Source organism: Acrocarpospora phusangensis (genome assembly GCF_016862995.1).
GTDB classification, from domain to species: domain Bacteria; phylum Actinomycetota; class Actinomycetes; order Streptosporangiales; family Streptosporangiaceae; genus Acrocarpospora; species Acrocarpospora phusangensis.
The window spans coordinates 1-49,227 of the sequence record NZ_BOOA01000060.1; the positions used below are offsets into that span (position 1 = coordinate 1).

General features: G+C 70.9%; 24 protein-coding genes and 1 pseudogene. 11 read left to right on the plus strand and 14 right to left on the minus strand.

The window, feature by feature from the left end; genetic code table 11:
- From Aph01nite_RS29520 to Aph01nite_RS29545, 6 genes are all read left to right on the plus strand, one after another.
- Window positions 1-391, plus strand: a 391-nt coding sequence (locus tag Aph01nite_RS29520; protein ID WP_275419308.1) for an alpha-isopropylmalate synthase regulatory domain-containing protein, incomplete at its 5' end; no start/stop codon positions are given.
- Window positions 388-741 (plus strand): nuclear transport factor 2 family protein, encoded by a 354-nt coding sequence (locus Aph01nite_RS29525; protein ID WP_204044298.1) that lies wholly within the window; start codon window positions 388-390, stop codon window positions 739-741. The genes Aph01nite_RS29520 and Aph01nite_RS29525, both read left to right, overlap by 4 nt.
- A gap of 20 nt (window positions 742-761) precedes the next feature.
- Window positions 762-1,841: a branched-chain amino acid aminotransferase gene (locus Aph01nite_RS29530; protein WP_204044299.1), complete on the plus strand. Its 1,080-nt coding sequence runs from the start codon at window positions 762-764 to the stop codon at window positions 1,839-1,841.
- Window positions 1,838-3,097, plus strand: a complete 1,260-nt coding sequence (locus tag Aph01nite_RS29535; protein WP_204044300.1) for a Zn-dependent hydrolase — start codon at window positions 1,838-1,840, stop codon at window positions 3,095-3,097. Before Aph01nite_RS29530 ends, Aph01nite_RS29535 begins: the two co-directional genes overlap by 4 nt.
- The gene (locus Aph01nite_RS29540) at window positions 3,094-6,936 is read left to right on the plus strand and encodes a non-ribosomal peptide synthetase (protein ID WP_204044301.1); all 3,843 of its coding nucleotides are present in this window, start codon (window positions 3,094-3,096) and stop codon (window positions 6,934-6,936) included. Before Aph01nite_RS29535 ends, Aph01nite_RS29540 begins: the two co-directional genes overlap by 4 nt.
- Window positions 6,933-8,138, plus strand: a complete 1,206-nt coding sequence (locus tag Aph01nite_RS29545) for a class I SAM-dependent methyltransferase (protein WP_204044302.1) — start codon at window positions 6,933-6,935, stop codon at window positions 8,136-8,138. Before Aph01nite_RS29540 ends, Aph01nite_RS29545 begins: the two co-directional genes overlap by 4 nt.
- Here the strand turns inward: Aph01nite_RS29545 and Aph01nite_RS29550 are convergent.
- The 7 genes from Aph01nite_RS29550 to Aph01nite_RS29580 all read right to left on the minus strand — a co-directional run bounded on the left by Aph01nite_RS29550 (window position 8,135) and on the right by Aph01nite_RS29580 (window position 17,994).
- Window positions 8,135-9,949: a discoidin domain-containing protein gene (locus tag Aph01nite_RS29550; protein WP_204044303.1), complete on the minus strand. Its 1,815-nt coding sequence runs from the start codon at window positions 9,947-9,949 to the stop codon at window positions 8,135-8,137. The two genes, Aph01nite_RS29545 and Aph01nite_RS29550, sit on opposite strands and share 4 nt — an antisense overlap.
- A 61-nt stretch (window positions 9,950-10,010) precedes the next feature.
- The gene (locus Aph01nite_RS29555; protein WP_204044304.1) at window positions 10,011-10,997 is read right to left on the minus strand and encodes a substrate-binding domain-containing protein; all 987 of its coding nucleotides are present in this window, start codon (window positions 10,995-10,997) and stop codon (window positions 10,011-10,013) included.
- A gap of 19 nt (window positions 10,998-11,016) precedes the next feature.
- A complete protein-coding gene (locus tag Aph01nite_RS29560) occupies window positions 11,017-11,967 on the minus strand; it encodes an ABC transporter permease (protein ID WP_204044305.1) in 951 nt (316 codons plus the stop codon).
- Complete coding sequence (locus Aph01nite_RS29565; protein WP_204044306.1) at window positions 11,964-13,433, minus strand: sugar ABC transporter ATP-binding protein; 1,470 nt, start codon at window positions 13,431-13,433, stop codon at window positions 11,964-11,966. Before Aph01nite_RS29565 ends, Aph01nite_RS29560 begins: the two co-directional genes overlap by 4 nt.
- Window positions 13,430-14,818: an aldehyde dehydrogenase family protein gene (locus Aph01nite_RS29570; RefSeq protein ID WP_204044307.1), complete on the minus strand. Its 1,389-nt coding sequence runs from the start codon at window positions 14,816-14,818 to the stop codon at window positions 13,430-13,432. The genes Aph01nite_RS29565 and Aph01nite_RS29570 overlap by 4 nt, the downstream gene beginning before the upstream one ends.
- 419 nt (window positions 14,819-15,237) lie before the next feature.
- A complete protein-coding gene (locus Aph01nite_RS29575) occupies window positions 15,238-16,023 on the minus strand; it encodes an IclR family transcriptional regulator (protein ID WP_275419309.1) in 786 nt (261 codons plus the stop codon).
- A gap of 654 nt (window positions 16,024-16,677) precedes the next feature.
- Window positions 16,678-17,994 (minus strand): lysine N(6)-hydroxylase/L-ornithine N(5)-oxygenase family protein, encoded by a 1,317-nt coding sequence (locus Aph01nite_RS29580; protein WP_239162080.1) that lies wholly within the window; start codon window positions 17,992-17,994, stop codon window positions 16,678-16,680.
- An 85-nt stretch (window positions 17,995-18,079) separates the two neighbouring features.
- Here Aph01nite_RS29580 and Aph01nite_RS29585 point away from each other — a divergent pair, with 85 nt between their 5' ends.
- Window positions 18,080-19,021 (plus strand): methionyl-tRNA formyltransferase, encoded by a 942-nt coding sequence (locus tag Aph01nite_RS29585; RefSeq protein ID WP_204044309.1) that lies wholly within the window; start codon window positions 18,080-18,082, stop codon window positions 19,019-19,021.
- Window positions 19,022-19,032: 11 nt separating this feature from the next.
- On the opposite strand, the gene Aph01nite_RS29590 is transcribed toward Aph01nite_RS29585, so the two are convergent.
- On the minus strand, window positions 19,033-19,416 hold the full coding sequence (locus Aph01nite_RS29590; protein WP_204044310.1) for a VOC family protein: 384 nt from the start codon (window positions 19,414-19,416) through the stop codon (window positions 19,033-19,035).
- Between the two features lie 156 nt (window positions 19,417-19,572).
- Between Aph01nite_RS29590 and Aph01nite_RS29595 the strand changes: the two genes are divergently transcribed.
- Window positions 19,573-20,037, plus strand: coding sequence for a nuclear transport factor 2 family protein (locus tag Aph01nite_RS29595; protein ID WP_204044311.1), 465 nt, complete (start codon window positions 19,573-19,575; stop codon window positions 20,035-20,037).
- A 119-nt stretch (window positions 20,038-20,156) separates the two neighbouring features.
- On the opposite strand, the gene Aph01nite_RS29600 is transcribed toward Aph01nite_RS29595, so the two are convergent.
- Window positions 20,157-21,122 (minus strand): helix-turn-helix transcriptional regulator, encoded by a 966-nt coding sequence (locus Aph01nite_RS29600; protein ID WP_204044312.1) that lies wholly within the window; start codon window positions 21,120-21,122, stop codon window positions 20,157-20,159.
- 62 nt (window positions 21,123-21,184) lie between these two features.
- On the opposite strand from Aph01nite_RS29600, the gene Aph01nite_RS29605 reads away from it, so the two are divergent.
- The gene (locus Aph01nite_RS29605; RefSeq protein ID WP_204044313.1) at window positions 21,185-22,375 is read left to right on the plus strand and encodes an epoxide hydrolase family protein; all 1,191 of its coding nucleotides are present in this window, start codon (window positions 21,185-21,187) and stop codon (window positions 22,373-22,375) included.
- 271 nt (window positions 22,376-22,646) lie between these two features.
- Here Aph01nite_RS29605 and Aph01nite_RS42720 read toward each other — a convergent pair.
- The 4 genes and pseudogenes from Aph01nite_RS42720 to Aph01nite_RS29625 form a co-directional block, all read right to left on the minus strand.
- Window positions 22,647-22,761 (minus strand): annotated as a pseudogene (locus Aph01nite_RS42720) (IS630 family transposase); the annotation flags it as partial.
- 93 nt (window positions 22,762-22,854) lie between these two features.
- The gene (locus Aph01nite_RS29615; RefSeq protein ID WP_204044315.1) at window positions 22,855-23,688 is read right to left on the minus strand and encodes an ABC transporter ATP-binding protein; all 834 of its coding nucleotides are present in this window, start codon (window positions 23,686-23,688) and stop codon (window positions 22,855-22,857) included.
- Between the two features lie 5 nt (window positions 23,689-23,693).
- On the minus strand, window positions 23,694-24,710 hold the full coding sequence (locus tag Aph01nite_RS29620; protein ID WP_239162081.1) for a FecCD family ABC transporter permease: 1,017 nt from the start codon (window positions 24,708-24,710) through the stop codon (window positions 23,694-23,696).
- A gap of 194 nt (window positions 24,711-24,904) precedes the next feature.
- Window positions 24,905-25,891 (minus strand): FecCD family ABC transporter permease, encoded by a 987-nt coding sequence (locus Aph01nite_RS29625; protein WP_239162082.1) that lies wholly within the window; start codon window positions 25,889-25,891, stop codon window positions 24,905-24,907.
- A gap of 215 nt (window positions 25,892-26,106) precedes the next feature.
- Between Aph01nite_RS29625 and Aph01nite_RS29630 the strand changes: the two genes are divergently transcribed.
- Entirely contained in the window at window positions 26,107-48,381 is a 22,275-nt protein-coding gene (locus Aph01nite_RS29630; protein WP_275419310.1) for a non-ribosomal peptide synthase/polyketide synthase, read from the plus strand.
- A complete protein-coding gene (locus Aph01nite_RS29635) occupies window positions 48,378-48,581 on the plus strand; it encodes an MbtH family protein (RefSeq protein ID WP_204044318.1) in 204 nt (67 codons plus the stop codon). Before Aph01nite_RS29630 ends, Aph01nite_RS29635 begins: the two co-directional genes overlap by 4 nt.
- 395 nt (window positions 48,582-48,976) lie before the next feature.
- On the opposite strand, the gene Aph01nite_RS29640 is transcribed toward Aph01nite_RS29635, so the two are convergent.
- Window positions 48,977-49,227 (minus strand): hypothetical protein (locus Aph01nite_RS29640; RefSeq protein WP_204044319.1); only part of this gene is annotated, 251 nt, incomplete at its 5' end.

The window sequence follows — 49,227 nt, forward strand, 5'->3', positions numbered from 1 at the left end:
GGAGTACCTGGGCAGGAACGAGGGCGTGGGGCTGGTCGCCATCCGGGCGGTCTCCGGCGGTGGCGCCATCCCGGACTTCGTCGCGGCCGACATCCGGCTGGGCGACCGCGTCACCCGCCTCGAAGGATCCGGCAACGGGCCGGTCTCCGCCTTCATCGACGCGCTGGCCACGATCGGGATCGAGGTCAGCGTGCTGGACTACGCCGAGCACGCGATGAGCGCCGGCTCCGACGCCCGCGCCGCGGCCTACGTGGAGTGCAGGATCGGCGAGCGGGTGCGGTGGGGCGTCGGCATCGACACCAGCGCGCTCGCGGCGTCCCTCCAGGCGGTCCTGTCCGCGGTCGGCCGCGCCACGGCCGTGCTGCCCGTACGGACGGGAGCGTCGCGATGACCCCCGAGACCACGCTGCGCCGGCTGTACGAGCTGATCGACAAGGACGACCACGCCGGGATGGCCGCCCTGTTCGAACCGGACGCCGTCTACCACCGGCCCGGCCACGACGCGCTGGTGGGCCGGGAGACGATCCGCCGCTTCTACGCCGTGGACCGCCACATCGCCGCGGGCGCCCACACCCTCGACCGGATCATCGTCAGCGGCACGCGGGCCGCGGTCGACGGCAGCTTCACCGGAGCCACCGACGACGGCAGGCCGCTGGGCCACCGCTTCGCGGAGATCTTCGAGCTGTCCGAGGCGGGACGGTTCACCCGGCGCGACTCCTTCCTCTTCATTTCCCCCATCTGACGGCCATCCAGGGAGCGGACATGACAACAGACACCGTCGCCGTCCGGCAGGGCGAGGCGCTCGCCGGAGCCCAGATCGGCGACTTCACCGAGCACATGGTCGTGATGCGCTGGCGGCACGGCTCCGGCTGGAGCGCCCCCGAGCTGCGCCGCCACCAGGAGCTGGCGCTGTCGCCCGCGACGGCCGCCCTCCACTACGGGCAGTCCATCATCGAAGGGCTCAAGGCGCACCGGCAGCCGGACGGCGGCCTGGCCGTCTTCAGGCCCCGCGACCACGCGCGGCGGCTTCAGCGTTCGGCCCGCCGCATGTCGATGCCGGTCCTGCCCGAGGACGACTTCGTCACGGCCGTCGAGACGCTCGCCGCCGCCGACCAGGCGTGGCTGTCGGACGACCCCGGCCACAGCTTCTATCTGCGGCCGTTCATGTTCGCCTCCGAGGCCAACCTGGTGCCCCGCCCGGCCAGGGAGTTCACCTTCGCGGTGATCTCCTTCGTCATCGGCAGCTACTTCGGCCAGGACGTGGAGAGCCTGTCGGCATGGGTGTGCCGCGACTTCCCCCGGGCCTTCCCCGGCGGCACCGGAGACGTCAAGGTGGCCGGCAACTACGCGCCCACCCTGCTGGCGCAGGAGCGGGCCCGGCAGGCCGACTGCCACCAGGTGGTCTGGCTCGACGCCGCGGAACGCCGCTGGGTGGAGGAGATGGGCAGCGCCAACCTGTTCTTCGTGCGCGGCTCCGGCCCCGGCGCGGTGCTCGTCACCCCCGAGCTGACCGGCAGCTTCCTGCCCGGCATCACCCGCGACACCACCCTGGCGCTGGCCCGCGACCTCGGCTACCGCACCGCGGAGGAGCGCGTCTCGGTTGACCGGTGGCGGGCCGGCTGCGAGTCCGGGCTGATCACCGAGACCTTCGCCTGCGGCACCGCCGCCGTCGTCACCTCGGTGGGCCGCGTACGCGACGAGACCGGCGACTGGACCGTCGGCGACGGCACCCCCGGCCCGGTCACGCGCCGGATCAGGCAGGCCCTCGTGGACTGCCACCATGGCCTGATCCCCGACACGCACGGCTGGCGCCACCCCGTCCCCCCGGCGGCCCGGCCATGACGATCTCCAGGACCCGCCCCCTGACCGTGGACGCCACCCGGCTGCTGGACGGCTTCGAGCGGCTGCGCGCGGTGGGCGCCACCGAGGCCGGCGGCGTCTCCCGGCCCGCCTTCAGCTCCGCCGACCTGCGCGCCAGGGAACTCGTCGCCGGGTTCATGCGCCGCGCCGGCCTGAGCGTCACCGTGGACGAGGCGGCCAACCTCATCGGCACCGCCCCCGCGCGCGACCCCCGCCTGCCCGCCCTGGTCCTGGGCTCCCACCTCGACACCGTGCCTGACGGCGGCGCGTACGACGGCGCCTGCGGCGTGATCGCGGCCGTCGAGGTGGCCAGGACGCTGCGCGACCACGACCGGCTCCTCGACCGGCCGCTCCGGGTCGTCGCCTTCAGCAACGAGGAGGGCATCCCCGGCGCGCCCGCCATGTTCGGCTCCCGGGCCGTCGCGGGCCGCCTCGATCCGGCGGAACTCGACCTGGCGTTGCCGTCCGGGGCCCGGCTCGCGGAACTGCTCGACGCGGCCGGCGGCGACAGCGCCCACGTGGAACGCGCCCGGTGGACGCCCGGCTCGGTCGACTCGTACTTCGAGCTGCACATCGAACAAGGCCCGGTCCTGGACGCCGGGGGACCGCGGATCGGCGTGGTGGAGGGCATCTCCGGGCGGCTCACCGTCGAGGTGACCGTGCGCGGCCGGGCCGACCACGGCGGAACCACCCCCATGCACGCCCGCAGGGACGCCCTCGTGGCCGCCGCCCAGGTGGTGCTGGCCGTACGGCGACTGGCCGGCTGCCACGGCCCGGTACGGGTCGCCACCACCGGGGACTGCGCGGTGGCGCCCGGCGCGTGGAACGTCGTCCCCGGCGAGGCCACGCTCACCGTGGACCTGCGGGACCTGTCGGCCGCGGCCGTCGAGCGCGGCCTGCGGCGGCTGATCGGCGACTGCGCCGAGATCGCCCGCACCACCGGGACCCGGATCGAGGTGACCCCGCTCCAGCACGTGCCGCCGACCCCCTGCGACCCGGCGCAGCAGCGCGTCATCGAGGACGTCGCCGACGGCCTCGGCCTGCCGCGCGTCACCCTGCCCAGCGGCGCGGGCCACGACGCGCAGTGGATCGCCGGGCTCGCCCCCACCGGCATGATCTTCATTCCGAGCCGGGGCGGCGTCAGCCACTCCCCGCGCGAGTGGACCGAGCCCGGCGACCTGGTGAACGGGGCCAACACGCTGCTCGGCTGCGCCCTGGTGAAGGGAGCGAACCCGTGAGGCCCGCCTCCGCCGTCCAGCGCGGCATGTGGCTGGTGTCCAGCCTGGACGGGGGCGGCACCGCGTTCACCATCGCCACGGCGACCCTGCTGCGCGGCGACCTGGACACGGCGGCGCTGCGCGACGCCCTCGGCGCGGTCGTCGCCAGGCACGAGATCCTGCGCACCCGCTTCGTCCGCGCCGAAGGGCGGGAACTGGCGGCCGTGACCGACCAGGACTGCCCGATCCCGGTGGAGAGCGCCACCGCGGCCGGCCTCGACGAGGCCCGCGCCGTCCTGGACCGGGCCGCCGCCGTGCCCTTCGACCTCGGCCGCGGCCCGCTCCTCCGTCTGCAGCTGGTACGGCTCGGCCCGCGCGAGCACGTGGCCGGGCTCACCCTGCACCACGCGGTCGCCGACGGAAGATCGGTGGCGCTCCTCCTGACCGAGTGGGCCCGGGAGTACGCCGCCCGCACCGGCGGACCCCCCGCCTGTCTCCCGCCTCCGCCCTGCTACTGGGACCATGTCGTCACCTCGGCCGAGACCGGCTACTGGCGGGAACGCCTGCGCGGCGTCCGGCCGCTCGACCTGCCGCCGCCGCTCGGCCACGACCGGCCGGGAGCCGACGGCGTCGAGCACTTCGCGATCGGGCCGGAACTGCTCGCCGGGGTGGACCGGCTGGCCCGCGACTCGGGCGCCACCCGGTACGTGGTGCTCATGGCCGCCTTCCACGCCCTGCTCGGGCGGCTGTGCCGTACCGGGGACGTGGCGGTCGGGACCACCATGGCCACCTGCGAGTCGGAGGAGGCGGCCCAGGCGCTCGGCCCCATGTTCAACACCGTGGTCGTACGGCACCGGATGGGCGGCGACCGGTCCTTCCTGGACGTGGTCGCGGGGGTGCGGGAGGCGGTCCTCCAGGCGTTCGAGCACCTGCACGTGCCCTTCGAGGACGTGCTCGGCGAGATGCGCGCCGGGACGGCGGTCAGCGGACGCAACCCGCTGTTCAACACCTTCTTCGAAGTCGACCACGAGGAGGCCGCGCCGCTCCGGCTGCCGGGCCTGGCCGCCGAGCACCTGGCCGTCGGTCACCACACCGCCAAGACCGACCTGATGATGGCGCTCAAACCGCGCGGCGCGCGCCTGGACGGCACGCTCACCTACCGCGCCGGGGCGTGCGACACCCGCCTGGCCGCCACCGTGGCCGCCTGCTACACCGCCCTGCTGCGTGAGGTGACGGCCGACCCAGGCAGGCCGCTGGCCGCCCTGGCCATGATGCCCGCCCACGATCACACCGAGGTGACCGCCCGGCTCCCGCTCGGCCTCGAAGCCGAGCCGGCCGGGCTGTGCGTGCACGAGCTGTTCGAACGCCAGGCCGCGCGCACGCCCGGCGCGATCGCGGTGCGCATGCTGCGGTCCGGCGCGCCCGGCCTCACCTACGCCGAGCTCGGCGCCAGGGCCGACCGGCTGGCCGGCCGGCTGCGCGCGCTCGGGGTCGGCCCCGGCCGCAGGGTCGCCGTGCTGCTGCCCCGCACGCCGGACCTGCTCGTCGCCTTCCTCGCCGTCTGGAAGGCCGGCGGCGCGTACGTTCCCCTCGACCCCGCCTTCCCGGCCGCGCGCCTGCGCTTCCTGGCCGACGACAGCCGCGCGCTCGCCGTGGTCACCGAACCCGGCCTGCTCTCCCTGGCCGGCGAGCTGGGCCCGCCCCCCGTCCTGGTGGACGGTCTGGCACCGGAAGCCGAGGCCCCGCCGTGCCCGGTCAGCCCCGAGGATCTCTGCTACGTGATCTACACCTCCGGCTCCACCGGCACCCCCAAGGGCGTGCTGGTGGAGCACCGAGGGCTGGCCAACTTCCTCGACTGGTGCGTACGGCGCTACGCCGCCACCGGCGAGGGCGGCGCGCCGCTGTTCTCCTCGGTGGCCTTCGACATGGTGGTGCCCAACCTGTTCACCCCGCTGCTGATCGGCCAGACCGTGCACATCGTGCCCGAGGAGGTCGGCCACGACCGGCTGGGCGAGGTGCTGGCCTCCGCCGCGCCGTACAGTTTCGTGAAGCTCACGCCCGGCCACCTGCAGCTGCTCAGCCGCAGCCTGCCGGCCCCGGCGGCGCGCGGGCTGGCCGAGCTGCTCGTCGTGGGCGCCGACACCTTCCCCCTCAGCGTGCTGCGCGAATGGCGCGAACTCGACCCCGCCACCCCGATCCTCAACGAGTACGGCCCGACCGAGGCGTCCGTGGCCAACTGCGTGCACGAGGTCGGCGACGAGCGCGGGGCCCCGCCGATCGGCCGGCCGATCCCCGGCACCAGCATGTACGTGCTCGGCCCCGGCGGCGCCCCCATGCCGGTCGGCGTGCCCGGCGAGCTGTACATCGGCGGGGCCTGCGTGGCCCGCGGCTACGCGGGCCGCCCGGCGACCACGGCCGCCGCCTTCGTGCCCGACCCCTTCGGCCCGCCCGGCTCCCGCCTCTACCGCACCGGCGACCTCGGCCGCTGGCTGCCCACGGGCGAGCTGGAGTTCCTCGGCCGCGCCGACCAGCAGGTGAAACTCCAGGGCTACCGGATCGAACCCGGCGAGATCGAATCCGCCCTGATCGCCCACCCCTCCGTACGGCAGGCCCTGGTGACGGTGGCCCCCGCCCCGTCCGGCCAGGACGCGCTGATCGCGTACGTGGTCCCGGCGGGCCCCGGCGCGGACACGGCGGCGCTGCGCGAGCGCCTGGCCGCGACGCTGCCCGCCTATCTGGTGCCCGCCGCCTTCGTCGAACTGCCCGCCCTCCCGCTCAACGACAACGGCAAGGTCGACAGGGCCGCGCTCCCCGCGCCCGCCTGGGGCTCCGGCGGCACTAGCGGCGCCGCCTATGCGAGTGACGTGGAAAGCGCCGTCGCCGAGGCCTGGTCGGAGGTGCTCGGCGTGCCCGCCGACCGGCTGGGCCGCGACGACAACTTCTTCGCCCTCGGCGGCAACTCCCTGCTCGTGCTCAGCGTCAGCGAGCGCCTGCGGCGCCGGCTGGGCGAAGCCGTCTCCTTCGAGAGCTTCCTGCGGCGGCCGACCATCGCGGGCGTGGCCGCGGCGATCTCCCGCGCCCCCGGCCGCGCCTCCTGCCTGGCCAGGCTGGAGGAAGGCGGCAGCGGCACGCCGATCGTCTTCGTGCACCCGCTGGGCGGAACCCTGTTCTGCTACCGCCACCTGCTCGGCGAACTGCGCGGCACCAGCCCGCTCTACGGGATCACCCTGCCGTCCCTGGTCGCCGGCGCGCGGCCGGAACCGAGCCTGGAGGAGCAGGCCGCCGGCTACGCCGCGCAGATCATGGCGGCGATCGACGGGCCGGTCATCGTGGCCGGCTGGTCGGCCGGCGGCATCATCGCCTTCGAACTCGCCCGCCGCCTGCGCGAGGAGGGCGGCCAGGTGGCGCGGCTGGTGCTGATCGACCCCAGCGAGCCGGACGGCGGCTCGCGGTGGCGTGGCCACGTGCGTGAGCTCCGGCAGATCAGGTCCAGGCTGGCCCTGGCCGGCGAGGCGGAGCGCGAGGCGCGGTTCCAGTCCGTGGTGCGCTCGGACCTGTTCGCCGCGATGGGCGTGGACCCGGCCACCTGCCGCGACCACCAGCTGTTCCCGCAGGACGCGCTCGCCGTCTGGGAGCGCCAGCTCGGCCTGCTCGGCGCGTACGAACCCGCCCCGTACGACGGCGAGGTGGCGCTGCTCACCCAGGAGGGCGGCGGCGACCGGATCGCGCCGTGGCGGGACCTGACCGGAGGCATCCGCCACCTGCGGGTGGAGGGCGACCATCTGGGCATGATGCGGCCCCCGGCGGTGACCTCGCTGGCCCAGGCGATCCGCGAGCTGGCGGAGGAGGAGGCGGTATGACCACCCACCACGAGCGGATGATCGGCGACTTCTACTCCGAGTTCCCCTACCCGTGGCATGTGGCCCGGCTGGCCCGCTGCGGCGACCCCGCCCTGTACCCCGCCCTGGTCTCCCAGGAGGTGGGCGACTACGGCCACCGCCGCCTGCCGCCGGACTGCCGGATCTGGGTGCCCGGCTGCGGGGTCAACCAGGCGCTCATGACCGCGCTGCGCTTCCCCGCCGCCCACGTGGTGGGCAGCGACGTGTCGGAGGAGTCCCTGCGCATGTGCGCCGCGGCCGCCGAGCAGGTCGGGGCGGGCAACCTGGAGCTGCGGGAGGAGGGCATCGAGGGCTCGCCGTACCGGGAGGAGTTCGACTACATCGTCTGCACCGGCGTGATCCACCACAACCCGGACCCGGGAGCGCTGCTGGCCCGGCTGGCCGCCGCGCTGCGGCCGGAGGGCCTGCTGGAGCTGATGGTCTACAACACCTTCCACCGGCGGGAGATCACCGCCTTCCAGGAGGCGCTCCGGCTGATCGGCCACGGCCAGGACGTCTGGTCCGCCCGGCGCCTGGCCGGCTCCATCGACAGCGACAACCAGCTGACCGCCCGGCTGCGCGCGGAACTCCACGAACCGGAGATCGCCTTCGCCGACACCTGGCTCAACCCCTGCGAGCGCACCTTCACCGTGGGCGGCCTGCACGACCTGTGCGCCGCCGCCGGGCTCGTGCTGGAGGCGCCCTGCGTGAGCGAGCTGGCCAAGGCGAGCGGCGCGTATTCCTGGGAGCTGCCGGTCCGGGACGAGCGGCTGGGGGGCAGGCTGCGCGCGCTGCCCGACCTGGTCCGCTGGCAGGTGGGCAACCTGCTGCTCTTCGACCGGTCGCCGCTGCTCTGGTTCTACCTGCGCCGGCGCGACAACCCGCTGCCGCTGGCGGGCGAGGACGAGCGGGACGAGGCCTTCCTCGACGCCGTGCCGACCCGGGTGCGCGCCACCGAGCGGGTCTGGCTGCTGGAGGAGTCGGGCGGCTACCGCCCGATGGACGGGGAACGGCCCGTCAGCGAGCCGGCTGCGACCGCGTTTCCGCAGCTCCTGGCCGATGTCGACGGCCGCCGCACGGTCCGCGACCTGTGCGGCGCGCCCGGCGGCACGATGGTCCGGCGGATGCGCGCCGAGCTGGCGACACCCGCCGGACCTCACCTCGTTGCCCGTGTGGCCGGTTAACTCGCGTACGCCTCCAGCTCGAAGACGCGGGCCGCGGTATCGGAGTCACTCGTCGGAGTGATCACGTTCAGGCGGATATATCGGGCGGACGCCGGGGTGAACGTGTGCGTCGTCGTGCTGGCCGTGTTGTTCCGTACGGTCGCGACGTTCGTCCAGGTGGTGCCGTTGGTGCTGATCTGCAGGTCGAAGTCCTTGGTGTTCCAGGACGTCTTCTCCCCGCCCGCGCCCGAGTGGCGCAGCACCACCCTGCCGACCGTGGCCGCGGACTGCAGGTCCACCCGGAGCCACTTGGACGCCCCGAGCGAGCACCACTTGTCGGCCAGGCCGCCGTTGAAGGTGCCGTTGACCGCCTTGGCGGGGCCCTCGTTGGCGGCGCACTGGCTGTCGGCGGTGGCCGGCTTGTTGAGGGCGAGGTTCGGGGCGCCCGTCTGCGGGACGTACAGGCGGAGGTCGGTGAGGCTGGCGCTGCCCTCGTACACGTTGGTGTAGAGGTCGCCGATCACGAAGTAGTCCGGGTAGGACGAGCCGGCCGGCCACTGGTTGGGCCAGGTGGTGCTGCCGTTGGGCTCGTTCTGGACCAGGCTGGCGTTGTAGCGGCCGTCGTACTCGCCGGGCGCGGTGTTGTAGTGCCAGATCGGCGCGTTGCCGACGATGAACGGCCGGTGCATGCGGATCGTGCGCTGGCCCGACCTGGCGAAGTTGCCGGTCACCTCCAGCACGTAGCCGGTCGCGTCCCGCTCGATGGCGAAGGTGTAGAACTGGTTCGGCATCAGCTCGGGCTGCAGTTCGGCCGCCGAGGACAGCTGCTGCTCGGCCACGCCGCCGGAGCACGGCGTCATGAACCACTGCGAGTTCCCGGCCAGCCCGCCGGGACCGGGCGTCCAGTTCGGCAGGCCGCTGATCCACATGTTGACCGTGTTGAAGTTGCTGTCCCGGTAGTTGTAGTAGGTGTTGCCGGCGGCGTTGCAGATCCGGCCGCCGGTGCCGGAACCCACCCGGTCCGGGTGCTGGGAGAAGGAGTCCATCAGCACCTTGCGGCGGTAGTGCCAGAAGTGGTTGTTGCGGGGGGCCGGGTTGGCGAAGTCCACGATCGCCATGAAGTGGAAGCCGTTGTAGCCGTACACGCCGGACCGCACGTCCTGCCACTCGCAGTACGGCACCGACGCGTTCCCGCTCCACCCCGGCGAACGCGACCCCTCACCCCACGGATGCTGCGTCTTGCAGCCCGTGTTGCCGTACCCGTTGGTCCGGTTGTTGTACGTGATCGAGCCGTTCCGCTTGCCGCCGAAGTCGAGCGTCTTCAGCTTGTACTCGACGCGGTAGCGGTCGGGCAGCCGGTTGGTGGGGCGCAGGATCACGCCGCCCGTGTGGTCGGGCACGTTCATCACCGCGACGCTCTCCGCGCCCAGGGCCTGCGTGGTGAGCGTCGGCGGGCTCTCCAGCGCGCCGTCCCTGTTCCAGTCGCGGGCCGACAGCGACGCGGTCAGCCAGCCGTTCTGCCCGACCGGGAACTCCTTGCGGTAGGTGTGGAAGGAGTTGAGCGCCGTCGTCCAGGCGGGGCCGTAGTCGTTGCGGTACCACTGCCCGGGATCGTCCATGATCGTGTCGAACGGCTGGGCGTAGGTGTCCCGCACCCAGGGCGCGTTGCCCGGGTTCAGCGGCGAGGTGAACGTCTCGTTGTAGAGGAGGGTCCAGCCGGGGCGGACCGGATCGTCGGCGCTGGCCGCCGGGCTGATGGCGACGGTTCCGGCGAGGAGGAGGCAGGAGGCGGCCGCGGCGATGGCCGCCCGGCGCATGAGCGTTGTCTTCATCGGATCCTTCTCAGGAAGGGGGGCCAGGTGGCGTCGCCGTCCGCCACCGGGCCGCGGGGGGCTAGAAGCTGCCGTCAGGGTTCATGAACTGAGCTGCGTTCTCCTTGGTGACTCGGGGGGACGGAACGACCGTGTCCTTCTCGACCTGGGCGCCGCCCAGGATCTCCACCGCCCGGTCCAGGCCGAGCGCGCCGATGATGTCGGCGTCGTTCAGGCCGGTGACCAGGTAGTTGGTGCCGTCCATGATCGCCTTCAGGGCCTCGGCCTGGCCGTCCACGCCCGCGATGATGATCTGGTCGGTCTTGCCGGCGTCCGCGATCGCCCGCTGCGCGCCCAGGCACATCGCGTCGTTCTCGCAGAACACCGCCTTCAGGTCGCCGTTGGTGGCCAGCAGGCTCTCCATCACGGTGAGCCCGCCGTCCGAACCCCAGTTGCCGAAGTCCGGGGCCTCCACGAGCGTGATGTTCGGCTTGGTGGACAGCACCGACTTGACCCCGTTGGTACGGGCGGAGCCGATGGTGTTGTCGGCCGGGCCGCCCTTGATGATGCCGACCTTGCCGCCGTCCGCCAGCTTCTCGGCCAGGAACTCGCCGTTCTGCCGGCCGATGGCCTCGTTGTCCGGGCCGATCCAGCTGGTGTACTCACCGGTCTGGAACTTGCGGTCCACCAGCACGACCGGCTTGCCGGCCGCCTTGATGGAGTTGAGCACCGCGGGCGCCGACTCCAGCGGGCCGCCGGAGATGATGATCGCGTCCACGTTCTTGCTCAGCAGGTCCTCCACGTTGGAGGCCAGCTTGGCCGCGTCCCCGTTCGCGTCCGTGCTGATGATCTCGACGTTGCCCTTCTTCTTGGCCTGCGCCGCGATGGCCTTGTCCATGCCGCTGAAGTACGGCCCGCCGAGCATGAAGTTGGCCACGCCGATGGTGTATTGCCCGCCGCCGGACGCCGAGGCCGCCGGAGCGGCGGGATCGGCTTCGGACGAGCAGCCGGTGACGACCAGGGCGAGCGCGCCCGCCAGCAGCAGGCCGCTCAGTCTTCTCGTGATCATGGTGACTTTCTCCCAGGGGTCAGCCGCGCACCCGGTTGGTGCGCTGGACGAGGATGACGGCGATGATGATCAACCCCTTGAGCACTTGCTGCCAGAAGCTCTGCACGCCGTACAGGTTGAGGAGGTTGTTGATCAGGACCAGCACCAGGACGCCGCCGAACGTGGCGCGGGCGGACCCGCGCCCGCCGGCCAGGCTGGCGCCGCCGATGACGCACGCGGCGATGGCGTCCAGCTCGAAGGCCACGCCGACGCTCGGCTGCGCGATGCCGACCCGGCTGGCCAGGATGACCCCGGCCAGTCCGGCGCAGGCGCCGCTGATCGTGTACGCGAGCGTCACATGCCGCGGCACGTTGATGCCCGCCAGCCGGACCGTCTCGGCGTTGCCGCCGATCGCCACGATGGAACGCCCGGCCGGGGTGCGGGTGAGGAACACCCCGCCGACCACGAAGACGGCCAGCATGATGAGCGTGCTGACCGGGATCGGCCCCGCCATCGCCGAGCCGAGGGTGAAGAACGCCGGGTCCTCCGGCGCGATCGGCACCTCGGAGTAGACGAACGCGAGGCCGCGGATGGTGGTCAGCGACGCCAGCGTGACCACGAACGCGGCCAGCCCGAACCGGGCCACCAGCACGCCGTTGATCAGGCCGAAGCCGACGCCGGAGAGCACGCCGACGGCCATCGCCACCGGGATCGGCAGCCCGGAGACCAGGCCCGCGGTGAGGATGCCGGAGAAGGCCACCACCGAGCCGACCGACAGGTCGATGCCGCCGGTGAGGATGACCACCAGCATGCCGAACGCGAGCAGCCCCGTGGTGACCATCTGCTTGAGCAGGTTGGTGAGGTTGGTCTGGGTGAGGAAGGTGTCCGAGGTGAGCGCCGCCACCGCCACCAGCAGGACGATCAGCGACACGAACGCCGCCGTGACGGTGACGTCCCGGGTCATTCGGATTCTGGCGATGTGCCCGGTCATGCGGCCTGTCCGATCGCGTACGCGAGGACCTCGTCCTCGGTGGTGGCCTCCGAGCGCAGGTCGCCGGCCAGGCGGCCCTCGCGCATCACGAGCACCCGGTCGGTCGCGCCGAGAACCTCGGTGAGGTCGGAGGAGATGAGCAGCACGGCGAGCCCCCGCCGGGCCAGGTCGTCGACCATGCGGTAGATGTCGACCCGCGTCGCCATGTCGACGCCGCGGGTGGGCTCGTCCAGGATCAGCACGCGCGGCCCGGCCAGCAGCCACTTCGCCAGTACGGCCTTCTGCTGGTTGCCGCCGCTGAGCGCCGCCACCGGCATGGTCGCGCACCCGCCCGGCTGGATGCCGAGGCGGTCGATCATCTCGCCCACCCGGCGCTTCCGCCCGGCCGTGTCGATCAGGGGCCCGCGCCGGTTCGCGCGCATCGTGGCGAGCGCGATGTTGTCCAGCACGGTCATGCCCAGGACCAGCCCCGAGCGTTTGCGGTCCTCGGTGACCAGGGCCAGCCCGGCGGCGATCGCCTCGGCGGGGGAGCGGTACGCGCCGCTGCCGCCCGTCGCGGGCTCCGCGCCGAACACGCACCGGGCCAGCTCACTGCGGCCGGAGCCGACCAGGCCGAACAGCCCGACGATCTCCCCGGCCCTCAGCTCGAACGAGACGTCCTCGAACTCGCCCTTCCTGCTCAGCCGGGAGACCGCGAGTCTCGTCTCCGCCGTCGTCTCGCGCCGGGCGGGGTAGATCTGCTCCAGGCGGCGGCCCGCCATCAGGCCGATCAGCTCGGTCTCGCTGGTCCTGGCCGGCTCGGTGGCGGCGATGATCAGGCCGTCCTTGATGACCACGATCGAGTCGGCCAGCTCCATCACCTCGGCCAGACGGTGGGAGACGTAGACGACCAGCACGCCGCGCTCCCGCAGCCGCCGGATCAGCGCGAACAGGGCGTCCAGGTCGCTGCCCGCCAGCACCGCCGACGGTTCGTCCAGCACCAGCACCCGGACCTCGCCGGCCAGCGCTTTGGCGATCTCCACCATCTGCTGGCGGGCCACCGAGAGGCGGCCGGCCAGCACGCGCGGGTCGATCGCGCCGAAGCCCGCGCTGTCCAGCAGCTCCTGCGCCCTGCGGTGCGCCTCCGGCCAGTCGATCAGGCCGCCGCGCCGCCGGGGGAACGCCCCCATCAGCAGGTTCTCGGTCACCGACAGGCCGCCGACGATGGACAGCTCCTGGTAGACGGTGCGGATGCCGCGGGCGTGCGCGTCGTGCGGGGAGCGCAGGTCCACCCGCTCGCCGTCGATGCGCAACTCGCCCGAGGTCATGCGCTGCGCGCCCGCCAGCACGCGGATCAAGGTCGACTTCCCCGCGCCGTTCGCGCCCACCACGGCCAGCACCTCGCCCGGCCGCCCGGTGAGGTCCACGCCGTGCAGGACCTCCACGTCGCCGTAGCTCTGCCGTACGCCCCGGAGTTCGAGGCTCATCCGAACGCCTCCATGACGATGATCGACTTCTGCCGGGTGAAGTCGAGGACCGTCTCGTGCAGGCCCTCGCGGTAGCCGCCGGTGTCCTTGGTGCCGCCGAACGGCAGGTTCTCGGCGCGCAGGGCCGTCGAGCCGTTGATCACCACGCCGCCGACGTCCAGGTGCCTGGCCAGGGTGAAGGCGCGGGAGACGTCACGGGTGAAGACGGCGGCGTGCAGGCCGTACGGGGACTCGTTGGCCATGCGCACGGCGTCCATGGGGTCGGTGAAGCGGGCCACCGGGGCGACCGGGCCGAAGATCTCCTCGGCGAACGCCGGGCTGGTCGCGGGGACTTCGGTGAGCACCACCGGGTCCACGAACGCGCCGCGCCTGGCGCCGCCCGCGACGAGGCCGGCCCCGTCCTCCACCAGGCGCTCCACCGCCGCCGACACCCGCTCCGCGGCGTCCTCGGTGATCAGAGGTCCGACGTCGGTGGACTCCTGGAGCTGGTCGCCGACCACGAGCTTGGCCGTCTGGGCCAGCAGGGAGGCCAGGAACGCGTCGTGGATGCCGTCCTGGGCGTACACGCGCTTGACCGCGCAGCAGATCTGGCCGTTGCCGCGCGCCAGGCGGCCGAGCACCACCGCCTTGGCGGCCTCCTCCGGATCGGCGTCGTCGCAGACGATGAGGGCGTCGTTGCCGCCGAGCTCCAGGAAGACCTTGCGCAGCGAGCCCGCCGCCAGGGTGGCGATGGCCCGGCCCGCGGCGGTGCTGCCGGTGAGGCTGACCGCGGCCACGCCCGGCAGGGTGGCCAGGGCCTGCGAGACCGCGACCCCGCCGGTGACCAGCTGGTGCGCGTGTTTTGGTAACCCCGCTGCCGCGATCAGTTCGGCCACGCGGGTCAGGGCGAGCGGGCATTTGGCGGGCGGCTGCACGATGACCGCGTTCCCGGCGGCCAGGGCGGCGGCGGCCTTGTGCGCGTACAGCTCGACCGGGTAGTTGAACGGCACCAGCGCCGCCACCACCCCGAGCGGCTCCCGCGTGGTCACCGCCAGATGCCGCTCCAGGCCCGGTACGGCGTCCAGCGGGATCTGGCGGCCGAACAGCCGGGTGGCCTCGCCCGCGTACCCCCGGAAGATCCGGATCGCGGCCGCCACCTCACCCCTGGTCTGGACGATCGGCTTGCCGTTCTCGGCCGCGAGCAGCTTGGCCAGGTCCTCCTGCTCGGCCTCGATCAGGCCGGCGACGGCGAGCAGCAGTTCGGCGCGGCGGTGCGCGGGCAGGGCCGCCATCGCGCGCTGCCCCTCCTGCGCCGCCTCGACCACCTCGGCCACATCCCGCGCATCCAGATCCGGCACCTCGCCGAGATGCTCTCCGGTGCCGGGGTTACGGACGACGATGGACATGCGCTCACTCCTCGAATTGCTGTTCACGTCTTGGTGTGTGTCGTCTGCGGGCCTGCCGGAGGGCTGACCCATGGGCTTGCCCGTGGCCCGGCCCGGGGGGCGACCTGCGGCTATGGGCTGACCTGCGGGGTGACGTGTGGTCTGACTCGCGGACCCGCTTGCGGGCCGGCTCATGGCTCGGCCGTCTTCCGGGGCCCGGCCGTCTTCCGGAGTCCGGTCGTCTTCCGGGATCCGGTCGTCTTCCGGGATCCGGTCGTCTTCCGGGATCCGGTCGTCTTCCGGGATCCGGTCGTCTTCCGGAGTCCGGTCGTCTTCCGGGATCCGGTTGTCTTCCGGAGTCCGGTTGTCCTCCGGGATCCGGTCGTCTTCCTGGATCCGGCCGTTGACGGGGCCGCAGCCGTTGGCGGTCTGGTTGCCGGTCATGGCCGGGTGCCGTTCTTGGCGGTGGGGGCGTAGCCGAGGCGGTGGCTGATATCGGCCGCCATGGCGAGGGCGCGGGGGGCCAGGCGGTGGCAGTCCTCGATGCTGAACCGGCCCGCCGGGGCCGACACGCTGAAGGCGCCGACCGGCTGCCCCGCCGAGTTGCGGATGGGCAGGCCGACGCAGCGCACGCCCTCCTCGTTCTCCTCGTCGTCGATGGCGAAGCCCTGGCGGCGGACCAGCTCCAGCTCGGCCAGCAGGTCGCCGCCGGTCAGCGTCCGCGGGGTCCGGCGATCGAGCTGCCCGGCCAGGACCTTCTCGATGGCGGGGGCGTCGAGCAGGGCCAGCACCGCCTTGCCCATCGCCGTACAGTGCAGCGGGGCACGGTTGCCGATGCGGGACACCAGGCGCACCGACTTGGCGCTCTCGACCTTGTCGATGTACACGATCTGGTGGCCCACCGGAATGCCCAGGTGCACCGTCTCGCCGCTGAGTTCAACCAGCTCCGCCAGGTACGGCTGCGCGGCCGCGCGCAACCCGTCCTCGTCGAGGTACTGCCCGGCCAGCATGATCAGGGCGACGCCGAGGCGGTAACAGCCTGCGGCGTCGCGGTCCAGGACGCGTAGTTCCAGCAGCGAGGTGACGTACCGGTGGGCCGTGCTCACCGCCACGCCGGCCCGGGCGGCCAGAGCGCCGAGCGTGATCCCGCTCCGCCCCGCCTCGGACACGGCAGCAACTATTTCGAAAGCCTTGTCAACACTCGACGACTTCCGTCCGCTCCGCATTCGAGTTACTCGAATCTATTTTCATATTCCTGCAACACAATTGCGAGAGTTCCACCAGAGATCGGATGTGTCAAGGCTCGCAGCAAAGGGGGTAGAAGACGCACTTTTCGTGCTCCCAAGTGTCATTTACCGGCAATCTGTGCAACTTTCGACACATGCTCGGTTCATGCGATGACTAATTTGCAGATTGTGTGATGTTTCTTGCGTCAATCATTTGTCTATCTTGCGAACCGAGACAGGGGCAATGTGGAGGGCAGGCATCGCGCGAGGACGACGGACTGCGACATGGTGGGATGGCATCCACTGCCAGATACAGCACCGGTTTGCCCGACGGCGACAACGCTTACCGCAAGAAACCACGCCAGTTCCCCGATCGCCAGGAGCTCGCCCCCGGCGGGCCTCGGCGGACATCCACTGCGGAGCGACACCGAAGCCGAACAGGCCAACCGGGAGGGGCGCACAGGCCGTGGCAGCCTGAACCCTCCCTAAAGGCTCCGGACGCGATGGGCGGCGGCTCCTCTTGGTGCCGGTGCGGCGAGGAGTGTCACCTGCGTAAACGGCGCCGGATAGCGGCGAGAAACACGGCGCCTGGGTGACGTCACCTGGCGCCTGATCCGAGTTGAACAGGCGCTTCGTGGGGATTGGCCGGATTTGTCAGGGGGTGAGGGTGCGCTGGGCGAGGAGGGAGTCGCGGATTTCGCCGGCGCGGATGGCGGTGGTGGAGAGCAGGGTGGAGGTGATGCCGTGGGAGTGCTCGGTGCCCCCCTGGAGGTAGATACCGGCGGTGACCTGCGAGGAGACCTGGACCCGGTGGTCACGGTCCACGCGGATCGCGTCCTCGTCGTCGCGCAGGCAGAGCTTGGCGGTCTCCCCGAGCAGGGTCGCGATGTCCTGCGGCCGATACCCGGTCGCATGCACCAGAAGATCGGCGTCGAGGACCTCATGCTCACCGGTCGGCAGATACTCGACGGTCACCGCGAGCCGGCCGTCGGCTTCGTGCACGTCCCTGATACGGGACACGTTCAGCATGTGCAGCCGCTTCCTGCCGTGAACCTGCTCGCGATACATCGTCGCGTACAAGGATTCGATCAGTTCGGAGTCGACCACCGAGTAGTTGGTGCTGCGGTGGTACTCGAACAGCGACTGCTTCACCTCGGGCGGCGAGGTGTAGTACACATCTACCGCCGCCGGGTCGAAGATCCGGTTGGCGAACGGACTGTCGTCGGCGGGCGTATAGCCGTACTTGGCGAAGACCGCACAGACCTCGGCGTCCGCGAACATGCGATGCAGATAGTCGACCGCCTCGGCCGCGCTCTGCCCCGCACCCAGAACCAGCACCCGCCGCACCGGCGCACCACTCGCGGCCAACTCCGCCACCCGCGGAATCAGCTCACTCGTGTGGCAGACCCGCTCCGACAGTACGGTCCCCGGCGGCAGATGCGGCTCCATCCCGACCGCGACGCAGATGTTCCTCGCCCGCCGCACCACCGTACGCCCCGGATCGCCGGGATCCCGGCTGGTGACGTCGAACCAGCGGATCTCACCACCCGCGCCCCGTACCGGATCGACCCGGAGCACCTCCGCCGAATACTCCACCAGATGCCGCATCCGAGCGGCAGCCCACTCGAAGTAGTCATGGAATTCGGCCCGTAACGGAAACAGCGTCTTCTGGTTCAAGAAGTCCACCAACCGCCCACGTTCCTGCAGGTAGCACAGGAAGCTGAAGTCGCTGGCCGGGTTCCGCATGGTGACCAGGTCCTTCGGAAACGAGACCTGCATGGTCGCGTCGTCGAGCAGCATCCCCCGGTGCCAGCCGAACCGCGGCTGCCTTTCCAGGAACCCCGCGGTGATCACGTCTCCGGATGTGTTGTTGTGCTCCTCGATCGCGATGGCCAACGCCAGATTGGACGGCCCGAAGCCGATCCCCAGCACGTCGTAAACAGCTTCCGGCCCGGTGCGCAGCGTGGTCACCGCGACATCGCCTCCTTCATCGCTCGTATGGTAAATAAGGTTAGCCTTACCTTGCAACAAGGTCGCGATGGAGAGGAAACCACACATGCGGGTAGTCATGTTCGGCTATCAGACCTGGGGACACCGCACGCTGCAGGCTCTGCTGGACTCCCGCCACGAGGTGGTCCTGGCGGTCACCCATCCGCGCAGCGAACACGCGTACGAGAAGATCTGGGACGATTCCGTGGCCGATCTGGCGGCGGAGAACGGTGTGCCCGCGCTGCTGCGGAACCGGCCGACCGACCTGGAGGACGTGATCCGCGACCTCGCGCCGGACCTCATCGTCGCCAACAACTGGCGCACGTGGTTACCGCCGGAGATCTTCGAACTGCCCGTGCACGGCACGCTCAACGTGCACGACTCGCTGCTGCCCGCGTACGCGGGATTCTCGCCGCTGATCTGGGCGCTCATCAACGGCGAGAAGGAGGTCGGCCTGACCGCGCACCGGATGAACGCCGAACTCGACGCGGGCGACATCCTGGTGCAGCGCGCGGTCCCGGTCGGGCCCGGCGACACCGTCACCGACCTGTTCTTCCGCACCGTCGACCTGATCGCGCCCGTCGTCCACGAGGCGCTCGAACTCATCGACTCGGGTACGGCGGTGTGGACCCCGCAGGACCGCAGCGCCGCGAGCTTCTTCCACAAGCGGGCGATCGAGGACAGCCGCATCGACTGGTCCTGGCCCGCCGAAGACCTGGAACGCCTCATCCGGGCACAATCCGACCCCTACCCGAACGCGTACACGTACTTCCGCGGCGAACGCGTGCGCATCATCTCCGCGACCGTGTCCGAAGCCCGGTACGGCGGCACGCCCGGACGCATCTTCATCCGCGAAGGCGACGGCGTGGTCATCGTCGCGGGCGCCGACGCGCGGAGCGGGAGGAAGCGGGGTCTTCTGGTGAAGCGGGTCAGGACGGACGACGGCTCCGAGTACGCGGCCACCGACTACTTCAAGACCATGGGGGGCTACCTGACCACCCATCCGTGAACTTTTGTTCGCTAACGCGAGTGGCGTACCAGGCAGAAGGGATGGCCCGCCGGGTCGGCGTAGACGCGCCAGCCTCGCCGCGCCGAACCCTGGTCGAGCACTTGCGCTCCCCAGGACAGCACCTGCTCCTGGGCGCGGTCCAGGTCAGGCACGCTGAAGTCGAGATGGAACTGCTGGGGCCGGAGCGGGTCCGGCCACTGCGGAGCCTGGTAGTCGTCCACGCGCTGGAACGCCAACACGAGACCGGACGGCGTGTGCAGCGTCGCCCAGTCGTCGCCGAGCGACCACCGCCGATCCCGCTTGTCGACGGTCCCGCCGAGCAGCGAGTGGTAGAACCTGGCGAGTTCCGCCGGATCCGGGCAGTCCAGCACGACGCATTCCAGTTCAGCGATCACGAAAAGAGCTTAGGGCGCGCCTGCCGGGCCAGGACGCTTTGACCTGGCCTTGAGGGTGAGCGGACCGATGTTGCGGAACAAGGGCGTCAGCGGCTCCCGCCGCACCCTGCACGTCTTGTCGCTGTCCGTCTCTGCCGGTCCTTGTCGGAGGAAACCATGACCTCGTCGGTACGGCCGCCGTTCACCCGGGACACCGCCATCGAGAAGGTCCGCCTGGCCGAGGACGCCTGGAACACCCGGGACCCCGGCAAGGTTGCGCTCGGCTACTCCGTCGACAGCCGATGGCGGAACCGCGCCGAGTTCGTCACCGGCCGCGAGGAGATCATCGCCTTCCTGACCCGCAAGTGGACCAGGGAACTGGACTACCGCCTCATCAAGGAGCTGTGGGCCTTCACCGGCAACCGCATCGCCGTCCGCTTCGCGTACGAATGCCACGACGACTCCGGCCAGTGGTACCGCTCCTACGGCAACGAGAACTGGGAGTTCAACGCCGACGGCCTCATGGTCCACCGCCACGCCTCCATCAACGACCTCCCGATCGCCGAAACCGACCGCAAATACCACTGGCCCCTGGGCCGCCGCCCGGACGACCATCCCGGCCTCAGCGACCTGGGCCTGTAAACCGCCTGAGTCGGACCGCGGGCCGGAACGCCGCCATGGCTTCCTGTCGCTCGATGTTCGCTTAGGTCATCGGGTTGGTCGGGCGGCTCGATGCCCGGCACGCTCCGCGGCAAGGTACTTCAAGGTGTTCCCTCCGGTACCGCCTGCCGGTAGCGGTCGGCCAGCGCGCGAATCTCCGCGACGAGTTCGGGCGGCTCGGTGACCTCGAAGTCGGCATCGAGCATGCCGAGATAGCAGGCCAGCATCTGCGGCGTGTCCGAGCCGACCTCGGCCGCGCAGGCGTCATCGCCCAAGGGTTCCACCCGAGTGCCGGACGGCAGCCGGTCGCGTACGTGCTGGGCCGGTGCGCGGACCGTCACCCGCGCCCGGCACTGCCAGGTCGCGGTGGCGAGGCCGGCCGCGACATGGCCGACGAGGTCACCGCCGGGGTCCTCGCGTGGGGTGAACCGCGGGCCGTTCGGTGTCCGCAACCGCAGCCGGTCCACCCGGAACGTGCGCCAGTCGGACCTCGCGACGTCCCATCCGACCAGGTACCAGCGGCCTCGGCTGTGCGCGAGCCGGTGCGGCTCGACCTCACGGCGGCTGGCCGACCCGTCATGGCCGGCGTAGTCGAACCGGAGCCGCTCGTGGTCGCGCGAGGCCGCCGCGATCGCGGTGAGCGTATCGGCGTCCACGCCGGGGCCCGCGTGCGGAAGCGGGACGAGGTAGGCGCGCAAGCCGTTGACACGACGGCGAAGCCGTGACGGCAGCATCTGTTCCAGTTTGGTCAGGGCACGCAGCGCTGCCTCCTCGATGCCGGTGACCGCGCCCTGCGTGGCCCCCACCCGCAGCCCGACCGCGACGGCGACCGCTTCATCGTCATCAAGCAGCAGCGGCGGCAACTCCGCACCCGCCCCGAGCCGGTAGCCGCCGGTGACGCCCCTGATTCCCTGCACCGGATAGCCGAGACCGCGCAGGCGTTCCACATCGTTGCGTACGGTACGCGCGGTGACGCCGAGACGCTCGGCCAGCTCCGGTCCGCTCCAGTCCCGCGGCGTCTGCAACAAGGAGAGCAGCCGCAGCAGTCGTTGTGCTGTGTCCGACATGTTTGCAAGTCTGCCCGGATACAGGAACGGAAGGTTCCTGTATCACTTCTAGATTTTCCGGTATGGATAACAACACCGACATCCGCCCGTTCCGTGTCGACATCCCGCAGGCCGAACTGGACGACCTGCGCGATCGCCTCACTCGCACCCGCTGGCCCCGGCAGATCCGCGGAACCGGTTGGGAGCGCGGCGTACCTGTGGACTACCTCAATGAGTTGGCGCTCTACTGGGCGAACGGCTTCGACTGGCGCGCGCAGGAGAAGACGCTGAACGAGCACCCGCAGTTCGTGACCACGATCGACGGCCAGGACATCCACTTCCTGCATGTCCGCTCACCCGAGCCGGATGCGCTGCCGCTGATCCTCAGCCACGGCTGGCCGGGCTCGTTCGCGGACTTCCTGGACGTGATCGGGCCGCTGACCGATCCCCGCGCGCACGGCGGTGACCCGGCGGACGCGTTCCACGTCGTGATCCCGTCGCTGCCCGGTTTCGGGTTCTCCAATCCGGTGCGGGAACCGGGCTGGGGCAACCTGTTCCGGGTGGCCGCCGCGTTCGGGGAGCTGATGAGCCGGCTCGGCTACCAGCGATTCGCCGCGCAGGGCGGCGACGTCGGGGGTGGTGTGACCATGCTGCTGCCCATGGCCGCCCCGGGCCGCGTGCTCGCCACTCACATCAACGGTCCATCGCCGTACCCGTTCGGCCCGCCCATCGAGCTGGACGGCCTGCCCGACGCGGACCGGGTGCGCGCCGAGCGATTCAACGCCGCCCGCCAGGACGGCCTCGGCTATCTGCACCTGCAGTCCACCCGCCCGCAGACCCTGGCCTACTCGCTGAACGACTCGCCGATCGGACAGTTGGCGTGGATCGCGGAGAAGTTCAAGGAATGGACCGACCCTGCCGCCGAACTGCCCGAGGACGCGGTGGACCGCGACCGGCTGCTCACCAACGTGAGCCTGTACTGGTTCACCGGCTCCGGCGCGTCCTCGGCCGACACCCTCTACGAGGGTATGCGTGCCTACCGCGAGATGGCCTCCGGCCAGTCCGGCGACGATCAGGCCGGGTGGCCGTCCGCGCCGGCGCCGCCGCAAGGGATCGCGGTGTTCGCGGCGGATATGACGATCCGGGCCCTCGCCGACCCGGCGGACACCGTCGACCACTGGTCGGAGTTCGACCGGGGCGGCCACTTCCCGGCGATGGAAACGCCGGACCTGCTCGTCAGCGACCTGCGTGCGTTCTTCCGCGTCGCGCGGTGATCCTGGCGGCGGCCGGCTGACCGGCAACGGTTAAACGGTTGAGCAGTCGTCGGGCCATGCGGGTTGAGATCGGGCGGCCGCCCACCGGATACGTTTCTCGATGCGGATGCGGGCGCGTTCATGGCGCTGGACGGCGCTGGGCGGCGCTGGGCGCCAGCACGTTGGGATGGCGAGCGTTGGCGTTGCGCCGCGCAGGCAGCGTGCTGTGCCCGGGTCTGAACCGTGTGGTTAGCATGATCGGAGCGCGCCCCACAGCAGGTCATCGCGACGGGTAGCAGCCGGGGAAGCAGGCGAAGCCGGGGGTGCGCCGGTAGGTGGCCGGCAGCCGGTCCGGACGCCCTTGTGCCGCCCAGCCCGACCCGGCGGGTGGGACGAATGCCCAAGGGGGCCGATGCCGGCCGGACATGACCTGTCCCATCCGGCCGGCCATGGGCGACCACAGGCGACCGGTGATCATTTCCGGTCACAGATCAGGCGGTCTATCGGACCGCCCATCGGTGGGCGACCGGGTCGTTCTCGCCGGTGTGGTGGCGGCCGATCGGGATGATCAAAGGGGTGCCGCTGACCGGGTCGGTGGTGATCTGGCAGCGGAGGTCGAAGACCTCTTCGACCGTCTCCGGGGTGATGACGTCGGCGGGGACACCCTCGGCGGCGATGCGGCCGGACTTCATGGCGATCACGTGGTCGGCGTAGCGGCAAGCCTGGTTGAGGTCGTGGAGGACCATGACGATGGTGCGGTTCTCGCGGCGGTTGAGGTCGGTGACCAGGTCGAGGACGTCCACCTGATGGGCCATGTCGAGGAAGGTGGTGGGTTCGTCCAGCAGGAGCACGGGGGTGCCCTGGGCGACGGCCATGGCGATCCACGCGCGCTGGCGCTGGCCGCCGGAGAGCTCGTCGACCGCCCGATCGGCCAGATCGGCTATGCCGGTCGCGTCCAGGGCGTTCTGGACCGCTTGCTGGTCGGCCTTCGACCACTGCCGCCACCAGGTCTGATGCGGCGACCGCCCGCGGGTGACGAGGTCGATGACGGTGATGCCCTCGGGAGCGACCGGAGCCTGCGGAAGGATGCCGAGGCGCTGGGCGAGTTCCCTGGTGGGGATGGAGTGGATGGCCCGGCCGTCGAGCCGTACCGTGCCTTGGCGGGGGGTGAGGAGGCGGGCGAGCGCGCGCAGGAGGGTGGACTTGCCGCAGGCGTTCGCGCCGACGATGGCGGTGATCCGGCCCGGGGGGACGGCGACGTCGAGGTCCTGCACGACCAGCCGGTCGTCGTACGCGAGGTGCAGGGCGGAGGCCCGCAGGTCAGGGTCGTACATGCCGTTCAGCCTCCTGAGCCCGCGCGGTTGGCGCGGATGAGCAACCAGAGCAGAACCGGCGCGCCGAGCACGCCGGTGACGATTCCCACGGGCAGTTCCGTGTCCGGGATGAGCCGGGCGGCCACCACGTCCGAGACCAGCACGATCAGCGCCCCGGTCAGGCCGGAGGCGAGCGTGGGCGGCCAGGCGGTGCCGGCCAGCCGCTGGGCGATCTGCGGGGCGGCCAGCGCGACGAACGCGATCGGCCCGCCCGCCGCCGTGCCGAAGGCGATCAGCCCGACGCCGGACAGCATGATGGCGAACCGGGTCAGCTGGACCGGGGTGCCGAGCCCGGCCGCGACGTCGTCGCCGAGCTGCAGCGTACGCAACAGACGGCCGAGCAGCAGCGCGATCGGGACCAGGACCAGGCAGGCGAACGCGAGCGGGATGACCTGGCTCCAGTCGCGGCCGTTGAGATTGCCGACCAGCCAGCCGATCGCCGCCTGCGCCTGGAACTGGCCGCCACGGGCGATCAGGTAGTCGGTGGCGCTGGCACACATCCAGGACACCCCGATCCCGACCAGGATGATCCGGTAGCCGGTGGTGCCGCGTTTCCAGGCCAGGAGATACACGACCAAAGCGGTGAGCAGTCCTCCGGCCAGTCCGATGGTCTGGGTGGAGAGGCCGCCGGTCCAGCCGAACATGATGCTGGCGACCACCGCCGTGCCGGAACCCTGGATCAGGCCGATGACGTCGGGGCTGGCCATCGGGTTGCGGGCCATGGTCTGGAACAGGGCGCCGGAGATGCCGAACGCGAGGCCGACCAGCAGCCCGGCGGCGGCGCGCGGCAGCCGGAGTTCGCGGACGACGACCATGTTGCCCGGGTCGCCTTGGCCGGCGAGCGCCGCCACGACCTCCGGAAGCGTGATCGGGAAGTCGCCGATGGACAGCAGCCAGCAGAACGCCGCGAAGACGCCGACGGTCAGCGTGAGGGAGACTCCGAGCAGGCGGGGCCGGAGGGCGCCGGAGATCGGAGGCGCCACCAGCCGGAAATGTCCCCGGCCTCCGAAACGTCCCAACCGGGTCGGCGCATATAAGGGCCCCGTGGGCTCGCCCCCGGATTTGAGCCCGGAGAGCTTGGCGATCCGGGACTCGGCAGGGGCGGTGCCGGTGGCATGGGAACCCGGCGGCTGGGAGTCCGGAGCCGGGGGATCGGTCGCTGGGGGGTGGATCATGTTCAGATCTCCGCGAGGCGGCGTCGGCGGACCAGGGCGATGAAGAACGGGCCGCCGATGAAGGCGATCAGGATTCCGGCGTCGACCTCGGCGGGCCTGGCCAGCATCCGGCCGAGGATGTCGGCGGTCAGCAGCAGGCAGGGAGCGAGCGCCGCCGACAGCGGGAGCAGCCAGCGATGGTCGGGGCCGAGCCCGGCCTGCTGCGCCAGCACCCGGGCCACATGCGGAATCACCAGGCCGATGAAGACCACCGGTCCGATGACCGCGACCGCGGCCCCGGTGAGCAGCATGATCGCGATCACCCCCTGAACCCGGATCAAGCCGACCTTACGTCCCAGCGACGCGGCCACGTCATCCCCCAGCGCCAGGCTGTTGAGCGCGGGGGCGCAGGCCAGCGCGAGAATCGTGCCCGCTATGACGAACGGGAGGATCTGCTGGACCACGTCACCGGTCTGCCCAGCCAGCGAACCCGACGACCAGAACCGGTAGCGGTTGAGCGCCTCCGGGTCGACCAGCACGATCGCGTGCGTGATCGAGAACAGCAGTGAAGTCACGGCGATCCCCGCGAGCGCGAGCTTCACCGGGGTCAGCCCGGATCGGCCAAGCCCGGCCAGCAGGTACACGACCACGCTGGCGACCAGTGCCCCCGCGAGGGCGAACCAGATGAAACCGAGGAGCGAGCCGATCCCCAGCAGGGCGACCGAGCCGACGATCGCGAACGACGCGCCCGCGGTCACGCCCAGCAGGCCCGGGTCCGCGAGCGGGTTTCTGGTGAGGGCCTGCATGAGCGCCCCGGACAGGCCGAGTGCGATGCCGGCGACGAGTCCGAGCAGGGTCCGCGGCACCCGTACCGACCAGATGACGTTCTCGACGGTCCGGTCGGCCGGGGTGCCGATCAGAGCCTGAACCACCTGGTCGACGGGAACGTTGAGCGCCCCGAGCGCGAGTGAGAGCAGACACAGCACGATCAGCGACGTGCCCAGGCCCACGACTAACAGGGCTGGACCAAGCCCCTTGTACCGAGTCAATCGAGCTGTCTCCACCCTCATCAGTTTAGGTTAGGCACGCCTAAATTCTCACCTTGCGGACTTCCCATCCACTTAGGTAATGCTTACCTTAGTACGCGGCATGGAACCTGGCCCGATTGGGCCCTGTTCACACAATTTGGGAGGCTCGGTCTTCGGTGTCCGGTATTGACGATTCGATGGAGTCCTGGCGTCGGCAGCTCATCCGCCCCTCGAATCGGGACGAGGCACTGGCGGCGTACGCGGTCTTGCTGCATCGATACGGCGGCGGCACCGACCTCACGATCGACCACGGTGGGATGCCCATTCACCTGCGCGTTAAGCCGGAGACGACCTTCGCCGACCTGCTCGCCCAAGTGGCCGAAGCGGGGAGAACCGCGTCTCCGAGCGCGCCGGGTCTCGGCTCTGGCGCGGGCGGCGGGCGGGGTGCCAGTGAGCGCGGTGCCGGTGATCCGGGCGCGGGCGAGCAGCGGGACGGCGAGTGGCGTGAGGCTGAGGGGCGGGACGGCGAGCGAGGTGATGCCGAGTGGGGTGATACCGACGCCGGTCTTGTTCTGAAGCCCGGCGAGAGTGAAGGCCGGAGCCTCGGCGTCCTGACCGTGCCGTTGGAAATCGGCTCCGGCGAGGTCCGGGCGCGGTGCCGGCCGGATGTGTTCGAGGCGTCCGCCGTCGAGCACATGCTGGGGCATTACGTGCGCCTGCTGGCCGACGGGCAGGACCGCCCGGACGTGGCGATCGGCGAGCTGGAACTGCTGACCCCCGAGGAACGGCAGCGGATCCTGCACGACTGGAACGACACCGCGCATTCGGTGCCGTCGCTCACCTGGCCGGAGATGTTCGCCGAGCAGGTGCGGACCCGGCCGGACTCCATCGCCCTCGTCTTCGAGGAGACCCGCTTCACCTACGCGGAACTCGACGAGCGCGCCAACCGGCTGGCGCACGCGCTGATCGCGCGCGGAGCGGGGCCGGAGCGCGTGGTCGCCCTCGCCGTACCCCGCTCCGCCGACCTGATCGTGGCCGAGGTCGCGGTGCTGAAGTCCGGAGCCGCGTACCTGCCGCTGGACACCGACTATCCGGCGGACCGCATCGCCTACATGATCGCCGACGCGAACCCGGCCTGCCTGGTCACGACCACGGAGATGGCAGGCGAACTGCCGGGCACGGACGGGCTGCCCGTTCTGGTCCTCGACGCGCCGGAGTCGCTGCGCGAACTGGCCGACCGCCCGTCCCACGACCCCACCGAAGCCGACCGCGGCGCCCTGCGGACCGGCAACGCCGCCTACGTCATCTACACCTCGGGTTCCACCGGCCGCCCCAAGGGCGTCGTGCTCTCCCACGCGGGCGTCGCCAAACTCGTCGCCACCCAGAGCGAACGCTTCGGCATCGGCCCCGACAGCCGGGTGCTCCAGTTCGCGTCGCCCGGTTTCGACGTCGCCTTCTGGGACCTCTGCCTGGGCCTGCTCTCGGGCGGACGCCTCGTGGTCGTGCCCTCCGAACGCCGCGTCCCGGGAGCCCCGCTCGCCGACTACGCGAACGCCAACGACATCACGTTCATGATCCTCCCCCCGGCCCTGCTCGACGCCATGCCCGACGGCGTACAACTGCCGCCCACGGCCACCCTCCTCGCCGGAACAGAACGCGTCTCGCCCGAACTCGTCGCCCGGTACGCCGGCGGCCGCATGATGTTCAACGCGTACGGCCCGACCGAGGCCACCACCAACTCCACCCTCGGCCTCTGCGACCCCGGCATCGCCCCGGGATCGATCGTGCCCATCGGCATCCCCGACCCGGGCACCCGGGCGTACGTGCTGGACGCGCGGCTCACCCCGGTCCCCGCCGGCGTCACCGGAGAGCTCTACCTGGGTGGCGCGGGCCTGGCCCGCGGTTACCTCGGCCGTCCCAGCCTGACGGCGGAACGATTCGTCGCCGACCCCTTCGGCGACCCGGGGGAGCGGCTGTACCGGACCGGCGACCTGGTCCGCTGGCGGCAGGACGGACGGCTGGAGTTCCTCGGCCGGGCCGACTCCCAGGTGAAGATCCGCGGCTTCCGGATCGAGCCCGGCGAGATCGAGTCCGTGCTGCGCGCCCACCCGGCCGTCGACCAGGCCGCCGTCGTGGTCCGCGAGGACCGCACCGGCGACCGCCGCCTTGCCGCGTACGTCGTGCCAAGCCTGCACGCCGGCGACGAGGCTGACCAGGTCGACGCCTGGAAGGCCCTGCACGAACTGCTCTACCAGGCGGCCGGGACCGAGGACTACCAGGAGAACTTCGCCGGCTGGAACAGCATGTACGACGGGCTCCCCATCCCCGTCGAGGAGATGCGCGAATGGCGTGACGCCACCGTCGCCCGCATCACCGAACTGCGGCCCCGCCGCGTGCTGGAGATCGGTGTCGGCAGCGGCCTCCTGCTGTCCCGCATCGCCCCCGGCTGCGACACCTACTGGGGCACCGACCTCTCCGCCGAGGCCGTCGCCGCCCTGCGCGCCCAGCTGCCGCCCGGTCTGGCGGACAAGGTCGAACTCCGGGCCCAGCCCGCACACGACCTCACCGGCCTCCCGTACGGTTTCGACACGATCGTCATCAACTCGGTCGCCCAGTACTTCCCCAGCGCCGCCTACCTGACCGACGTCATCCGCCAGGCGGCCACCCTGCTCAGCCCCGGCGGCGCCCTGTTCATCGGCGACGTACGCAACCTCCGCCTGCTCCGCTGCCTGCGCGCCGCCGTCGAGTCCCGCCGCGCCGGAGCCACCGCCGACAAGCAGGCGCTGCGATCGGCGATCGACCGGTCGGCGGCCTGGGAGGGCGAACTCCTCCTCGACCCGGACTACTTCGCGACCATCCCCGGCTTCACCGCCGACATCCGCATCAAGCGGGGCCGCCACCACAACGAACTCACCCGCCACCGCTACGACGTTGTCCTCCGTGCCGTCGCGGCGGCTTCCGTGCTGGATGGACGACCGGGTCACGACATGTCCGTACTGGACGGACGTGTCAACGGCGCCGTTCCAGCGCAGAAGGGACGGTTCGCCGACGCCGAGTCGGCCCAAGTCTCCGAAATCTCTTGGACGGAGCTTGGCGGTCTCTCCGTCCTCGAAACCCGCCTCACCGCGGATCTTCCAGCCGGACTGCGTGTGACCGGCATTCCCAACATTCGGCTGACCGACGACCTGGCGGCCCTCGCCGCCGTCCAGGACGACAGCCGATCGGCCATAACCCTTCCGGGCGCCGACCCCGAGACCCTGCACACCCTCGCCGACAGGTTCGGCTACCAGCTGACTCTCACCTGGACCGGCCACGCCGACGACGGCGGCCTCGACGCGATCTTCAGCAAGACGCCCGCTGAGACCGACGGGCTCACCCTCTACCGGCCCAGCGGCGTCGTCCCGCTGGCCAACACCCCTGCGCCATTCCGCGACATCTCCGCCCTGATGAGGATCCTGCGGGCACACGCCGCGGAATGGCTGCCCGACTACATGGTTCCGGCCGCGTTCGTCCCGATCGACCGGATTCCCGTCACATCCAGCGGCAAGATCGACGCGTCCGCGCTGCCCGCCCCCGACTACGGCGCGCTGAGCTCCGGCCGGGCGCCGCGCGACCCGCGCGAAGAACTGCTGTGCCGGCTTTACGCCCAGGTGCTGGCCGTGGACACGGCCACGATCGACGACGACTTCTTCGCCCTCGGCGGAGACAGCATCACCGCCATCCGGCTGCTCGTCGGTGCCCGCGAGGCCGGGCTCCGGCTGACCTCCCGGGACGTGTTCCGGCACCGCACGGTGGCCGCACTGGCCTCGGTCGCCGTGGACACCGTCGCGGTGGACACGGACGAAGCGGAAGAGACCGTCGAACCGCTGGTGGAACTGCCGGACGACGAACTCGTACGCGTCCAGGGCGAGCACCCGGTGGCGGTGGAGGAACTGCTGCCCCTGAGTCCGCTCCAGGAGGGCTTCTTCTTCCACTCGCTGGTCGACGGCGCGGGCGCGGACGCGTACGTGGTCCAGCAGGTCATCGACCTGACCGGTGCCGTGGACGGTGCCGCGCTGCGGCGCGCCGCCCAGGCGCTGCTGGACCGGCACGCTCCGCTGCGCGCGTGTTTCCGGCTCCGGCCCGGCGGCCTGCCGGTGCAGATCATCGCCGCCGGACTGGACGTCCCCTGGCGCGAGGTCGAGGGAGCATCGCTCGACGCGGTGGAGACGGTGGTCGCGGAAGAACGCGAGACGCCGTTCGACCTGGGCTGTCCCCCACTCGTCCGGTTCGCCCTGGTCCGGGTCGGCCCCGACGAGAGCCGCCTCGTACTGACCTTCCACCACATCGTCGCGGACGGCTGGTCGCTGCCGGTCCTGCACCGCGAACTGCTGGCGCTCTACGGGAACGCCGCGGAACTTCCGCAGGTCACGCCGTACCGGGCGTACCTGCGGTGGTTGGGGGAGCGGGACAAGGATTCCGCGCGGGAGACCTGGGCAGGCGCGCTCGCCGGGATCGACGAGCCGACCCGCCTGGTCACCAGCCCGATCGTGGCCGGAGCCCCGGTGTCCGGCCAGATCCGGATGGAACTGGGCGAGGATGTCACCGCCCGGCTGGCCGGCCGCGCCAGGGAATATGGCGTGACGCTCGGCACCGCCGTACAGACGGCGTGGGGGCTGCTGGTCGGCCGAACCGCGGGCCGGGAGGACGTGGTGTTCGGCACCACGGTCTCCGGCCGCGACGCCGAAGTCGAAGGCATCGAATCCATGGCCGGGCTGTTCATCAACACCCTGCCCACCCGCTTCCGGTGGCGTCCCGCCGCCACCCTGGGCGAACTGCTCGAACGCCTCCAGGACGAGCAGGCCGCCCTGCTGGACCACCAGCACCTCGGCCTCGCCGAACTCCACCGGCTCGCCGGGCACAGAGGTGGCGGCGACCTGTTCGACACCCTCCTGGTCTTCGAGAACTACCCGTCCGAGACCGGCCCCACGGACCTGTCGGGAAGCGTCCGGGTCACCGGCCACGACTTCCACGACACCGTGCACTACCCGCTGGCGCTCATCGTCAAGCCGGGCCGCCGCCTCGGCTTCACCCTCAAGTACCACGCCCAGCGTCTGTCCCCAGAGGAGGCCCGCGCCGTCGCCGACCGCCTGGTACGCATCCTCCGCGCGCTCGCCACGGATCCGGCGCAGACGGTGGCGGCCCTCGACCTGCTCTCCGCCGACGAACTCGCCACCGCGCACCCCACCGGGACGCACGCCGACGTCCCGGAGACCACGCTGGCGGCGGCATTCGAAGCGCAGGCGGCCAGAACCCCCCACGCGACCGCCGTGATCTACGAGGGCGAGCACCTCACCTACGCCGACCTCGACGCCCGCGCCGAAACCCTCGCCCACCACCTGCGTGCCACCGGAGCCCTCCCCGAGACGGTCGTCGCGGTGGCCGTCCCCCGATCGGCCGAACTGATGGTCGCCCTCCTCGGGGTTCTCAAGGCCGGCGCGGCCTACCTTCCCCTCGATCTCGACTATCCCGCCGACCGGGTCGCCCACATGCTCGCCGACTCCGGCGCGCGGACCGTCGTGACCACCTCGGCCGCGATGGCCCGCCTGCCGGAGACCACCGGCGTCACCCGCCTCCTCGTCGACACCCCCGACATCCTCGAACACGTCGCATCGGAGATCCCCGACTGCCGCGGCTGTTTCGACGGGGAAACCGGCGACAACGAAACAGAGCCCGCGATCGGCTCGGAAACCGCGGCGATCGCTTCGGAACTCGCCGAACCTGAAGCGGCGAAACCCGACCATCCCGCCTACCTGATCTACACCTCGGGATCGACGGGCCGGCCGAAGGGCGTCGTCGTCACCCACCGGGCGATCATCAACCGCCTGGCCTGGATGCAGAGCGAATACCCGCTCAAGGCCGACGACCGGGTGCTGCAGAAGACCCCGGCCGGGTTCGACGTCAGCGTCTGGGAGTTCTTCTGGGCGCTCTGCGAAGGCGCGGCCGTGGTGTTCGCCAAGCCGGGCGGTCACCAGGACCCCGCCTACCTGGCGGGACTCATCCGCGACGAGCGCGTCACCACGATGCACTTCGTGCCGTCGATGCTGGAGGCGTTCCTCGCCGCCGAGGAGATCACCTCCGACCCGGGCTGGGCCGCCGGCCTCCGCCGCGTCTTCAGCAGCGGCGAAGCCCTGCTCGACTCCGCCGCCACCCGCTGGATGACCCTCACCGGCGTGCGACTCCACAACCTGTACGGCCCGACCGAAGCAGCCGTGGACGTCACCTACCACCCCTGCGAGGTATCGGCGGACCCGCAAGGCGCCGTGGTGCCGATCGGCCGACCGGTCTGGAACACCGGCCTCCGCGTGCTGGACCTCTGCCTGCGCCCCGTCCCCGCCGGAGTCCCCGGCGAGCTGTACCTCAGCGGCGTCCAGCTCGCCCGCGGCTACCACGACCGCCCCGGCCTGACCGCGGAACGTTTCGTCGCCGACCCGTACGGCGAGCCCGGCAGCCGCATGTACCGCACCGGCGACCTGGTCAGCCGCCGCGACGACGGCACCATCGACTACCTGGGCCGCACCGACCGGCAGATCAAACTGCGCGGCAACCGCATCGAACTCGGCGAGATCGAGGCGGCCCTGGTCCGGCTGCCCGGGATCGCCCGCGCCGCCGTGACCGTGCACGGCTCGTCCCTCGTCGCCTACCTGGTCCCGGCCGCGGGCGCACAGCCCGACGAGACCACGCTGCGGCAGGCGCTGGAGGCCACGCTTCCCCCGGCCATGGTCCCCACCGCGTACGTGCGTCTCGACGACCTGCCGCTGAGCCCGAGCGGAAAGCTCGACCGCGACGCCCTGCCAGCCCCCGGAGCCGTGCGTACGGGAAGCCGGGCCCCGAGCAGCCCCCGCGAACACCTGCTCACGGAGATCTTCGCCGCCGTGCTGAAGCTCCCCGAGGTCGGCGCCGACGACGACTTCTTCCTGCTCGGCGGCGACAGCATCACCTCGATCGGCGTCTCCAGCCGGGCCCGCCGCGCCGGACTCGACCTGAGCCCCCGCGACGTCTTCGAACACCGGACTCCGGCCGCCCTCGCGGCGACCGCCACCATCGTGACGGAGACCGCGCCCACCGCCGAGACCTTCGCGCTCACCGCCGAGGAGATCGAGCGCGTGCACCGGCTCGGCGCGGTGGACGACATCTGGCCGCTGGCCCCCCTCCAGGAGGGCCTGTTCTTCCACGCCACCTACGACGACGGCGCCCTGGACGTCTACACCGTCCACGAGTCCTTCGACTTCGCCACCACGCTCGACATCGGCCGCCTGCGGCACGCGGTCCGCGCGCTGCTCGACCGCAACCCCAGCCTGCGCGCCGGATTCACCAGCGAAGGACTGCGCCAGCCGGTGCAGTTCATCGTGTCCGACCCGGAGATCCCCCTGGACGTCGTCGACCTGTCCGGCCTGCCCGCGGACGAACGCGACGCCCGGATGGCCGACGTGATCGCCGAAGAGCGCACCCGCCGGTTCGACCTGGCCCGCCCGCTGCTGTTCCGCCTGCTCCTGATCCGCCTCGGCGAGGACCGAGGCGACCGGCTCGTCGTCGGACGCCACCTGCTGCTGTGGGACGGCTGGTCGGCCTGGCTCTTCTTCGGCCAGCTCCTCGCCCTGTACGCGACCGGCGACGACCGCACCCTCCCCCCGCCGGGCAGCTACCGCGACTACCTCACCTGGCTGGCCGGACAGGACACAACCCTCGCCACCCGGGCCTGGCGGGCCGCCCTCGACGGCCTCGCCGAACCCACCCTGCTCGCGGAGGCGGGCAAGGAACCCGTCATCCCGGAGAGCCTCGACGCCGAACTGCCCGCCGCCCTCGCCGACCGGCTGCGCGCGGCCACCCGGGGCAACGGCCTCACCCTCAACACGCTGCTCAACGCCGCCTGGGGACTGGTGCTCGCCAGCGCGACCGGCCGCACCGACGTGGTCTTCGGTACCACGGTCGCGGGCCGCCCGAGCGAGGTGCCCGAGGTCGAGAACGTCATCGGCATGTTCCTCAACACCGTCCCGGCCCGCGTCGCCTTCGACCCGGCCGAACCGGTGCTCGGGCTGCTCCGCCGCATCCAGGGCGAACGCCTGGCCCTGATGCCGTACGAATACCTCGGCTTGGGCGTGCTCCAGGCGGAGACCGGGCACCGGCGGCTGTTCGACACCCTCTTCGTGCTCCGCGACGGCGACACCGAGGACCGCCTCACCGAACTCCACGACCGGTACGGCGCGACCGCCGTCGCCAACGTGGACGCCACCCACTACCCGATCAATCTCATCGTCACGCCGGGCCGCCGGATCAGGGTGACCCTCACCCACCGCCCCGACCTGATCGACCAGTCGCGGGCGCAGACGCTGCTCGACCGGTTCGCCCTGCTGCTGGAACGCCTGACCGACGACCTGGACGCACCCGTCGGCAGCCTCGACCCGCTGCTCCCCGCGGAGCGGGCCGCGCTGGAACTCGAATGGGAGCCCAGCCGAGTGCCGGTCCCCGAGGAGACCATCGCGGACCTGCTCGCGGCCCAGGCCGTCCGCACTCCGGACGCGCTCGCGCTCGTCTTCGGCGAACGCACGGTCACCTACGCCGAACTGGACGCCAGGATCAACCGGCTGGCCCGGCTGATGCTGGCCAAGGGCGCCGGGCCGGAGCGGATCGTCGCGCTCGGCCTGCCGCGATCGATCGACATGGTCGCGGCCCTGTTCGCCGTGCTCCGCACGGGAGCCGCCTACCTGCCCCTCGAACTGGACTACCCCGACGACCGGCTGGCCGCGATGCTTGCCGACGCGCGGCCCGAGTTCCTGCTGTCGACCAGCCAGGTGTCGGCGCGGCTGGCTGGCGAGACGCCGCGCGTGCTGCTCGACGAGATCGAAGCCGACCTCGCCGCGCTGCCCGCGGGGCCGATCACGGAGGCCGACCGCCCGGCCTTCAGCCTGGAACACCCCGCGTACGTGATCTACACCTCCGGTTCCACCGGCCGGCCCAAGGGCGTCGTCACGCCGTACCGAGGGCTGACGAACATGCAGCTCAACCACCAGAAGGAGATCTTCGACCCGGCGGTCGCGTCGGCGGGCGGGCGGCGGCTGCGGATCGCGCACACCGTGTCGTTCGCGTTCGACATGTCGTGGGAGGAACTGCTCTGGCTGGTCGAAGGACACGAGGTGCACGTCTGCGGGGAAGAACTCCGCCGCGACGCCGTGGCCCTGGTCGCCTACTGCGAGGAGCACCGGGTCGACGTCGTCAACGTGACCCCGACCTACGCCCACCTGCTCATCGAGGAAGGGCTGCTGGAGGGTCACCTGCCGCCCCTCGTGCTGCTCGGCGGCGAGGCCGTGCCGGAGACGGTCTGGAGCCGCCTCCGCGACACCGAAGGCACCTACGGCTACAACCTGTACGGCCCCACCGAATACACCATCAACACCCTCGGCGGCGGCACCCACGACAGCGCCACCTCCACCGTCGGCCGCCCCATCCGGGGCACCCGCGCGCACATCCTGGACGCGTGGCTGCGCCCGGTCCCCGACGGCGTCCCCGGCGAGCTGTACATCGCGGGCATCGGCCTGGCCCGCGGCTACCTCGGCCGCCCGGCCCTGACCGCCGAACGCTTCGTCGCCGACCCGTACGGCCGGCCGGGCGAACGCCTCTACCGCACCGGCGACCTGGTCCGCCGCCGCCCGGACGGCAACCTCGACTTCCTGGGCCGTACCGACGACCAGGTGAAGATCCGCGGGCACCGGGTCGAACCCGGCGAGATCGAGACCGTGCTCACCCGCGGGACGGGAGTCGCCCAGGCCGCCGTCATCGCCCGCGACGACCCGGCGGGCGGGCAGCGGCTGGTCGCCTACCTGGTGCCCGCCGAGCCCACCGCCGGCGAGCGGGAATCCGCCGAACTCGCGCAGATCGGCGAATGGCAGGAGATCTACTCCGACGAGTACGAGCAGATCGGCACCGCCGTCTTCACCGAGGACTTCGCGGGCTGGGACAGCAGCTACGACGGCACGCCCATCCCGCTCGACCACATGCGGGAGTGGCGGGCCCAGACGGTGAACCGGATCAGGCAGCTGCGCCCCCGCCGCATCCTGGAGATCGGCGTCGGCTCCGGCCTGCTCCTGTCGCAGCTGGCTCCGGAGGCGGAGGCGTACTGGGCGACGGACCTGGCCGCTCCCGTGATCCGCAAGATCGGCGAGGACCTGCGCCGCGACCCCGGACTGGCCGCCAAGGTCACGCTGCGCTGCCAGCCCGCCAACGTCACCGACGGCCTGCCGGTCGGCTACTTCGACACGATCATCATCAACTCGGTCATCCAGTACTTCCCCAGCATCCACCACCTGACCGAGGTCATCTCGGGTGCGATGCCGCTGCTGGCCCGTGGCGGCGCCCTGTTCGTCGGCGACGTGCGCGACCTGCGCTCGGCCCGCACCTTCCACACGGCCATCCAGCTCACCCGCGCGACGCCGGGAACCTCGCCGGAGCAGATCCGCCGCGCCGCCGACCGCGGTCTCGCGCTGGAGAAGGAACTCCTGGTCGACCCCGACTACTTCACCACGCTCGGCCACGCCGTGGACCTGCGCACCAAGGGCGGCGAACACCACAACGAACTCACCCGCTACCGCTACGACGTCGTCCTCTACGACGACGCCCCCGACCTCCGCCTCGGCGACGAGCCCACCTTCGACTGGCAGACCCTCCTCGAACTCCACGAACCGGCGGAGGGCTCGCAGGACGTTTCCCCAGAGACGCCGGACCGCCCGCGCTGGCGCGGTCAGCTGGCGGCGCTTCTGCGGGCCTGGCGCCCGGAGCTGGTTGAACACGCGGACATCGTGCACCCCGCCACCGACAGAAACGCGCTGCGCCTGACCGGTGTCCCGGATGGCCGGATTGGTACCGAGCGCGGTGTCGCCATCTCGGGTGTTGAGCCCCAGGAACTCCGGGAAATCGCCGCCGCGGAGGGATATCAGGTGCTTACCACCTGGTCCGGCCAATCCGGCAGATTCGAGGCGGTCTTCGTTCGAGGCGAAGTCCGCGTCACTTCGGGGCTGTATCGGCCGGGAGGCGGCATCGCACCCTACGCGAACGCCCCCGTGGCAGGCCGTCAGGCCGGCGGTCTGGTGGCCAGGGTCCGGGAGGAACTGCGGCGGGAACTGCCCGACTACATGGTTCCGGGCGCTTTCGTCGTGCTCGACCGGCTTCCGATGAACGACAACGGCAAGCTCGACGTCGCGGCGCTGCCGGACGCGGAGCCGGTCGCGGCGTCGAACGGGCGCGGACCGCGCACCCCGCGAGAGGAAGTGCTCTGCCGGCTCTTCGCGGAGGTTCTCGCGCTTCCGTCCGCGGGAGCCGAGGACAGCTTCTTCGACCTCGGCGGGCATTCGCTGCTCGCGACTAGGCTGATCAGCCGGGCCAGGGCCGAACTCGGCGCCGAGCTGGCCATCCGTGACCTGTTCGAGGCGCCGACGCCCGCGCTGCTGGCCGAACGCGCCGACGCGGACAAGCCCGCGCGTCCGCCCGTGACGGCGGTCGCCGAGCGGCCGGAGCGCATCCCGGTTTCGGCGGCGCAGCGCCGTCTGTGGCTCGCCGAGCGTCTCAGCGGCGGCGACGCCTACCACTTCCCCCTTGTCGTACGGCTTCGCGGGGACCTCGACCTGGCCGCGTTACGGCAGGCCCTGGCCGACGTCGCCCAGAGGCATGAGGCGCTGCGGACGGTCTTCGGGGAACACGAGGGCGAGCCGTACCAGGTGATCTCGACCGGCGAGCCGGGCTTCGCGGTGCTGGACAGCCCGCTGGAACTGCTGGACGAACGGGTGCGGGAATCGGTCCAGCGGCCGTTCGACCTGGCCCGGGAGGTGCCGGTCCGGGCGGATGTGTTCCGGGTCGCGGCCGACGACCACGTGGTCGCGATCGTGCTGCACCACATCGCCACCGATGAATGGTCGGATCGGCCGTTCCTGGCGGATCTCGACGTCGCGTACCAGGCCAGGAAGAACGGCGGCGAACCGGGCTGGGCGCCGCTGCCGGTCCAGTACGCGGACTACACGCTTTGGCAGGACGACCTGCTGGTACGGGACGGCGAACGGCAGCTGGGATTCTGGACGCGGACGCTGGCCGGGCTGCCGGAGGAGATCCCGCTGCCGCTGGATCGGCCCAGGTCGGCGGAGCCGGACGGACGCGGTGGGCTGGTGCGGGCGCAGGTACCCGCCGCCACAGCCCGCGCGTTGCGGGAGCTTTGCGCCGAAACCGGGACGAGCATGTTCATGGTGCTCCAGGCGGGCGTCGCCGCGCTCCTGCACCGGATGGGCGCGGGCGACGACATTCCCCTCGGAGCGCCCATCGCCGGCCGGACCGACGAGAACCTGGACGACCTGGTCGGCTTCTTCGTCAACACGCTGGTCCTGCGCGCCGACGTGTCCGGCGATCCGACGTTCGCCCAGCTGGTGGCCCGGGTCAGGGACGCGGATCTGGCCGCTTTCGAGCATCAGGACCTGCCGTTCGAGCGTCTGGTCGAGACGATCAACCCGCCGCGCGTACCCGGGCGTAACCCGCTATTCCAGGTGATGCTGGGCTATCACTACCGCCCGGACGGCGACCCCGACGTGCTCGGCCTCGACACCGAGTGGTGGCCCACCCGGATCGAGACCGCCAAATTCGACCTGGACTTCACGTTCGTCGACCAGGTCTCCGAAATCACCCTGCTGCTGGAATACGCCACCGAGCGGTGCGATTCCGGCACCGCGCAGGCGCTCGCGGAACGTGCGGTGACTCTGCTCGGGCTTCTCGCCGAAGAAGATGGAACTCCCATCAGCCGGTTCTCGGTTCTCACCGAGGCCGAGCGTCTGAACAGCTGGAACGACACCGAGCGGCCGATCGAGCAGCGCAGTGTGCCGGAATTGTTCGCTGAGGCCGTCTGGAACAAACCCCATCAGACGGCTCTCGTCACCGGCGACGGGCAGATGACCTTCGCGGAACTGTCGGTGCGGGCTGCCAGCATCGCCGCCATGCTCAAACGACGGGGGATCGGGTCCGAGGACGTGGTCGGCCTGGCATTGCCCAGGTCGGAGATGGTTCCGGCCATTCTCGGCGTGCTCGCCGCGGGTGCCGCGTATCTCCCGTTGGACCCCGCGTATCCGGCGGACCGCCTGCGTTACATGCTGGACGACACGGGTGCGGCATGCGTGCTGACCAGGGGGGACCTGGATCTGCCAGGCGCGGTCACCCTCGATGACCTTGAGCCCGCCGGAAGGCTCAAGCCGGTATCCGTGCCGCCGGACTCCGCCGCGTACGTCATCTACACGTCGGGTTCGACCGGTAAGCCCAAGGGCGTCGTGGGGACACATCGTGGCCTCAGCAACCTCTTCGGGTCCCATCGGACCGATCTCATCGACCCGGCCGGGCCCGGCACGCTCAAGGCGTTGCACGCGGCGTCGTTCAGCTTCGACGGATCATGGGAGCCGCTGCTCTGGCTTCTCGCCGGTCACGAACTGCACGTCGTGGACGAACGCACCATGACCGACCCGGCCGCGCTGCTCGACCACATCGCCGACCACGAGATCGACTTCGTCGACTTCACCCCGACCTACCTGCAGGAACTCATTCACCACGGATTCCTGGACGGCTACCTGCCGAAGGTCCTGGCGGTCGGCGGCGAAGCCACGTCGCCCGGACTCTGGGCACGCCTGTGCGCCCTCCCGGACACGGTCGTCCACGACCTGTACGGCCCGACGGAGTGTGCGGTCGACGCCTACGGCTGGCACGGGCCCCGGCAATGGGCCGCCCCGATCGCCAACACCCGGGCCCACGTCCTGGACGCCACCTTGCAGCCGGTTCCGGCTGGAGTCCCCGGTGAGCTGTACCTGTCCGGTGAAGGACTCGCGCGCGGCTACCTCGGCCGTCCCGGGCTGACCGCGGAGCGATTCGTGGCCGACCCGTTCGGCGAGCCGGGCGGACGTCTCTACCGCACCGGCGACCTGGTGCGCCGCCGCTCCGACGGCTCTCTCGACTTCCTCGGCAGGGCCGACGACCAGGTCAAACTCCGCGGCTTCCGGATCGAACCCGGGGAGATCGAGGCCGTCCTGCGCGGCCACCCCGACGTCGCGCAGACCGCTGTCGTCGTCCGCGAGGACACGCCCGGCGTACGGCGACTTGTCGCGTACGTCGTCGGCGGCCGCATCGACGCGACCGCGCTGCGCGAGTACGTGGCGGCGCGCGTGCCCGAGCACCTGGTGCCGGGAGCATTCGTCGAACTCGCCGCGCTCCCTCGGTCGATCAGCGGGAAGCTGGACCGGGGTGCGCTGCCCGCGCCGGACTCGTCCGCCGCTCCAGCCGGCCGGCGTCCCAGGGATGCCCGCGAAGAGATCATGTGCGAGCTGTTCGCCGCCGTGCTCGGCGCGGAGCACATCGGGGTCGAAGAGGACTTCTTCGCCCTTGGCGGCCATTCGCTGCTGGCGATGCGGCTGGTCAGCCGGATCCGGACGGTCCTCGGAGCGGAGGTGTCGCTGCGCGAGATCTTCGAGGCGCCGACCCCGGAACGGCTCGCCCTCCGGCTCCGGCCCGGCGGCCACGTCAGGCCGGCGCCCGCTCCACTCGAGGTACGGCCCGAGTTCCCGGCGCTGTCGTTCGCCCAGCAGCGGTTGTGGGTGCTGCATCGGCTGGAAGGGCCGGTCGCGACGTACAACATCCCGATGGCCTGGCGGCTGTCGGGGGAGCTGGACTTGGCCGCGCTCGACGCCGCGCTTAAGGATCTGGTGGCGCGGCATGAGAGCCTGCGCACGGTGTTCCCGGATCGGGACGGGCAGGCGTACCAGCTCGTGCTCACTCCCGAGCGGGCGCGGATCGGCCTGAACGTGGAGGAGGTGGCGGAGAACGACCTGGCGGCCAGGCTCGCCGCCGCTGCCGGAATCGGCTTCGAACTCGACCGCGAAGCGCCCATCCGGGCGTCGGTGTTCCAGGTCGGACCGCAGGAGCACGTGCTGCTGCTGGTCGTGCACCACATCGCGGCCGACGAGTGGTCCGACCGGCCGCTGCGGCGGGATCTCGCCGAGGCGTACCGGGCGCGGAGCGAAGGCCGGGCGCCGGATTGGGCGCCGCTGCCGGTGCAGTACGCCGACTACAGCCAGTGGCACCGCGACACACTGGAGCTCAGCGAGGCCGAGCAGCTCGGCTACTGGCGGCAGGCGCTCGCCGGGCTTCCGGACGAGCTGCCGCTGCCCGCGGACCGGCCACGGCCCGACGAGGGCAGCAACCGCGGAGGCGCGGTCGGGCTCACCGTCGAACCGGAACTGGCGCATGAACTGCGCCGGCTGGCCCGGGCACACGGGGTCAGCATGTTCATGGTCGCCCAAGCCGCCGTGGCCGCCCTGCTGCACCGCCTCGGCGCGGGCGACGACATCCCGCTCGGCACGCCGATCTCCGGGCGGGGCGACGAGAAGCTGGAAGACCTGGTCGGATTCTTCGTCAACTCCCTCGTGCTGCGTACCGACGTGTCCGGCACGCCCACGTTCGCCGAACTGCTCGGACGGGTCCGGGAGACCGACCTGGCCGCGTACGAGCATCAGGACCTGCCGTTCGAGCGGCTGGTGGAGGCGATCAACCCGGCCCGGTCGCTGGCCAGGCATCCGCTCTTCCAGGTGATGGTCGTCTACCTGACCGACCAGGACGGCACACTCGACCTGCCAGGACTGGCGGTCGAGCCGGAGCCGCTCGGCCAGGAGACGGCCAAGTTCGACCTCAGCTTCGACTTCATCGAGCGCGGCGACGCGCTGGAAGGCTGGATCGAGTTCAGCGCCGACCTGTTCGACGAGGAGACCGTCGAGCGGATGGCGCGGCGGCTGGTGAGAGTGCTGGTGCAGGTCGCCGCCGAGCCGGACCTCCCCGTTCGTGACTTGGACGTCCTCGGTGACGACGAACGCGAGCTCGTGCTGTCGGAATGGAACGACACCGCCCAGCCGGTGCCCGCGACGACCCTGCCCGAACTGTTCCGGGCGCAGGTGGCCCGGACGCCGGACGCGCTCGCCCTCGTCTTCGAGGACCAGCGGCTCACCTACGCGGAGCTCGACGATCGCGTGGAGACAGCTGCTCGGGTGCTCGCGGGGATGGGCGCAGGCCCGGAGCGTGTGGTCGCCGTGGCGCTGCCCCGATCGGTGGACCTCGTCGTCGCCCTCCTGGCAGCCCATCGGGCGGGTGCGGCGTACCTGCCGCTCGACCCCGGCTACCCGCAGGAGCGACTGGAGTTCATGCTGCGGGACGCGGAACCCGTCTGCGTGCTCCGCGACGGCATCCCCTCCGGGCCGCTGGGTGATCTGCCGGAGCGGTACGACCCGCGGCATCCCGCGTACGTCATCTACACCTCGGGGTCGACAGGCCGTCCCAAGGGCGTCGTAGTCCCGCACGACGGCATCGTGAACCGGCTGCTCTGGATGCAGGACACGTACGGTCTGACGACCCAGGACCGGGTCATGCAGAAGACGCCGTCCAGCTTCGACGTGTCCGTGTGGGAGTTCTTCTGGCCGTTGATCACGGGTGCGGCACTGGTCGTCGCCCGGCCCGACGGCCATCGTGACCCCGCCTACCTGGCCGGGCTCATCCAGGCCGAAGGAGTCACGACGATCCACTTCGTCCCGCCGATGCTCCGCGCATTCCTGGACGAAGCCACCGCGACGGGATGCACGACCCTCCGGCAGGTGATGTGCAGCGGAGAGGCCCTCCCGGCGAGCCTCGCCACGAGGTTCCACCAGGTGCTGGACGCCAGACTGCACAATCTGTACGGGCCGACCGAGGCGTCCGTGGACGTGACCGCCATCGAGATCCACCCCGGTTCCGACACCGTCCCCATCGGGCGGCCGGTCTGGAACACCCAGGCGTACGTGCTGGACGCCGGCCTCCGGCCGGTTCCGCCGGGAGCGACCGGCGAGCTCTACCTGGCAGGCGTTCAGCTGGCACGCGGTTATCTGGCACGTCCCGGCCTCACCGCTGAGCGCTTCGTCGCCGATCCGTACGGTCCCGCTGGAACCCGGATGTACCGGACCGGCGACCTTGCCCGCTGGAACCCGGACGGCTCGCTCGACTTCCTCGGCCGTGCCGACGACCAAGTCAAGATCCGCGGATTCCGCATAGAACTGGGCGAGATCGAGGCCGTACTGACCCGGCACGAATCGGTCGCCCACGCCACTGTCATCGTCCGCGACCAGCGCCTGATCGCCTACGTCGTGCCCGCGACTGGGGCGCGTGCTTCCGGTGCCGCGCCGGACGCTCCAGTTTCGGCGGACCTGCGGGCACATGTCGCCGCCGCTGTGCCCGAGTACATGGTTCCGGCCGCTTTCGTCACGGTCGACGCCCTGCCGGTGACGCCGAACGGGAAACTCGACCGCAAGGCGCTTCCCGCAGTGGACTTCGCCGCCGAGGTGGGCGATGCGAAGCCGGCCACCGCGCGCGAGGGGCTGATGGTCGAGCTGATCGCCGGCATGCTCGGGCTGGAGCGGGTCGGCGTGACGGACGACTTCTTCGCGCTCGGCGGGGACAGCATCGTCGCCATGCAGCTGGTCAGCCGGATGCGGGCGGCCGGGCTCACGATCACGCCCCGGGACGTCTTCCGCCATCGGACGGCCGCCGCTCTGGCGCGGGTCGCTGCCTCGACTGTCTTCGGCGGCGACGACCGTCTGGGGGACGACGCGCCGCTGGTCCGGCTCTCCGCCGAGGAGCAGGCCGAGATCCCGGTGGGAGCGGATGTCCTGCCGGTCTCGCCTCTGCAGGCGGGGTTGCTGTTCCACGCCTCTATGGACGCGGGACCGGACGTGTACAACGTTCAGGTTTCGTACGACATCGAAGGTCCGTTGGACGCCGAAAGGCTGCGGGCGGCTGGTCAGGAGTTGCTCGACCGGCATGAGAACCTGCGGGCCGGATTCCGGTACCTGTCCACCGGGCGGGCCGTCGCCGTCATTCCGCGTGAGGTCACTCTGCCGTGGCGGTATGTCGATCTGTCCCAGTCCGACGAGGGCTGGGACGGCTACCTGGAGCAGGAGCGCCGCCGGTTCCGTCCGGAGGCACCGCCACTGCTGCGGATGCTCCTGGCCCGCGTTGGGCCGGAACGCCACCGCCTGGTCTTCTCGCATCAGCATGTTCTGCTGGACGGTTGGTCGCTGCCGCCGCTCATGCGGGAACTTGCCGACCTGTACGCCGGGAACCGGCCGGCTGCCGTACCGCCGTACCGGGACTATCTCGGCTGGCTCGCGCGGCAGGAGGCCGACGCTTCCAAGGCGGCCTGGGCGCGGGCGCTCGACGGGCTGGACGGGCCCACGCATCTGGTGCCAGCCGACCCCAACCGGGTGCCGGCCGTGCCCGAGACGATCACCACTCTGCTCACGGGCGAGCTCACTGATGCTCTGACCGCGTTGGCCCGGAGCCATGGCGTCACGCTCAACACGCTCGTTCAGGGCGCGTGGGGGGTCGTGCTCTCGCGGTTCACCGGACGGGACGACGTCGTGTTCGGCGCGACCGTGGCCGGACGGCCGCCGGAGCTGCCAGGAGCCGAGGCGATGATCGGGCTGTTCATCAACACGGTGCCGGTCCGGGTCCGGATCAGCGACCGGGAGCCCGTCGGCGCATTCCTCGGGAGGATCCAGGACGAGCAGTCCACGCTCATCGAGCACCAGCATCTCGGTCTCGCCGACATTCAGCGCCAGGCTGGGCTGGGCGAGCTCTTCGACACACTCATGGTCTTCGAGTCCTATCCGGACGACGGCGGGCCGGAGGAAGGGTTGCGGCTGACCGTTCTCGATCATCATGACTCGACGCACTACCCGTTCACCTGGGCGGTCGAGCCGGGGGAGAGGCTGTCGCTGACCGCCGAGTACCGGCCCGACCTGTTCGACCACGCCACGGCCGAACGTATGGGCGCCGCCATGGTTCGCGTCTTCGAGGCGATGGCCGCCGATCCCGGCCGGCCGGTCGGGCGGATCGACATCCTCACGCCCGAGGACAGGAGAACCATCCTGGAGAACTGGAACGACACCGCCATTCCCGGCGAGGCCGCCACCATCCCCGAGATCTTCGAGGCGCAGGTCGCGGCGACACCGGACGCGATCGCCGTCGTGGCGGGCACGACCACATGGACGTTCGCCGAACTCGACGAACGGGCGAACCGGCTGGCCGGACTGCTGGTCGAACACGGTGCGGGACCGGAAAGGATCATCGCCCTCTCGCTGCCGCGCACCGCCGACTACATCCTCGCCATCCTGGCCGTGCTCAAATCGGGTGCCGCCTACCTGCCTGTCGACGCGGACCTCCCGGACGGTCGCGTCCGGGACATGCTCGACGACGCCCGTCCGCTGCTGGCGCTCACCACAGCGGACACCGAGCTTCCGGCCGATGTTCCGCAGATCCGTCTCGACACGATCGAGAGCGTCATCAACGGGGGACGGGCCGCGGATCCGCTTCTGGCCGTCCCGGCAGACTCGGACCTGCGGGAATCCGTGACCTCCGCTCCGGGAGGCGTGCACGGCGGACCCCTGATCCACGGTCTGGGCCGGGCTGTGGTCTCCGCTCCGGAGGGCAAGCCCGCCGTCGCGCTCGAGCCCCGGCACCCCGCGTACGTGATCTACACGTCGGGGTCCACCGGTAAGCCCAAGGGCGTCGTCATCAGCCATGGCGGTGTGGTCAATCTCTTCCACAGCCATCGCCGCATGCTCCACGACGTCGCCAAGCGCAACACCGGTCGGCGCCACCTGCGGGTCGGCCACGCCTGGTCGTTCTCCTTCGACGCCTCCTGGCAGCCGCAGCTCTGGCTCCTCGACGGGCACGCCATCCACGTCATGGACGACGAGACCCGCCGCGACCCCGATCTGCTCGCCGCCGCCATCCGCGCGGAAGGACTCGACTTCATCGAGGTCACTCCGTCCTTCCTCGCGCAGATGGCCGAAGCGGGGCTGTTCCAGGACGGGGAATGTCCCCTCGCGGTCGTCGGCGTCGGCGGCGAAGCCGTACCTGACTCGCTCTGGTCGGAATTGGCCGCTCTCCACTCCACCGAGGCCGTCAACCTGTACGGCCCGACCGAGGCCACCGTGGACGCCCTGATCGCCCGCGTGTCCGACAGCGACCGCCCCACGGTCGGCCGCCCGGTCGGCAACACCCGGGCGTACGTGCTGGACGCCGGACTCCGGCCCGTGCCCCCCGGCGTGACCGGCGAACTGTACCTGTCCGGCCCTGGCCTGGCCCGCGGTTATCTCGGACGTCCGGGTATGACCGCCGAACGCTTCATCGCTGATCCGTATGGCCCGGCCGGCCACCGCATGTACCGGACCGGAGACCTGGCCCGATGGAACGCGGACGGGCACCTCGAATTCGGCGGCCGAGCGGACGACCAGCTCAAGATTCGCGGCTTCCGCATCGAACCGGCCGAGATCGAAGCGGTCCTTGATCGGTCCGAGTCGGTTGCCCAAGCGGTGGTTGTCGCCCGCGAAGACCGCCCAGGCGTGCGGCATCTGGTTGCTTATGTGGTCCTCGCCGAGGAACAGGCGACGACGGACGTCGCCCACGCGGCGCAGCTGCGGGCGATGACTGCCGCTGTCCTCCCGGACTACATGGTTCCTGCCGCGGTCGTGGTGTTGGACAGCCTGCCACTGCTGCCCAACGGCAAACTCGACCGCAACGCGCTTCCGGCGCCGGACTTCAGCGTGTCCGGGCGCGCGCCTGAAGGAGAAACCGAGCGAGCCCTGGCCGCGATCTTCGCCGACGTGCTCGGCCTTCCCGGGATCGGTGCCGACGACGACTTCTTCGCGCAGGGCGGAGACAGCATCGTCGCCATGCGCCTGGTCAGCCGGGCGAAGTCAGCCGGGTTCCGGATTACTCCGAGGGAGGTCTTCCGGCATCGCTCGGTCGCCTCGCTCGCCGCTGTCGCCACCCGGGAACAGGAGCAGACCGTACCCCTGACACCGATCATGCACGCGCTGCGTGAGCGGGGCGGACCGATCGACGGTTACCACCAGTCCGCTCTGCTGCAGACCCCGCCAGACCTGGACGAGTCACGTCTGGTCGCGATCCTGCAGGCTCTAGCCGACCGTCACGACATGCTCCGAGCCCGTCTCGACAGGTCGGGCACGTGGTCGCTGCGCGTACCCGAGACCACGAACGCGGCCACCTGGCTCACCAGGGTTCCCTGCGCAGACATAACCGCCGACGTGATCCACATGCACGCGGAGCAGGCCAGGGCGGCGTTGAACTCCGGCACCGGAGACATGGTCCGAGCCGTCTGGTTCGACGCCGGCGAGAACCGGCCAGGGCGGCTCCTCCTGCTCATCCACCATTTCGCCGTGGACGGAGTCTCCTGGCGCATCCTTCTGCCGGACATGGTGGCCGCGTGGGAAGGCAGGGCGCTGGAACCCGCTGGGACGCCGTTCGCCCACTGGTCGCAGCATCTCGTCGAACGTGCCACCGACCCGGCCACCGTCGACGAGTTGGCTCTCTGGAAATCCGTGCTGGCCGGGGAACTTGTCGCGTCCGGCGGCGCGACGGCCATCAACCACGAAATGGTCTCCGGCGATACGGGCGAGCCGGTGGAGCGGTTCCTCGGCTCACTTAAGGCCAACGGTTCGACGCGGTTCGCCGACGCGGATGCCTCGGGCAGTAGAGAAGGCGAGGCGGATGAATCTTCGGAGTCGTCCCTTGGATCAGATGCGGCGATCGAGTTCGCAGATGCGGATTCGCTGGGCGGCAGGGATGCGGTCAGGCTGGCAGACCTTGCAGGTGGGCGTCTGACGCTGGATCCCGTGCGGGATGTCGCGGAGACCGCTCGACACGTCTCCCTGACGCTGCCCCCCCGATGGACGGAGCCTCTGCTCACCCGGGTTCCGGCTGCGCTCCGCGCAAGCATCAACGACGTCCTGCTGGCGGCGCTTGCGCGGGCGATCGCGGAGAGACAGGACGATCAGGACGTTCTGGTCGACTTGGAGGCGCACGGCCGGACCGGGGACGCCGACCTGTCGAGCACTGTCGGATGGTTCACCAGCGTGGTGCCCATCCGGCTGGAGCCAGCTCACGAACTCCCCATCGACCAGGTGGTCGCCCAGATCAGGGACGCTTCCGCCGCACTCCCGTCCGAAGGTATCGGGCATGGTCTGCTTCGCCATCTCAATCCGGCGGCCGGACCCGAACTGGCCCGCCTGCCCCAGCCGTCGATCCAGTTCAACTACCTCGGCCGATTCGGGCTGCCCGAAGCGACCGACTGGTCCTGGGCTCCCGAGCATGTCGAACTCGGCGACGACCCCCGCCTGCCGATGTCCCACGCGCTCACCGTCAGCGCTGTCACCGAGGACCGGCCAGCCGGCCCGGAACTCACCGTCACCTGGACGTACGCCTCCCGCCTGCTCTCCGAAGAGGCGGTCGACAACCTCGCCCAATCCTGGTTCCGGGCTCTCGAAGCCTTGGTGAACCACACCGAAATAGCTCACAACAACAAGGAAGGACATATCGCATGAGCAGCAACCCCTTTGAGGACCCCGACGGCATCTACACCGTCCTTGTCAACGACGAGGGCCAGCACAGCCTGTGGCCCGAATTCGTGGACGTCCCGGCTGGCTGGAAGGTCGTCCACGGCCCGGGCGGACGCCAGGACTGCCTCGACTACATCGAAACCAACTGGACCGACCTCCGCCCCAAGAGCTTGATCGACTCCTGATTCTCAAGGGCACCTACGGACCTTGAACTGCCTAACAGAATGACCCAAGGTCGCCGCTTCTCGCCGTAAGTCGGCGCCGTCAACGCAGGTGCAACTTCTCGCCGCACCGGCGCCAAGGGGCGACAGGTTCCTTCTGTTTAAGGCCACCAAGAGCGCCTAACAGAATGATCCGAGGCACCGGCCTCTCGCCGTTATCCGGCGCCGTTAACGCAGGTGACGCTGCTCGCCGCACCGGCGCCAAGCGTGATCGGCTTCATTGTGTTTGGGGTTCTAAAGAGGCTCTAGCAGAATGGACCGGCTCCTCCTGGCGCCGGTGCGGTGAACAGCGTCACCAGCCGTGAACGGCGTCGGATAACGGCGAGAGCCTGGTGATCGGTCCGTTCTGATTGGAGCGCTCAGCCGGGGGTGGATTCGTGTGCTTGGTCTGGTGGCGTCACCGCCACCAGACCAGCTCGGAATATGTCATTAATCAACCAGGTGAATGGCAGTAGCTGATCGTAGGAATTAAGAACGTATTTGAGGAGTTGATCGTAGTCCGCGTATTGACGTGTTGAGGGCGTGGAAAGGTCCACCGTGGACCAGTGGCGCGGCGACGGGGGTACTTCTCGGACCTGACCGGTGAGCAGTGGAATCTCATCGAGCCCTT

Excerpts from the sequence above, each read along its gene's own strand:
- Aph01nite_RS29525 (WP_204044298.1), top strand. The coding sequence starts at position 388 with ATGACCCCCGAGACCACGCTGCGCCGGCTGTACGAGCTGATCGACAAG.
- Aph01nite_RS29530 (WP_204044299.1), top strand. The coding sequence starts at position 762 with ATGACAACAGACACCGTCGCCGTCCGGCAGGGCGAGGCGCTCGCCGGA.
- Aph01nite_RS29535 (WP_204044300.1), top strand. The coding sequence starts at position 1,838 with ATGACGATCTCCAGGACCCGCCCCCTGACCGTGGACGCCACCCGGCTG.
- Aph01nite_RS29545 (WP_204044302.1), top strand. The coding sequence starts at position 6,933 with ATGACCACCCACCACGAGCGGATGATCGGCGACTTCTACTCCGAGTTC.
- Aph01nite_RS29550 (WP_204044303.1), bottom strand. The coding sequence starts at position 9,949 with ATGAAGACAACGCTCATGCGCCGGGCGGCCATCGCCGCGGCCGCCTCC.
- Aph01nite_RS29555 (WP_204044304.1), bottom strand. The coding sequence starts at position 10,997 with ATGATCACGAGAAGACTGAGCGGCCTGCTGCTGGCGGGCGCGCTCGCC.
- Aph01nite_RS29560 (WP_204044305.1), bottom strand. The coding sequence starts at position 11,967 with ATGACCGGGCACATCGCCAGAATCCGAATGACCCGGGACGTCACCGTC.
- Aph01nite_RS29565 (WP_204044306.1), bottom strand. The coding sequence starts at position 13,433 with ATGAGCCTCGAACTCCGGGGCGTACGGCAGAGCTACGGCGACGTGGAG.
- Aph01nite_RS29570 (WP_204044307.1), bottom strand. The coding sequence starts at position 14,818 with ATGTCCATCGTCGTCCGTAACCCCGGCACCGGAGAGCATCTCGGCGAG.
- Aph01nite_RS29575 (WP_275419309.1), bottom strand. The coding sequence starts at position 16,023 with ATGCGGAGCGGACGGAAGTCGTCGAGTGTTGACAAGGCTTTCGAAATA.
- Aph01nite_RS29585 (WP_204044309.1), top strand. The coding sequence starts at position 18,080 with ATGCGGGTAGTCATGTTCGGCTATCAGACCTGGGGACACCGCACGCTG.
- Aph01nite_RS29595 (WP_204044311.1), top strand. The coding sequence starts at position 19,573 with ATGACCTCGTCGGTACGGCCGCCGTTCACCCGGGACACCGCCATCGAG.
- Aph01nite_RS29600 (WP_204044312.1), bottom strand. The coding sequence starts at position 21,122 with ATGTCGGACACAGCACAACGACTGCTGCGGCTGCTCTCCTTGTTGCAG.
- Aph01nite_RS29605 (WP_204044313.1), top strand. The coding sequence starts at position 21,185 with ATGGATAACAACACCGACATCCGCCCGTTCCGTGTCGACATCCCGCAG.
- Aph01nite_RS29615 (WP_204044315.1), bottom strand. The coding sequence starts at position 23,688 with ATGTACGACCCTGACCTGCGGGCCTCCGCCCTGCACCTCGCGTACGAC.
- Aph01nite_RS29630 (WP_275419310.1), top strand. The coding sequence starts at position 26,107 with ATGGAGTCCTGGCGTCGGCAGCTCATCCGCCCCTCGAATCGGGACGAG.
- Aph01nite_RS29635 (WP_204044318.1), top strand. The coding sequence starts at position 48,378 with ATGAGCAGCAACCCCTTTGAGGACCCCGACGGCATCTACACCGTCCTT.